The sequence below is a fragment of the Dubosiella newyorkensis genome (assembly GCF_001945605.1).
In the GTDB taxonomy this organism is placed as follows: Bacteria; Bacillota_I; Bacilli_A; order Erysipelotrichales; family Erysipelotrichaceae; genus Dubosiella; species Dubosiella newyorkensis.
On the sequence record NZ_MPKA01000042.1, the window covers coordinates 1 to 41,873 of the forward strand.

General features: G+C 40.9%; 46 protein-coding genes and 2 tRNA genes. 28 read left to right on the top strand and 20 right to left on the bottom strand.

What is annotated here, in order from left to right; genetic code table 11:
- From BO225_RS12265 to BO225_RS01380, 3 genes are all read left to right on the top strand, one after another.
- Nucleotides 1-401, top strand: a 401-nt coding sequence (locus BO225_RS12265; protein WP_198936076.1) for an RpnC/YadD family protein, incomplete at its 5' end; no start/stop codon positions are given.
- A gap of 255 nt (nt 402-656) precedes the next feature.
- The gene (locus BO225_RS01375; RefSeq protein ID WP_076340537.1) at nt 657-863 is read left to right on the top strand and encodes a cold-shock protein; all 207 of its coding nucleotides are present in this window, start codon (nt 657-659) and stop codon (nt 861-863) included.
- 445 nt (nt 864-1,308) lie between these two features.
- Nucleotides 1,309-1,917, top strand: a complete 609-nt coding sequence (locus tag BO225_RS01380) for a phosphoheptose isomerase family protein (protein ID WP_143356723.1) — start codon at nt 1,309-1,311, stop codon at nt 1,915-1,917.
- A 33-nt stretch (nt 1,918-1,950) separates the two neighbouring features.
- On the opposite strand, the gene BO225_RS01385 is transcribed toward BO225_RS01380, so the two are convergent.
- From BO225_RS01385 to BO225_RS01400, 4 genes are all read right to left on the bottom strand, one after another.
- On the bottom strand, nt 1,951-3,780 hold the full coding sequence (locus tag BO225_RS01385; protein ID WP_076340493.1) for an ABC transporter permease: 1,830 nt from the start codon (nt 3,778-3,780) through the stop codon (nt 1,951-1,953).
- Nucleotides 3,777-4,535 (bottom strand): ABC transporter ATP-binding protein, encoded by a 759-nt coding sequence (locus BO225_RS01390; RefSeq protein ID WP_076340494.1) that lies wholly within the window; start codon nt 4,533-4,535, stop codon nt 3,777-3,779. Before BO225_RS01390 ends, BO225_RS01385 begins: the two co-directional genes overlap by 4 nt.
- Before the next feature lie 76 nt (nt 4,536-4,611).
- Complete coding sequence (locus BO225_RS01395) at nt 4,612-5,448, bottom strand: sensor histidine kinase (protein ID WP_158023771.1); 837 nt, start codon at nt 5,446-5,448, stop codon at nt 4,612-4,614.
- A gap of 119 nt (nt 5,449-5,567) precedes the next feature.
- Nucleotides 5,568-6,239, bottom strand: a complete 672-nt coding sequence (locus tag BO225_RS01400; protein WP_076340496.1) for a response regulator transcription factor — start codon at nt 6,237-6,239, stop codon at nt 5,568-5,570.
- Between the two features lie 94 nt (nt 6,240-6,333).
- Here BO225_RS01400 and BO225_RS01405 point away from each other — a divergent pair, with 94 nt between their 5' ends.
- Complete coding sequence (locus tag BO225_RS01405; RefSeq protein WP_076340497.1) at nt 6,334-7,023, top strand: GNAT family N-acetyltransferase; 690 nt, start codon at nt 6,334-6,336, stop codon at nt 7,021-7,023.
- 29 nt (nt 7,024-7,052) lie between these two features.
- On the opposite strand, the gene BO225_RS01410 is transcribed toward BO225_RS01405, so the two are convergent.
- From BO225_RS01410 to BO225_RS01425, 4 genes are all read right to left on the bottom strand, one after another.
- A complete protein-coding gene (locus BO225_RS01410) occupies nt 7,053-7,490 on the bottom strand; it encodes a DUF3021 domain-containing protein (RefSeq protein ID WP_076340498.1) in 438 nt (145 codons plus the stop codon).
- Nucleotides 7,491-7,499: 9 nt separating this feature from the next.
- Nucleotides 7,500-7,742 carry a LytTR family DNA-binding domain-containing protein gene (locus BO225_RS13055; RefSeq protein ID WP_083632034.1) on the bottom strand — a complete coding sequence of 81 codons (243 nt, stop codon included), beginning with the start codon at nt 7,740-7,742 and terminating at the stop codon, nt 7,500-7,502.
- Nucleotides 7,743-8,003: 261 nt separating this feature from the next.
- The gene (locus BO225_RS01420) at nt 8,004-8,546 is read right to left on the bottom strand and encodes a flavodoxin domain-containing protein (protein WP_076340499.1); all 543 of its coding nucleotides are present in this window, start codon (nt 8,544-8,546) and stop codon (nt 8,004-8,006) included.
- On the bottom strand, nt 8,543-9,025 hold the full coding sequence (locus BO225_RS01425) for a MarR family winged helix-turn-helix transcriptional regulator (protein ID WP_076340500.1): 483 nt from the start codon (nt 9,023-9,025) through the stop codon (nt 8,543-8,545). Before BO225_RS01425 ends, BO225_RS01420 begins: the two co-directional genes overlap by 4 nt.
- Nucleotides 9,026-9,146: 121 nt before the next feature.
- Here BO225_RS01425 and BO225_RS01430 point away from each other — a divergent pair, with 121 nt between their 5' ends.
- The 3 genes from BO225_RS01430 to BO225_RS01440 are packed head-to-tail and all read left to right on the top strand — an operon-like array spanning nt 9,147 to nt 12,965.
- The gene (locus BO225_RS01430) at nt 9,147-10,478 is read left to right on the top strand and encodes an N-acetylmuramoyl-L-alanine amidase (protein ID WP_143356724.1); all 1,332 of its coding nucleotides are present in this window, start codon (nt 9,147-9,149) and stop codon (nt 10,476-10,478) included.
- Nucleotides 10,459-12,345 (top strand): ABC-F family ATP-binding cassette domain-containing protein, encoded by a 1,887-nt coding sequence (locus BO225_RS01435; RefSeq protein WP_076340502.1) that lies wholly within the window; start codon nt 10,459-10,461, stop codon nt 12,343-12,345. The genes BO225_RS01430 and BO225_RS01435 overlap by 20 nt, the downstream gene beginning before the upstream one ends.
- Before the next feature lie 2 nt (nt 12,346-12,347).
- Entirely contained in the window at nt 12,348-12,965 is a 618-nt protein-coding gene (locus BO225_RS01440; RefSeq protein WP_076340503.1) for a GyrI-like domain-containing protein, read from the top strand.
- A gap of 56 nt (nt 12,966-13,021) precedes the next feature.
- On the opposite strand, the gene lepB is transcribed toward BO225_RS01440, so the two are convergent.
- Both lepB and BO225_RS01450 read right to left on the bottom strand, forming a co-directional pair.
- Nucleotides 13,022-13,642, bottom strand: a complete 621-nt coding sequence (gene lepB, locus BO225_RS01445) for a signal peptidase I (RefSeq protein ID WP_076340504.1) — start codon at nt 13,640-13,642, stop codon at nt 13,022-13,024.
- 59 nt (nt 13,643-13,701) lie between these two features.
- Entirely contained in the window at nt 13,702-14,415 is a 714-nt protein-coding gene (locus BO225_RS01450; protein WP_076340505.1) for a GntR family transcriptional regulator, read from the bottom strand.
- 110 nt (nt 14,416-14,525) lie between these two features.
- Here BO225_RS01450 and BO225_RS01455 point away from each other — a divergent pair, with 110 nt between their 5' ends.
- The 3 genes from BO225_RS01455 to BO225_RS01465 all read left to right on the top strand — a co-directional run bounded on the left by BO225_RS01455 (nt 14,526) and on the right by BO225_RS01465 (nt 17,565).
- Nucleotides 14,526-15,938 (top strand): glycoside hydrolase family 1 protein, encoded by a 1,413-nt coding sequence (locus BO225_RS01455; RefSeq protein ID WP_076340506.1) that lies wholly within the window; start codon nt 14,526-14,528, stop codon nt 15,936-15,938.
- Between the two features lie 16 nt (nt 15,939-15,954).
- On the top strand, nt 15,955-17,400 hold the full coding sequence (locus tag BO225_RS01460) for a sialate O-acetylesterase (protein ID WP_076340507.1): 1,446 nt from the start codon (nt 15,955-15,957) through the stop codon (nt 17,398-17,400).
- An 89-nt stretch (nt 17,401-17,489) separates the two neighbouring features.
- Nucleotides 17,490-17,565, top strand: a tRNA-Gln gene (locus BO225_RS01465).
- Between the two features lie 98 nt (nt 17,566-17,663).
- On the opposite strand, the gene BO225_RS01470 is transcribed toward BO225_RS01465, so the two are convergent.
- On the bottom strand, nt 17,664-19,121 hold the full coding sequence (locus BO225_RS01470; RefSeq protein WP_076340508.1) for a glycoside hydrolase family 1 protein: 1,458 nt from the start codon (nt 19,119-19,121) through the stop codon (nt 17,664-17,666).
- A gap of 111 nt (nt 19,122-19,232) precedes the next feature.
- Between BO225_RS01470 and gltX the strand changes: the two genes are divergently transcribed.
- Complete coding sequence (gltX, locus tag BO225_RS01475; RefSeq protein ID WP_076340509.1) at nt 19,233-20,702, top strand: glutamate--tRNA ligase; 1,470 nt, start codon at nt 19,233-19,235, stop codon at nt 20,700-20,702.
- Between the two features lie 21 nt (nt 20,703-20,723).
- Nucleotides 20,724-21,518 carry a mechanosensitive ion channel family protein gene (locus BO225_RS01480; RefSeq protein WP_076340510.1) on the top strand — a complete coding sequence of 265 codons (795 nt, stop codon included), beginning with the start codon at nt 20,724-20,726 and terminating at the stop codon, nt 21,516-21,518.
- On the opposite strand, the gene BO225_RS01485 is transcribed toward BO225_RS01480, so the two are convergent.
- Entirely contained in the window at nt 21,487-22,317 is an 831-nt protein-coding gene (locus tag BO225_RS01485; protein WP_076340511.1) for a Cof-type HAD-IIB family hydrolase, read from the bottom strand. The genes BO225_RS01480 and BO225_RS01485 overlap by 32 nt on opposite strands.
- Nucleotides 22,318-22,413: 96 nt before the next feature.
- On the opposite strand from BO225_RS01485, the gene BO225_RS01490 reads away from it, so the two are divergent.
- Genes BO225_RS01490 through mscL form a run of 6 tightly spaced genes read left to right on the top strand, consistent with a single transcriptional unit; the run spans nt 22,414 to nt 27,481 of the window.
- A complete protein-coding gene (locus BO225_RS01490) occupies nt 22,414-23,037 on the top strand; it encodes a DUF3810 domain-containing protein (protein WP_143356726.1) in 624 nt (207 codons plus the stop codon).
- Nucleotides 23,034-23,741, top strand: a complete 708-nt coding sequence (locus tag BO225_RS01495) for a hypothetical protein (RefSeq protein WP_076340513.1) — start codon at nt 23,034-23,036, stop codon at nt 23,739-23,741. The genes BO225_RS01490 and BO225_RS01495 overlap by 4 nt, the downstream gene beginning before the upstream one ends.
- Before the next feature lie 53 nt (nt 23,742-23,794).
- Nucleotides 23,795-25,585, top strand: a complete 1,791-nt coding sequence (locus BO225_RS01500; RefSeq protein WP_076340514.1) for an aminopeptidase P family protein — start codon at nt 23,795-23,797, stop codon at nt 25,583-25,585.
- An 8-nt stretch (nt 25,586-25,593) separates the two neighbouring features.
- Nucleotides 25,594-26,046, top strand: coding sequence for a CpXC domain-containing protein (locus BO225_RS01505; protein WP_158023772.1), 453 nt, complete (start codon nt 25,594-25,596; stop codon nt 26,044-26,046).
- A 3-nt stretch (nt 26,047-26,049) separates the two neighbouring features.
- Nucleotides 26,050-27,069 (top strand): UDP-glucose 4-epimerase GalE, encoded by a 1,020-nt coding sequence (galE, locus tag BO225_RS01510; RefSeq protein WP_076340516.1) that lies wholly within the window; start codon nt 26,050-26,052, stop codon nt 27,067-27,069.
- A 25-nt stretch (nt 27,070-27,094) separates the two neighbouring features.
- On the top strand, nt 27,095-27,481 hold the full coding sequence (gene mscL, locus BO225_RS01515; protein WP_076340517.1) for a large conductance mechanosensitive channel protein MscL: 387 nt from the start codon (nt 27,095-27,097) through the stop codon (nt 27,479-27,481).
- Between the two features lie 32 nt (nt 27,482-27,513).
- Here the strand turns inward: mscL and BO225_RS01520 are convergent, their stop codons facing one another.
- Complete coding sequence (locus BO225_RS01520) at nt 27,514-28,311, bottom strand: hypothetical protein (RefSeq protein WP_076340518.1); 798 nt, start codon at nt 28,309-28,311, stop codon at nt 27,514-27,516.
- Nucleotides 28,312-28,508: 197 nt separating this feature from the next.
- Here BO225_RS01520 and BO225_RS01525 point away from each other — a divergent pair, with 197 nt between their 5' ends.
- From BO225_RS01525 to BO225_RS01545, 5 genes are all read left to right on the top strand, one after another.
- Nucleotides 28,509-28,943, top strand: coding sequence for a MarR family winged helix-turn-helix transcriptional regulator (locus BO225_RS01525; protein WP_076340519.1), 435 nt, complete (start codon nt 28,509-28,511; stop codon nt 28,941-28,943).
- Nucleotides 28,940-29,719: a sulfite exporter TauE/SafE family protein gene (locus BO225_RS01530; RefSeq protein ID WP_076340520.1), complete on the top strand. Its 780-nt coding sequence runs from the start codon at nt 28,940-28,942 to the stop codon at nt 29,717-29,719. Before BO225_RS01525 ends, BO225_RS01530 begins: the two co-directional genes overlap by 4 nt.
- 68 nt (nt 29,720-29,787) lie before the next feature.
- Entirely contained in the window at nt 29,788-30,888 is a 1,101-nt protein-coding gene (locus tag BO225_RS01535) for a tyrosine-type recombinase/integrase (RefSeq protein ID WP_076340521.1), read from the top strand.
- 52 nt (nt 30,889-30,940) lie between these two features.
- The gene (locus BO225_RS01540; RefSeq protein WP_076340522.1) at nt 30,941-32,632 is read left to right on the top strand and encodes a DUF2075 domain-containing protein; all 1,692 of its coding nucleotides are present in this window, start codon (nt 30,941-30,943) and stop codon (nt 32,630-32,632) included.
- Nucleotides 32,633-32,722: 90 nt separating this feature from the next.
- Nucleotides 32,723-32,796 (top strand) — tRNA-Trp (locus tag BO225_RS01545).
- Between the two features lie 503 nt (nt 32,797-33,299).
- Here the strand turns inward: BO225_RS01545 and BO225_RS01550 are convergent.
- Nucleotides 33,300-33,668: a hypothetical protein gene (locus BO225_RS01550; protein WP_076340523.1), complete on the bottom strand. Its 369-nt coding sequence runs from the start codon at nt 33,666-33,668 to the stop codon at nt 33,300-33,302.
- Between the two features lie 161 nt (nt 33,669-33,829).
- Between BO225_RS01550 and BO225_RS01555 the strand changes: the two genes are divergently transcribed.
- The 4 genes from BO225_RS01555 (at nt 33,830) to BO225_RS01570 (ending at nt 36,780) form a co-directional block, all read left to right on the top strand.
- A complete protein-coding gene (locus BO225_RS01555) occupies nt 33,830-34,462 on the top strand; it encodes a hypothetical protein (RefSeq protein ID WP_076340524.1) in 633 nt (210 codons plus the stop codon).
- 28 nt (nt 34,463-34,490) lie between these two features.
- Entirely contained in the window at nt 34,491-34,781 is a 291-nt protein-coding gene (locus BO225_RS01560) for a DUF4298 domain-containing protein (RefSeq protein ID WP_076340525.1), read from the top strand.
- Between the two features lie 110 nt (nt 34,782-34,891).
- Nucleotides 34,892-35,413 carry a hypothetical protein gene (locus tag BO225_RS01565; RefSeq protein WP_076340526.1) on the top strand — a complete coding sequence of 174 codons (522 nt, stop codon included), beginning with the start codon at nt 34,892-34,894 and terminating at the stop codon, nt 35,411-35,413.
- 92 nt (nt 35,414-35,505) lie between these two features.
- Nucleotides 35,506-36,780 (top strand): adenylosuccinate synthase, encoded by a 1,275-nt coding sequence (locus BO225_RS01570; RefSeq protein WP_076340527.1) that lies wholly within the window; start codon nt 35,506-35,508, stop codon nt 36,778-36,780.
- A 346-nt stretch (nt 36,781-37,126) separates the two neighbouring features.
- On the opposite strand, the gene BO225_RS01580 is transcribed toward BO225_RS01570, so the two are convergent.
- The 5 genes from BO225_RS01580 to BO225_RS01600 all read right to left on the bottom strand — a co-directional run bounded on the left by BO225_RS01580 (nt 37,127) and on the right by BO225_RS01600 (nt 39,868).
- Nucleotides 37,127-37,450: a helix-turn-helix domain-containing protein gene (locus BO225_RS01580; RefSeq protein WP_233120269.1), complete on the bottom strand. Its 324-nt coding sequence runs from the start codon at nt 37,448-37,450 to the stop codon at nt 37,127-37,129.
- Nucleotides 37,443-37,793, bottom strand: coding sequence for a type II toxin-antitoxin system RelE/ParE family toxin (locus BO225_RS01585; protein WP_076340530.1), 351 nt, complete (start codon nt 37,791-37,793; stop codon nt 37,443-37,445). The genes BO225_RS01580 and BO225_RS01585 overlap by 8 nt, the downstream gene beginning before the upstream one ends.
- A gap of 403 nt (nt 37,794-38,196) precedes the next feature.
- On the bottom strand, nt 38,197-38,406 hold the full coding sequence (locus tag BO225_RS01590; protein WP_076340531.1) for a helix-turn-helix domain-containing protein: 210 nt from the start codon (nt 38,404-38,406) through the stop codon (nt 38,197-38,199).
- The gene (locus BO225_RS01595; protein ID WP_076340532.1) at nt 38,406-38,981 is read right to left on the bottom strand and encodes a hypothetical protein; all 576 of its coding nucleotides are present in this window, start codon (nt 38,979-38,981) and stop codon (nt 38,406-38,408) included. Before BO225_RS01595 ends, BO225_RS01590 begins: the two co-directional genes overlap by 1 nt.
- 107 nt (nt 38,982-39,088) lie before the next feature.
- The gene (locus tag BO225_RS01600; RefSeq protein WP_076340533.1) at nt 39,089-39,868 is read right to left on the bottom strand and encodes a C39 family peptidase; all 780 of its coding nucleotides are present in this window, start codon (nt 39,866-39,868) and stop codon (nt 39,089-39,091) included.
- A gap of 143 nt (nt 39,869-40,011) precedes the next feature.
- On the opposite strand from BO225_RS01600, the gene rpiA reads away from it, so the two are divergent.
- Nucleotides 40,012-40,674 carry a ribose 5-phosphate isomerase A gene (gene rpiA, locus BO225_RS01605; RefSeq protein ID WP_076340534.1) on the top strand — a complete coding sequence of 221 codons (663 nt, stop codon included), beginning with the start codon at nt 40,012-40,014 and terminating at the stop codon, nt 40,672-40,674.
- 1 nt (nt 40,675) lies between these two features.
- On the opposite strand, the gene BO225_RS01610 is transcribed toward rpiA, so the two are convergent.
- Nucleotides 40,676-41,416, bottom strand: coding sequence for a TrmH family RNA methyltransferase (locus BO225_RS01610; RefSeq protein WP_076340535.1), 741 nt, complete (start codon nt 41,414-41,416; stop codon nt 40,676-40,678).
- Nucleotides 41,417-41,873 lie beyond the last annotated feature (457 nt).

Consider the following 41,873-nt stretch of genomic DNA (forward strand, 5'->3'; position numbering starts at 1 on the left):
AAAAGAAAGATTACGATCTGATGGAAGGGATCCTGATCTGCTTGAGCCAGGATGAAGAGGAGGCTTCCGGATCGGATCTGCTTGATTTTCTGAATACGACATTCAGGAAAACGATGAGCGCGAAAGAAAAGAGAAAGATCTTGGAAGAAAAGTATTCGATCCCATTTGATCAAGAACTAGAAGAGGAGATGGAAACAATGGATGGTGCATTCAGCAGCGCGTATAAGAGCAGTTTGGAAAGAAAAGGAATGAAGCAAGGAATCGAGGAAGAAAAGCGAGAAACGATCCAGGCATTGTTCCAAATGAATCGTTTTTCGCTTCAAGAAATCGCAACAATCGCAAGATGTCCGATCGAAAAGGTCCAAAAGATCCAAGAAGAATTGAACAAGAAGAGTTCTTAGGAAGAAAGAAATTGTGGAGATGAAGCGTACGAAAACGTTTGGAAAGAAAAGCAACTTTTCAAAAGAGTGACACATTGGATAGATATGATCATCGATTCGTGGTATACTCCAAAAGTAAAAGAAATTTCAGGACTTCAACTGATCGTTATTATTGGTTCTAGTGTATATGTTTCTCATACAAGAACCGATCATAATGATCATTTTTTTGTAAAAGAAACGATTTCTTCTACAAAAAAAATGAAGGAGGTACCAAATATGAGTACAGGAACAGTAAAATGGTTCAACAACGAGAAAGGATATGGATTTATCCAAGTGGATGGATCGAATCGTGATATTTTCGCTCATTATACGAATATCGCAGGCCAAGGATTTAGAACACTCGAAGAAGGACAAAAAGTCGAATTCGAGATTGGAGAAGGAAAAAAAGGACAACAAGCTGAACACATTCTTGTTTTATGGTAAGATCCGAAAGGATCTTTTTTTAAGGTTGAATAGATAAGTATATCAATATATCATATTAAATGGTACACTTCTAATCAAGGAGGGACTCATATAGTTTAAAAAAGCCCTGGAAAGGAAACAAGACTACGAGTTCGTACTAAAATCAATTTTAGATACGAATACGATTTCACAAGTAATTTGCACTGGCTCAGGAACAAGTTATCATGTAGCTTGTATGGTCGCTCGCTTGATCCAAAAATACTTGAAAATACTAGCTTATTCTCCTTTACCTATGGAGTTTGCAGGATCTTGCGTTGAAAAGAATTGTCTAGTGATCGGAATGTCCGAATCAGGAAATAGTCTTTCGACATTAGAAGCTATGTGGTGAGCAAAAGAAAAAGGATGCATCACGTTAGGATTTACAACGGATGCAACAAGTGAACTCGCTGAAAACTGTACATACCTTATGAAACATCCATGTAAGATGGAACTCGTGCCTCCTGAAACAAAAGGATATACGACTGCCTTATTGGCATGGATCGTTGCGATCCATTATGCGGCAGGAACCGAAGTGGAAGCAAAAGAAGCCATTGAAACCTTGCACAAAACGATCGAGAAAAGCGAGAATTGGGTCATGCAAAATTTACGCGATTTGATACGGTACGACCGAATGCGCGTTGTTGGCTCAAATCTACATTATATAAGCTCGAAAGAAGGAGCCCTCAAAATGCAAGAAACGATAAGAAGACCGCTTTCCGCTAAGGAGATGGAAGAATTCTCTCACATAGCGGATCTAGCACTCGAGGATACAGATTGCATATTGATGATCGTACGTACAAAAAAAGATCGGCAAGTTGTCGATCTTGTCAAACAAGTCACAGATCGAATTTATGTTTTTGATTCCTCCTTTTTCCCGATCGATCTAAGAGAAGATCTTTCGATCCTGAATGCGATTATCCCATTTCAAATGGCAGCAGCAATTGTTGCTCAAAGAATCGGCAATGACACCTCGCGGTATCCTTACGATATTGAAAACATTTCTCATAGCGAACAATACGCATTTAGAACAAAATAAGAAAAGGAGGACTAGAACGATCCTCCTTTTTAACTAAGCGATTCTTTTAGATAAAAGTGTATTTTTGACTGCTTTTATACAGATCAAATCGCAAAGGATCATAAACAGCAAGATGATCAAATTGCTGATTACAAATACAGAACCTAAAGGATCGCCCGCGACCTTTGATAAAGCCATCAAAGAAAAATACGAAGAAATGCACATGATCAAAAAATCAAGTCCAAATTGGAACGAACATTCCATTATGATCGAATGTTTGAGAACCTTTCGATCAACTCCGATTTTTTGAAGCAGACGATACGCTTCGATCTCTTCGAAAGAATCATTATATTGCTTGATGAACAAGATCGAACAAGCAGCGATCAAGAAGACGATGAACAAAAATACACAAAATGTAAAAATCGTATTCAACCATACATAGGAATCATTGTTTTCATCCATTTGAAAGATCCCAACAACCATTGGATCCTCCGTGCTGATCTCAATATTTGGCTCGTCGCCTTCAAATTTATAGTTGTACAAATACAAACGCTCATTTTGTGGAAAAACTTGATCGAACAAAGAATCATTGATCACATAAACAGGCACTTCCATTTTATCCTGCATAAAACCGAGCACAGCTGTCCGAACATCTTCGATACAAGTCAGCTTTCTTCCTTCTAGTTCCGTAGAATTATGCGTAGGATCCGTATAAAGTGAAAGAAGGATCCTTTTGCTTAGAAGAATACATTCGTTTTCTTTTGGCTCAGAAATATCGAAACTCGAAACACTAGAGTAAGGGACAAATAACTGTTCATTCTTTTCCGCCACAGGAACGATCGTACGCATCTCTTGTTCAGGAAGGCGCTCATTAAAATACGCTTCCGCATTTGGATCAAGACTTAAGATCTGCACATCATACTGCATCGAATATTGTTGGATCGCTTCAATACGATGATTCAAGGTAAAACCGCAACCTAAGGCAGTCACTGCACAAATCAACAAAATACTCACCATCGCATAAGAACGATAGTTTTGCTTCATCCGAAATACGAGATTATTCACCCACAATAGACGGCGATGACTCAATAAAAACCGCTTATTGTTCTGCATCGTCTGCAGAAGAAATGGAAGAAAACCGCCAAAGATCAAATATGTTCCAAGAATCACGCAAACTGTCGCGATCATCGCATTTCCTAAAACATCCATCCCACCATCTTTGATCGCAAAATAATAACCAGTAAAAAGGATCGCGCACCCTATGATCGCTTTTAAAATAAGAAAACGAGACGAATCGTTCACCTTCTCATTTTGGCGAGAAGCCGATAAAAGATCTTTCACGCTGCTTTTTTGAATCGAACGCATCCCCCATAACGTGATCAATCCATAGATCAGAAAAAACAAAAGACAAGTTTCGACCACAGCCCGCCATGAAATGGAAAAATCAGCAGCGATCCCTAACGAAGAGATCTTGACAAAAATCATCGAAAACAAATAAGAAAACAAAGTTCCGCACAGTATACCAGCCAAAATCGAAACGATTCCCACCATTAGATTTTCGATCATATATAAAATACTGATCCTGCCGCTCGTCAAACCTAAAAATACATACACCCCAAATTCTTTCTTTTGGCTTTTTAAAAAGACATGCGAAGCATAAGCGATCATCGAAACCATAAAACAAACAAGAACGACTTTTACAACATCGATGAGCATTTTGATCTTCTCAAGATTATCCGCACTCAAGCCACCTAAAGAACCAGAATATTCTAAATTTTCAAAATTGAAAAAAATAAAGATTGTAAAGGCAAGCGATAAGATCAAAGCGCCATACCGACGCACATGCATCATAAAATTCTGCCACGCAAGATGAAACAAACTCATTGCAAGTTCCTTCCCATGGCCGCCTGCGCATCCAAGATCCGATTAAAGAATTCCTTTTGACTATCTCCCTTATGAAGGTGAAGCTCGATCTTTCCGTCCTTAAGAATATACACTTCTTTCGCGTAAGAAGCCGCATACGCGTCATGTGTGACCATCACGATCGTTGTGGCGTTCTCCTCATTGATCTTTTTGAAACAATCGAGAAGATCTTGGGAAGATCTTGAATCGAGAGCGCCTGTCGGTTCATCCGCAAAAAGGATCTCAGGCTCCATGATCAAAGCCCTACAGGTCGCGCCCCGTTGTTTTTGACCGCCGGAAAGTTGATAAGGATATTTATCCAAATGCTCAAAAAGACCAAATTGTCGCGCGAGCCGTTTTCCTTTTTTTAACGAAATAGCCGCCTTCGCTCCATTTAAAGAAAGAGGAAGAACGATATTATCCAATAATGACATTGAATCGAGAAGGGAATAGTCTTGAAAAACAAAACCAATCGTATCCTTTCTTAATTTTGATAAAGCTTTCGCATTCATATGCACGATGTCTTGACCGGCTAGTTTGATCACGCCTTTTGTTGGCTGATCAATCGAAGAGATCAAATTGAGCAACGTTGATTTGCCCGAACCACTAGGACCCATGATCGCGACAAAATCACCTTGATCGATCGTCAAATTGATATCTTTAAGAACAGGAACTCCATATCCATGGCTTTCATATATTTTTTGTAAATGCTCTACTTCAAGAATTTTTTTCTTCATTCTATTTACCTCCTACATTTAGTGTAGAAGATCTTATTGGCCAAATCCTTACAAAAATGTCCGATAGAAAAAGGACTCAAGATACCATCCTATCTTTATGCCACGAAATTTCAGGAGAGTTGAACAAATGAAGCGTAAAGATCGTATATGAACCAGGAACCGAAAAAACTTCCACTGTTCCAGAAAGCTTATCGAGCACAGTATGGACAAAATAAAGTCCCATTCCGGTAGAACGATACGTTCCAGAACGCGTGTTGCTTCCAGTAAATCCTTTTTCAAAAACTTGAGGAAGATCATGACGTTCGATCCCGATTCCATGATCTTTAAATTGAATGATCGTTTCGTCTTCTTTTTGATCGGCTGAAATCTCGATGCGAGCCTCTCGCTTATATTTGATCGCATTGAGGATCAATTGATCAAATATATAGATCAGCCATTCAGGATCGGTATAAATCAAAAGCTCAGGACAATCGATCTTGACTTCAAAATGATTGTAGATCAATAGATGCTTATTGTTTTTGATAGAAGAATAGATCAAAGGACGCAATTCTATCTTTTTAAACTGCACATCCATCACATTTGTTTCGAGCCGCGCCAAAAGGAGCAAGAAGCTCAATTGACGATTCATCGTTTCAATACTGAGCTGAAGCATTCTTTGATCGCTTTCATCTTGACATAACAACATTGTCCCTAGCGAAGCTTTTAGTTCATGCACGATCCGATCAATACTGTCTTTCAATTCATTGTTGCGCTCTCGTTCTTGAGAAAGCTTGTTTTCTAACTGCTCGATATCGTGAAAATATAAATCTTGATCAATATATGGCAAATAGAACGGCGCGATTTTTCCCGACTGAGATAAACTTTGCTCGATCTTTTTTTTGAAGCTTCTTTTCTTGAAAATTCGAACACTCAAACAACACCCCCAAACACTCAGCACTAGAAGATCCCAATAGGCAAGATCAAAAAACGAAATTTGAGGAAGGAGAAAAATTGCGTAAAGATTGAACGCAAGAACGATAAAAAGAGAGAGGATCATTCGATATAGTATCCTTTCCCTTTTGCGGTTATGATCAGCGGAGAACCACAAATCTGTTTTAATTTTTGTCTTAAACGGCTAACAAGAGTTGTCAGCGTTCCTTCTTCGATAAATTGATCCGTTTCCCAAAGCTCGAGCATCAGTTCTGTGCGAGAGACAAGACAACCTTTTCTGTTTATAAAAATATGAAAAAGCTTTCTTTCTGCCGGAGTCAGATCTACTTCTTCGTTATGATATTTCAGCATTTGCAGATCCAAATGATAAACGAGCTCGTTTTTCAGCTCGATCGTTTTGGGCTTTTGATATTCTTCATTCCGTCTAAGTGCCGCTTCGATCTTAGCTTCGAGAAGTTCAATCCGAAACGGCTTGGTTAAATAATCATCGCCGCCTAAATGGATCGCTTTGAGCGTATCTTCAATCCCGTTCCGTGCCGAAATAAAAAGGATCGGCACATTACTTAAAGAACGAAACTGCTCGCACCAATAAAAGCCATCCTTACCAGGAAGATTGATATCCAGTAAAATAAGATGGGGCTTGATCGACTGTACGTCTAATAAAATATGGTCAAATTCCCGGATACAATATACTTCATAATGATTTTGGAGCCGATTTTGAATTTGTTCTAAGAAGAAAAAATCATCTTCAATGATCAGTATTTTCCATTTCATACTTTGATTCTAACAAAAATGTACGCTAAAAACCTTACTCTTTTGCAAGTTAGACCGTATTGAATGGTAAAATAGAAAAAATAGGAGGAAGCCAATGAAAGACCATGAACTCATTTATGAAGAGTGGAAGATACCGTTCTACAATTCGATCCATCTAGGAGAAGGAACGATCCTTTCCGAAGATAAAAACGGAATGTTTTTAAAAGATGGATGCGGTGTTTACATGCTTTATCAACCAGATCCTATTCAATGTGAACGATGGCTTAGAAATCTCGATCCTCATGCGATTGAGATCATGATGATTCTAGGAAACGAAACAAAAGAAACAGTGGACAAAGTCTTTGGCTTTCAAAACGTCTCAAAGTGTGAATCGTTTTATTGGCCTTTTGAAAGTATCGATCCACTTGCCTCGAATTTAGTGTTTCATCATGCCACTTTGGAAGATCTGCCATGGATCCAAGCCCATTATGAACTTCTTGATCAAGAAGAAATCAAAGAGTATCTCCAGCAAAAATTGATCTGTATCGCTACCAAAAACCAGAAAAAGATCGGATTCGTTGGCCAGCATTCCGAAGGAAGCATGGGCTTATTGTATGTTTCAGAACAATTCCGCCATCAAGGATATGCACAAGAACTCGAACGATTTATGATCAAAAGAATGCTCGAACAAGACTTGATTCCTTACGCCGATGTTTTTGACAATAATAAAGCTTCTATTCACCTCCAACAAAAAATCGGTATGAAGCGAATGGAACAACCTGTTTTTTGGGTCGAAAATTCGTAATCAAAAAGAGAGCTAGCCAATGCTCTCTTTTATTGACGCAATTTTTTCAATTGTTCGTTGATCTGTTTTGCCTCTTTGATGTTGTAATGACGGAAAATCAAAAACAGAACCAAGATCACGATCAGCTGTCCTGCGATCGTCAAAAACAAGGAAAGCGGATCTGATAAATTTCCTAACCAGCCTAACGAGGCCGCAATCAAAAAATAAACAGGAATCCCAATGCCAAGATGAATGAGCATCTGCATATTCCTTGAAAACCTTGGATCTTGATATACAATGGTCGGCACCCCAAAACCAAGACCGATGCCAATACAACCAAGAACCATTTTAGTGAATTGATAATTTTCAAGTACGAAATGTCCGTGATCGATTTGGTCAAAGAGTATCCCAAATAGACAAAATAAAGTGCAAGCTAGACCTATACTTATGAGTGTATCGATCACGATTTGTTTTTTATCGATTTTCATGATTTCCTCCTAGATCCCGATCGCCTTTTTAAAAGCTGGCAAATAGGTTCGAGATACATAATCTTGTTCTTTGTTTTTGAGCTTCAGCATTAGAGCGCCTCCAAACGACACTTCTGCATAATCGATACAGCGAATATTGACAAGCGTTGTTTTCGAGATCCGGATCATCGCGTTTCCAAGCTGCTGTTCGATTTCGTACAATCGCTTTTTCGATCTCAGTTTTTTTTTCCGTATAGAGAAAGACAGCGCCATCTTCGATTCGGACCATATATAATTCTTCTGGGCGCAGCAGAATGATCCGATCTTCTCGCATCGCTGCCAAAGGCACGTCGCTCGATGATAGAGAACCGATCAGCTGTTCGATTTCTGCATTCAAAGCGTTCGTATGGATCACAATATACAGTTCTTTGAGTCCGGATTCAATTTGGATCTGCACATTCATAAGCTCCTTCTTGTCTATGATTATACGAAACGATTGGAAAAAAAGACGAAAATCTCGCTAAGTGGTCTAAATCAAAACTTAACAGGTAGGATCTCTTCCTTGATTTGCATTAAGATCGGCGAAAGATACTTTGGATCTGAAAGGTCTATCGAACACGAAAGCATCTCTTCGATCTGAAGTTCTTCTTTCGTTTTGTTCTCTTTTTTTGACAACATCTTTTTGAACCGTGTCAGAAGCCATTTATAAAAGGCAGGCTGCCGATCGATGTCGAATCCTCCTGGTAAATAGAAAAAAGAAACAGAGCTTGGCAAATCTTCTTCAAAGTTTTGATGGATCAAAGATTTGAAATCGATCTGATCCATGGGTGTTCTTCCTACGCAAAAAATGATCCAGTTTTTCTCTTGATACTGCTTGAGAAGCGATTTGAGTTGTTTGCCTTTTTTTATCTTTCCAGCCATGAGCCAGCTTCCAAATACGATCGTATCGTATTCATCGAGATCGACCCGTTTTGTTTTGGAAAGATCTATCCATGGACAGGAAAGATCGTTGGCAAGCCAATCCGCGTATTGTTTTGTGAATCCGGTATTCGAGGTGAAAAGCACGATCGTTTTCATTGTTTTGTCTCCTTTTCTAAGTGTTCGATCCCAATATACAATTTGGAAAGAAGTGTAAAGAGCGCTTCTATTTCTTGAGGCGTATAGACTTCGAATAAGGATTTGAGATCTTCTTGATATTGAAAAAAGGAAGTTTTAAAAAAGATCTCCACTTTTGAAGTTGGGAAGACTTGAAGGGCTCTAGGATCTTTTTGATGCGATCCTAGCGTAACGAAGCCTTTTTGTTCTAAGCTTTTGGCGAGTTTTTTTACATTTTGTCTCGAGCAGCCTAGCATCAAGCCATATTGACTCAGGCTCATTGGTTCGTTTGCTTGACGAACAAGCGACAACAACATGAACTGTTTTAAGGTAAGATCGGGAATATGCTGATCAAAAATAGCTTGAAGCTTATTTCCAAGAATGAAAATCGAACTAAAGATCGCTTTTTCTTGGTTTTCTGTCGTGTCGGAAAATCGATGGATCAAAGTTTCTAATTCCATATTTCCTCCTATAGGTAACTAGTTACCTATATACTAGCATGACGATCAATAAAGTCAATGGAAAAGGATTCACGCAAAGGAAAGATGTTTGATATAATCAAAGCTAAGGGGAAAATGAACAATGCGAAAAGTTAAACGAAAGAAACGTGGGCCAAGACGTCCACTCACATTTAAAAGACTTGTAATGATCACAGCGATCTTGGCGATCAGCGCTATATTGCTGTTTTTATATTTGAATCGACCCAACGAGATCGACAAACTGAATACCGACTATATTTCGACGATGAATCGCAATATCGTGAAAGAAAAGGTGAAAACGAGCTATCCAAATACGTTCAAAGCAGCTGATTACACGGTTTATGGAGAAACGCTCGCCTTATATGGCGACGAATATGGAAGTGTTGAGCTCGATCCGTTTTTAGGGAAAGCGGTCCAGCTGCAAAATGTCGAAACAGGAGAGCAATATAGTTTTACTTTTTCAGGAAAAGGCGATGCGGCTATCCAGCTTGGCGAGCTTTCCGAAGGAATTTATGACATCTATATTTATGATCAATATACAAAAAAAAGGATCTATTTTGATGCGCCGATCCATAGCGATGAGATCGTCACGATGCGCCGGAATGGCGAAGTCAAGACAGTCACGTTGGAAGCGGAGAAGGATCTATTCAAAAATTTCAATATCACGCTCGATAAAGATTATGCCTATCTTGTCGTCAAAGATACGATCCCACAAAAAGAGATCATCGATGTCTTGATCGATCCGAGTGGCAATGTTCTAAATGAAATTACCGGAGAGATTTATGAAGGCGCATTGAGCGATACGATCAACGAAAAAGAAACATCGTATACCCTTGCCCTCCAGATGAAAGAGGCCCTTGAAAAATATGGTTTGAAGGTCGAGCTGACGCGTGATGAAAATGGAGCTTTAAGCTACTATGGAAAAGAAGGAAGAGTGGGAAAAGGTTATGAAAAAAAAGCGAAGCTTTTTATTGATCTGAGCATGTGTGATGAAGAATCGATCAATCGGCCTTTCCTTAAAGTCTCGCCTTGGACGAACGCTTCCTTTGCCAATCAAATTGTTTACTTTATGGAAAAAGATGGGGTCGAGTTCGATTATCCATATTCTTCGAGCGATTTGTTGAATAGTGGCGTGATCTTTGATTCTCTCTTGACCAATGATCAATACGAGCTGACAAATTATTCGATCGATCCGGCCTTAAGAGAAAGTGGCGGAAAAGCGACCTATGCAGGACAGCTCAACGAATTGGGAAATCAGAGATACGCCAACGCCTATGGAATGAACGCCGTCGTTCTTGTTTATGCCAATATACAAAATCAAGATTCGATCAACTATTTTAAACAAAACAAAGACTTGATCGTCCGCTCATTCGTCCAGGGGATCGCGTCTTATTACGATTTAAAGGAGGAACAGGATGAAACTGCAACTCAATAATGTCCACAAGTCCTATGGGGCTCAAGATGTATTGGATGGAGCCGATCTGCAAGTCAGAGGGAACGAAAAGATCGCTCTGATCGGGCGCAACGGATCGGGCAAAAGCACGTTGATGAAGATCATCACGAAAGAAGAAGAAATGGATTCTGGCTCTCTTGTCATGGAATCAGGACTTCAGGTCGGATATCTTTCTCAAATCACTTTTGAAGATGAAGAAAAAAGCGTCCAAGAAGAGCTGATGAGCGTTTTCGATGATCTCATTCAGCTTCAAGCCCGATTAGAAAACCAGGCACTCGTATTGGAAAAGGATCATTCCGAAAAGCAGTTGGATCTGTATGATCGACTCCAAAACCGCTTTGAAACTTTGGGCGGATATGATTATGAATACGAATTAAAAAATGTCTTTTTTCATTTTCAGTTTGAAGAGGCGGATCTGCACAAAAAATTGAAGGAGTTCTCGTCGGGTCAGCGAACGAGGATCGCTCTTGTCAAGCTGCTTTTGAGCAAGCCGGATATTTTATTGTTGGATGAACCGACAAACCATTTAGATATTGACTCGATCGAATGGCTCGAAAACTATATTAAACATTATCCAAACGCAGTCATACTCGTATCGCACGATCGAATGTTTATCGATCATGTCGTTGATGAGATCGTCGAACTAGAATTTGGAAAAACGACTCGATATGTGGGGGATTATTCTCATTATATTCAAACGAAAGAAGAAAACTTAGCGAAAAATCATGCTGCCTATGTTCGCCAGCAAGAAGAGATCAAGCATATTGAATCGCTGATCGAGAAATTCAGATACAAAAAAAACAAGGCCGCTTTCGCTCAATCGAAAATCAAATATCTCGACCGAATGGAAAAGATCGAGGATGTCAAAAAAGACCAGTCGATGATCAAAGCGAATTTTTCGAGCGCTAGAAAGGGCGGAAATCGAGTGTTGGAGGTGGAACAGCTTCAAATAGGCTATGATTCGATCCTTTCTACTGTGGATTTGAATGTGATGCGTCACGATCATGTTGGTATCGTAGGGCCCAATGGAATTGGAAAATCGACCTTGATCAAAACGTTGATGGAGCGTCTTCCGGCAAAAGGGGGGCATTTTCATTTTGGTCATCAAATCGATCTTGGCTATTTTGATCAAGATTTTGCGCAACTCAACTCCAATCAAAGTGTGATCGACACGCTATGGGACGAGTATCCTGAACTCGATCAAACGGAGCTGCGAAACACGCTGGCGGCCTTTTTGTTTACGCAAGACGAAGTGTTCAAGGAAGTGAAAAGCTTGTCGGGAGGAGAAAAAGTCCGTCTTGCTTTAGCGCTTTTGATGCTTTCTCACGACAATGTCCTGCTTTTAGATGAACCGACAAATCATTTAGATATTCCTGCCAAAGAAGCGCTGGAAAAAGCGTTGAAAGATTATGATGGAACGATCTTGTTTGTTTCGCATGATCGAATGTTCTTGAAAAAGATGGCGACGCGGATCATGGAGATGGGAAAAGAAAGCCATGTCTATGAAATGGGCTACGAAGAATATATAGAAAAGAAAAAAGAAGGAACGCTTCCTAAACAGAATCAACAAAAAAAGGAAAGTCCGGAAATTAAAAACGAACCAAAGGAAAGAGCGCTCACATTCGCGCAAGAAAAAAACTATCGCAATCGCATCGCAAAATTAGAATCGCTTTTAGAAGAGGCAGAAAAAGATCTCGAGTCCTTACGGGAGCTTCGCTACGAACCAGAATATTATCAAGATTATCGAAAGATGGAAGAGCTGGATTCGCAGATCGATGAAAAACACAATGAAATCGCAAACTATACGAAAGAGTGGGAAGAAAAGATGTTGGCACTAGAGGATAAATAACTATGAAATATGATTGGAAAAAAGAAGAGAAAATGTTTTATGGAGCGAAAATGAAACCAGAAGTGGTGGACGTTCCTTGTTTTAATTATATTTTGTTATCAGGTCATGGAGATCCCAACGAACCTCTCTTTTCGCAAAAAGTATCGACTTTGTTTTCTCTTGCCTATGCGATCAAAATGAACTATAAAAAGCAAACTCGTGATGATGAAATAGTTTCTGACTATGCTGTCTATCCGTTAGAAGGTCTTTGGAGTCTTTCTTCCAAACAGGAGCGGATAAACAAAGATGAACTGGAGTATACGATCATGATTCGGCAACCAGATTTCATTACAGAAGAAATGGTGGATCAAGCGATCGAAAAAATCAAAAAGAAAAAGGACGATCCTTTTATTGACGATGTCGTCTTTGAGGCTATTTGCGATGGAGAATGTGTTCAGATCCTTCATAAAGGTTCTTTTGACGATGAGCCAGCTTCTTTTGAAAAGCTAGATCAGTATTGCCAGGACCATGGATATAAAAGAATCAAAAACCAGCATCGGGAGATCTATTTAAACGATAAGAATCGCACGAAAATAGATAATTTGAAGACGATCTTGCGGTATCCGATCATCAAGTCATGAAATTGAGCGGGAAACCGCTCTTTTTTTTGAAAAAAAGAAGACCTTGCGATCTTCTGTTAGGAATAATAGCCAAATTCCTCGAATGGATAGAGGACCAAAAAGTCTTTGGCTAAGATTTGCGATTTTTTATAAGGGCCAGAATCTCTTGAATCCAAAGAGATCGGACGATTGTCGCCCATCAAAAAGTATTCATCCTCTTTTAAGGTGACAGGATCGAAATTATAATTGAAATACCCGTTTTTCGCGAGCCAGTCTTTAGCGTAGTCATTATCGAGATAAGCGCTCTCATCCAACGCTTCGCCATTGATATACACTTGCTCGTCTTTGCATTCGATCGTCTCTCCCGGAAGAGCGATCACACGTTTAATCACTGTGGCCGGCTCTCCTTTTTCGGTCGTCGTTTTCGCCAAAACGATGTCGCCTCGAGAAATTCCATCCATCGCGACGCCGATCACATTGGATAAACCACGCTCTCCATTTTGAAAGTTTGGGTACATGCTTCTTCCTTGGATCAACGCGGGCTTGAATACGAAAGAGGTAAATAAAACGATGATGATCGAAACGATCAAAAATGTCGAAACGAAAGATAAGATATCTTCTAAGATCGTACGCTCATCGTTTTCGTTATACCGATATTTCGTTTTTCTTCGAATTGTATTTTTCTTTTTTGAACTCATATCATATCTCCAGCCTTTATTCTATCAGTCCTGTCAAATGATGAAAACAAAGACGCCCCTTAGCGGTTCAAGGAGAATGCGGTAAATTTGAATTTATCATAGCGATGCCGGCAGAAAGAATATTCGAATGGCATCCCATTATCGAGATAGGCGATCTGCTCCACCACAAGAACAGGCTCAATATCCGAAAGGCCGAGCACTTCATGATCGAGATCGTTGGAGACGTCGGCACGATTGGTTTGTTGGGCGCTAGCGATCTTTAAATTCAAATCGTGTTCAATATAATGATAAATCGAATGGTTCAACACATCCTCGTTGATTCCAGGAATCAAATTGACGGGCATAAATGTATGCTCGATCACAGTAGGCTCGCCATCATATAAGCGAAGACGTAAGATATCGTACACTGGATCGTTTTCCTTCAAATGGAGCGCTTGGGCCACATCGCTGGAAGCAAAGCTCAATTTAAATTCTAAGATCCTCGATTTAGCCAAGTGGCTTCTTGCTCGATCAAAACCACCTACCGGAATCTCTTCGATTTGGTAAGGGTCGTTGACCATTTGTTTATTCAGGACAAAACTTCCTTGTCCTTGTTTTCGAAAGATCTCACCTTCTTGAACGAGAAGATCTAAAGCTTTCTTGACTGTCATTCTTGAACAATCATAGATCTGACATAAAGAAAGCTCATCTGGAAGCTTGGCTCCAGGCCCATATTCACCATCATTGATCGCTTCTTTCAATTCTTCGTAGATCTTTTTATACTTTGCACTCATACAATCACCCCATAGATTTCTATTTGTCTATATTATCTCAGAATTTCTAAAAAATGTATAGACAAATTTTTTTTAAAAATATACAATATAGCCGAAAGAGGATAAATGAAATGAAAGAAAAAATACAATTTCCAAAAGATTTTTGGTGGGGCGCAGCCACTTCTGGCCCACAAAGCGAAGGCTGGTACGGAAAACGCCATGAAAACGTAATGGATTATTGGTACCGTGTACAAAGAAACGACTTCTTCAACGGAGTTGGACCAGATGTCGCAAGCGACTTCTACCATAAATATAAAGATGATTTCGCGATGTGCAGACAAATTGGAATGAATTCATTTAGAACGAGCATCCAATGGACTCGTCTGATCAAAGATCTAGAAACAGGTGAACCAGATCCAGAAGGTGTTCAATTTTATAAAGATGTGATCGCGGAAGCGAAGAAAAATGGAATCATTCTCGTGATGAATCTGCATCATTTCGATATGCCGATCGAACTTCTTCAAAAATATGGTGGATGGGAAAGCAAGCATGTCGTTGAATTGTTCGCGAAATTTGCGAAAACTGCGTTTGAAGCGTTTGGAAACGATATCGAATATTGGACGACATTTAACGAACCAATGGTAATTCCAGAAGCGGGTTACTTGTATGGCTTCCATTATCCAAAACTCGTCGGCAAAGGAAAAGAAGCAGTCCAAATCATTTTTAATATCAACTTGGCTTCGGCGATGGCGATCCAAGAATACCGTAAAATGCATTTGAATGGCGAAATCGGGATCATTTTGAACTTAACGCCTGCCTATCCAAGAAGCGACTCAAAAGAAGATTTAGATGCGGCAGCTTTCGCCGATGATTTCTTCAACCGCTCGTTCTTGGATCCAGCCGTATTCGGAACCTTCCCAAAAACGCTCATCGAGATCTTGAAAAAAGACAATGTGCTTTGGGAAAGCGATGAAAAAGAATTGGAAATCATCAAAAACAACACCGTGGATTTCATTGGTGTCAATTATTATCATCCAAAACGGGTCAAAGCCCCAGAAGCCGATCATTTCGAAAACTGGATGCCTGACCGCTACTTTAGTGACTACGATATGCCAGGCAAACGCATGAATCCATACCGCGGATGGGAGATCTTCCCTAAAGCGATCTACGACATCGCAAAAAATGTCCAAGACAATTATGGAAACATTAAATGGTTCATTTCTGAAAATGGAATGGGTGTCGAAGGCGAAGAAAAATATCGGAAAGAAAATGGCGAGATCGAAGACGATTATCGAATCGAATTCTATGAAGAGCATCTCGCGTGGCTCAATAAAGCGATCCAAGAAGGAAGCAACTGCTTTGGATACCACGCTTGGACACCATTCGATTGCTGGAGCTGGAACAACGCCTACAAGAACCGTTATGGATTTATCGCTATCGATCTGAACGATCAAAAACGGACGATCAAAAAATCCGGATACTGGCTCAAAGACGTTGCCGACAACAACGGCTACGAATACGACACAGACAGTATCAAAGAATAAGAAAAGAGGAAAGATCATGTTAAAACTCGATCCGATCTTTAGTGATCATGCGCTTATTCAACATAGCGTTGAAAATACGATCAAAGGATGGGCCAGTCCCAACGAAACGATCCATGTCGTCTTTCATGAACGATCTTTCCAAACCATAAGCAATAAAGAAGGAGAGTGGTCGATCGTACTGCCTCCTTTTTTGCCAATATGGTCAACAGAATGCAAAGTTTATACGGAAAGAGAAATGATCGAAATTCACGATATTGCGATCGGCGACCTCTATTTAGCGGCTGGACAATCCAACATGGAATATATATTGGAGGATGAAGCCAATTATCCAGGCTCAGCCAAAGACATGAAACCATTCCGCTTCTTGATCGTTCCGCCAGTCGAATACATCCAAAACGGACAAGAAGTCCCTTCATTTGAAAAGATGAATTGGAAAAACGCGACAATAGAGAACATCAAAACGCTTTCTGCCGTCTCGTTTTATGCGATCCAAGAAATCGCTAAAAAAACGAAGATCCCTCTAGGAATCGTGGGGTGCTATAAAGGAGGGACGAGCGCTTCCTGCTGGATCGATGAAGAAGTACTCAAACACAATGCGATCCTTAAAAAAGAATACTACGATACGTATTGGACCGATATCAAAGACCAAAGTGAACAAGAAGAGGACCAAAAACGAAACGCCTACCAAGAAAAGCTGCAAGACTACACTCAAAAAGTCGAAGCATATCAAAAACAATATCCAGATCGCTCTTTATCCCAGCTGAAACACGATCTAGGCCATACGCCATGGCCTGGACCGAAAGGAAACAAAGATTTTGGAAGACCTTCCGGCCTCTATCATACGATGTTTTCAAAAATCAAAGATCTATCGTTTAAAGCTGTTTGGTGGTATCAAGGAGAAGAAGACGCCAAACACGCGGATATTTACGCGATCTTGCTTGGAACACTGATCGATTCATGGCGCATCGATTTGCACGATTCGCTTCCATTCTTTCTCGTTCAGCTGCCCAACTATATAGAAACGACCTACCCAGAAACGTGGCCGATCTTGCGGGAAGCCCAAATGAAAAACGCCCGAGGAAAAGAAGATGTAGAGATCCTTTGCGCCTTGGATTGTGGAGATGACTATAATATCCATCCAATCGATAAGACAAAGATCGGAAAACGTCTTGGCCAACTAGTGCTGAAGACGCTTTATGATTTCAATGAGCTTATTTTGTTTCCGATCCTGAAACGATGGAAGCGTGTCGATCAAGATATCGTTCTTGAATTTTCTAATATCGAAGACGGTACGATCCTTCTTGAAGTCGATGGGTTCGAACACGAGTATCGAATCGAGGAAGGGAAGACCGTCGTTCCAAACGCGAAGCTAACGATCTCTTATGCGTATAAAAACAATCCTAAATCGCTCGTCATGCACAACGAGCTTCCGATGTTCCCATTCTATTTAAATGTTGAATAAGCAAAAAACTCTTTCTCGATTCATAGAAAGAGTTTTTTTTGACCTTGTATTTAGGGCTATATGGGTGTATATTTAATAGGCAAAAACATTGGGGTATAGCCAAGCGGTAAGGCACCAGACTCTGAATCTGGCATTTCCTTGGTTCGAATCCAAGTACCCCAGCCATTTGAAAAATGCGGATACGAAGCGATTTCGTATCTTTTTTTATAGCGAAAACAATAAAAAACCGATCGAAGCGATCGGCTTTTTCGTTTCTCGCAATTTTATTCTTCGAGCTCGGCTCCATTTGTCTTGATCGTATATTGATACCAATAGAACGAATCCTTTGGAATCCGGTTCAAAGTACCCGACTCTTCGTCTTCTTCACGATCGACAAACACAAAACCATACCGTTTTTGATAACCGTTGAGCCAAGAAAGAAGATCTGTGAACGACCAAGTGCAATACGCTAAAACACGACAACCTTCATCGATCGCTTTTTTCAGCTCAATCAAATGCGCCTTTAAATATTCGATCCGATATGGATCATGGACCTTGCCGTTTTCTAAATGATCAAACGCGCCAAGACCATTTTCCGAGATCACGATCGGCAAATCATATCGACTCGTAATATCGCGGCATGCAAAACGAAGACCTTCCGGATCGATCGTCCAATCCCAATCCGTGGTTTTTAAAAATTCATTTTTTGGATTTTTATAAAGACCTGGCATCCCTTGCACTTCGCTAGTCCCTTTTTTTCCTGTCGTATTGACTTTGTTGCTCATACCCACTCCATCGACCGGATTGTATTCAGCAACTGTTGTCTGGTAGTAATTGACCCCCATAAAATCGATGTTTTGCGCTGCCAGCTTTAAGATCTCTTCATCGCCTGCCTCAAAATGCGGAGCGACATTCATACTTTTGAGCTGCGCAAGCGCCGCGCGAGGATAACGGCCATAGGCATAAACATCCATCCAATAATAGCTTTGCAGATCATCATAATCCATCTTCGCCATCGCGTCTTCAGGCTTTTCGCTTTTCGCGTAAGCAGGACCAAAGGCGAAGCTCGAACCAACAAGAGCATCCGGCCACAACGCTTTTAGAGCCAACACCGATTTTGCGTGAGCCATGAACGCATGATGATTCACTTGATAGAACATTTTCATATCTTGAACTTTTCCTGGTGGATGCATTCCCATCAACCAACCATGAGAGGTAAACACGTTTTGTTCATTCAAAATGATCCAATGCTTAACGCGATCTCCAAAACGAGAGAAGAGCATGGAAGCATAATTGACAAAATCATCAACGATCTTTCGACTTTCCCAGCCGTTATATTCATCTTGAAGAGCTTGCGGCAGATCCCAATGAAAGACTGTGATCATCGGCGTGATATCGTTATTGATCAATTCATTGATCAGACGATCATAGAAGGCAATTCCTTCTTCATTGACTTCGCCTTTCCCATTTGGAAAGATGCGCGTCCAGGCGATCGAAAATCGATACGTCTTCAAGCCCATTTCCTTCATCAAGGCGACATCTTCTTCAAAACGATGATAGTGATCGACCGCCTTGTCGCCAGTTGTCGCTTTGAAAGTCTTTCCAGGGATCCTCACGAACTCATCCCATACAGAGCGGCCTTTGCCATCTTCATCCCAAGCTCCCTCGACTTGATAGGCAGCCGAAGCCGATCCCCATAAAAAGTCTTTCGGAAACTCTTTGTTTGTGTCTTTGATTAACATATTTTTCTCCTTTTATTCTACTCTATTATTATAACTAATTTTGATTTTTTCTTGTAGGTTGAAAGGCTTGTTCTTTCGTTATAAGATAGAATGACGAAAGGATGAGAATCTATGAAAAAAACGCGCACCCGTTTTGCTCCAAGCCCTACGGGATATATGCATATTGGAAACTTAAGAACAGCCTTGTTCGAATATTTGATCGCCAAGCATGATCATGGCGATTTCCTTCTGCGCATCGAAGACACAGACCAAGAACGTCAAGTCGAAGGTGCTGAAGAAATGATCTATAAAACATTGAAAGAATGTGGATTGAACTGGGATGAAGGACCTGACATTGGTGGAGATTTCGGACCATACATTCAAAGCGAACGACTTCCTATGTACAAAGGCTATGCCGAAGAGCTCGTCAAGCTTGGAGGCGCCCATTATTGTTTTTGTTCGGAAGAAGAGATCCAAGCCCAAAGAGAAGAGGCCGAAAGCTTAGGCGCATCTTTTAAATTCGAAGACCCATGCAAGCATCTCTCCCAAGAAGAGCTCCAAGCTAAATTGGACGCGAAGGAACCATATGTGATCCGTCAAACGATCAAGAACGTAGGTGAAACATCGTTTGATGATGAAGTCTATGGTCATATCGAATTTGATGGCGACTTGCTCGACGAACAGATCTTATTGAAATCGGATGGTTTTCCAACCTACAACTTCGCCAACATCATCGACGACCATCAAATGCAGATCTCCCATGTCGTTCGAGGAAACGAGTATTTATCCAGTACGCCAAAATACAATTTGATCTATGACGCCTATGGGTGGGAAAGACCAACCTATGTTCATGTGCCGCCAGTCATGAAGGACGAGCACCATAAACTTTCCAAACGCAATGGCGATGCCAGCTTCCAGGACCTTGTCGCCAAAGGCTATTTACCAGAAGCGATCATCAATTACTTAGCGCTTTTAGGCTGGTCGCCAGAGACAGAACAAGAAATCTATTCGCTTCCAGAATTGATCAAAGAATTCAAAGTTTCCCGCATCTCGAAAAGTCCAGCGATCTTCGATATCGATAAGCTGACTTGGATGAACGGTTTGTATTTACGCAACATGGATGAAGAGACCTACTACGAAACAGTGCGTCCATATTTAGAAAAAGCGATCCAAAACGACTATGATCTCAAACAGATCGCCAAGATCATTCAGCCTCGTATCGATCATCTTGAACAAATCGAAGAAGCCGTCGACTTTTTCGATGTTCTTCCTGACTACGATTTGCAGATGTACAAACATAAAAAGATGAAGACGACCCTTGAAATCGCTTTGAAGTCCTTGAAAGCTGTCGAGGAAGAATTGAGCGCATTGTCCGATTGGTCAAGCGAACAAGTGATCCATGACACGCTTCTTGCCCTTCCAAAAAAGATGGAAATGAAAAATGGACAAGTGCTCTGGCCAGTGCGCACCGCTTTGACAGGAAAACAATTCACCCCAGGAGGCGCGATCGAGATCGCCTATATTCTAGGGAAAGACGAATCATTGAACCGGATTCGTACAGGAATCGAACGCCTTGTGAAAGAATTAGAATCGGCTAAATAAAGCCGATTCTTTTAAGATACTATGAAATTTACAGCATTTTTGATCAAACTCGGCATTTCGGTCCTCATCATCTTCGTCTTTTTCGTCTTGGCGCCAAAAGTCAAGCGCTTTGTGATGAACTTTGACAAACATCCTCAAGATCAAGGCGCTATGATGTTTTTGGGCTCGATCGTTCAAATCAGCATCCAATGCATCGGGATCATCGTGGCTTTAGGACAGCTTGGCGTCGATACCTCCGTGATCGTCGGCGCGTTTTCGGCTATAGGACTAGGAATCTCGCTCGCCCTCAAAAACAATATGGCCAATGTAGCAGGTGGGATCCAGATCGTCTTGACAAAACCCTTCTTGATTGGCGATTATGTGGAAATCGGCACGTATGCAGGAACAGTCACATCGATCGATACGATGTTCATGACCCTGCTTTCCGTCAATCGGCAAGAAATCGTCGTTCCAAACGCCACGGTCATTTCAGAAGTGGTCGTCAATTACTCGAAAGAAAAAAGCCGCCGCATCCAGATCGTCTTGAGCGTAAGCAACACGACCGATGTGAAGGCTTTTATGAATGATCTAGTCCAGATCATGAACGAGGAAGCGCTCCTCTTAAAAGATCCAGCGCCTTATGCTCGAGTGAGCGCGTTTTTGCCAAACGGAAATGGAATCAATATTACCGCTTTCGCGTTTGCTCCTGTCGAACACTACTGGGATATCCTTTTTTCCTTAAATTTGAAGTTCCAGCAACTCATGCAAGAAAAACAGATCCAGCAACCAACGGACGCATTGAGCATTAAATCAGTTGAAGATCTTCAAAAGCCTTGAGGATCCCGTTCTCTTCCAAGCTGGCCGTAATGCGGTCGGCTTTTTGTTTGACTTCTTCAGTCGCGTTACCCATCGCGATCGAAACATCCGCCACATCGAACATACACAAATCATTTTGCGCATCTCCGATCGCGATCAAAGAATCCGCATGAAAATAGTCTTTTAAGATCCGCATACCTCGAGCTTTATCGATCCCATACGCCGCGATCTCGCCACTTTCTTTACCAAGCGGAGCAAACGTCGCCTGAATGAGCTCAAAATCGTTTGAAAGATCGTTCTTGATTTGCGCAAAAGGCGTGTTGGACTCTAAAAACGTGATCTTGACGATCGGATACTGATCGATCGAATTCGTGTCGATCTCGCTCAAATGCTCATAGACGAGCGTGATCCCATGATTCTTTCGCTCTTCTTCGGATAGGTCTTTGCACCAATGATCCGCGATCGCTTTGACTTTCTCTTTATCTTGTTTTGAACAATAGATCGCTTCTGGACTTTCGTAAAGAGCGGGAATGTCGTGCGCGTCCATATACGCTTTTAGAGTTTGGATCTGCTCTTTAGAAAAGGCACACTCGTCCAAGATCGTTTCGCCAACTTTTGTCACGGCTCCAGCGCCCGCCACGATCGCATCATAATCGATCGTCGCAAGATCTCCATAAATTTCAACGAGCTGTCTTCCAGTGCACAAAATAATCTTATGTCCATTGGCTTGGGCTTTTTGAATTGCTTTTTTTGCAGAATCAGGAATATATCCTTCATGATGGAACAAGGTCCCATCGGCATCTAAGAATACGGCTTGCATGATCTCCTCCTTGTTTTAGATATAGCTTAACAACGGAAAGGAGAACGTTCAAGAAGAAATGGTTTCAAACAAACAACTCTATGCTAAAATAGAGCCATGAATATTTATATGTATCTTAGTGAGCCGGCTTTGAATTTGAACGTGCCGGATCGATGCAAGCCGCTGTGGAACGAGATCATCGCTTTAAGCAAGATCAACAATATGTCGCAAATCGAACAGATCCAGTACTTGCAGAAATATCACGCCCTCCTTGTTGACGAGTCTTCGCTCGATCTAGAAAAAATCGAAAAAATGGCAAAAAAAGAGGCGAAAGCCAATCGCTGGCGAAGCACTTTCTGGAAAGAAGAATTCAAAGATCTCTTTTCGTTTTTGTTTATCTATTGGGTTTGTGTCGAGCAGCTCTATCCGTATGTGATCGAACGCTTGATCGAAGGGAAGGCGCCGTATACGATCGTTCCATTCAGCTTAGGCATGCTTGTGAAAGTGATCTGTGTCTATTTGATCTATAAACTGCTGCTTACGTTCATGGCGAAAAGCACGAAGCGTGATAATTGGAGATTTTGGCTTCCATTCATCGTCTTGTTTTTGGGATACTTAGGAACGATCTTTCTTTCTCATCAACTAAATTCGGTCGTTTTATTCGATTATCCGCTCGTTGTGGTCGTCGTGGTTTTTGGACTCCTTTTTTTATGGGAGTGGCATAGAAAGGATCGTGTATGAATACTTGGATCTATTTAGGATCGATCATTGTTGCCGGTATCTTATTTGCCCTCATTCCCGAAAACAAGCTAAGAAAGTATCTTTCGATCTTTTCCTTCAAAAAATTCGGGATCCGGAAAAAGAAGCGCTGGAACGCTTTGATCGACGATTTAGGGAATGGGTTTCAGGTCTTGAGCTTTCTGTTCTGCTTGTTTTTTTGGGCCATTCCCTATTTTGAATATTTCTACGCGCTTTGGCTCTTTTTTACGCTTTTGTGCGCTCTTTCGCGCGCCTGCTTGATCGCGAGCGCTTTTGGTAAAGGCAAACAGGCGAAAGTCAAAGCGGCTCTCGTGCGAGTTTTTTTGTTTTATACTGGCTGTATCGGCGGAGCGGCGGCTTTAGGCGCGTTCAATCATGGGATCGCCTACGCGTCGTTTCCGATCTTCCTGGACCATATAGAAGCGAGACGTTTCATGGATTATATGTACTTTTTAACGGATCCAACGTTTTTCTTCGTGCTTTTGGAGTTCATTTTGTTGGTGACGCCATTGATGGTGCTATGGTCGCATTTTCGCTATATGCGGACAGAACGAACGCTTAGAGCGGCCAATATCTATACGTTCGTCTTCAAGATGCTGCTTTTGAATGTTTGTTTATTTGGCTTGAGCTATTATGGCTTCTCTTTTATCAATTCTGTTTATCACGTGGAATATACGCAAACTTGATTTGAGCGTGTATTCTTTTTTTTGTATACTAGAACAAGAAAGAAGGATGTTTCATGGATAATGTGGTAGAACGTCTTGCCAAGCTTCGCAAGGCGATGGAAGAAGCGCAAGTGAGCGCCTATATCATTCCGACTTCGGATTTTCACGATACTGAATATGTATGTGAATATTTTGCGGCTCGCAAATATTTTTCCGGATTTACGGGAAGCGCGGGCACGCTAGTCGTATTAAAAAACACGGCCGCTCTTTGGACGGATGGTCGTTATTTTATTCAAGCGGCCAAACAGCTGGAAAACAGTGGCATTGAATTGATGAAGATGGGCGTAGAAGGTACGCCAAGCATCGAAGAATATATCGTTTCCCATCTTCAAAAAGGGGAAACTGTCGCTTTTGATGGCCGGACGATCAACGTGCTTGAAGCGCGTCGATATGAACGGTTTTTTAAAGGGCACGATTTGAAGGTCGAGCCTTCTTTGGATCTGATCTCTAAGATCTGGACGGATCGTCCTTCGCTTCCAGATTCAAAAACGTTTCACTACGATGTGAAATATACCGGAAAAGAAATGGACGAAAAGCTCAAAGAAGTGCGTCAAAAAATGAAAGAGGAAGGGGTTTCTTCGCTCGTTTTGACAAAGATCGACGAGATCGCATGGCTCTATAACTTAAGAGCTGACGACATCCCTTTCTTTCCTGTAGCGCTGGCGTATACGATCGTTCATGAAGATAGCGCGGATCTATATATCGACGATTCTCGTCTAGATGAGCAAAGCAAAGCTCTTTTTGAAAAAAACAACGTCTCGATCAAGCCATACGATGCGATCTATGAGGAGGCAAAAGAAGTCAAAGCACCAGTCTGGATCGATGCGACAAGCATTAACGCGACTTTGGCCAACAACTTGCCAAACGATCGATACGAGGCGTTTTCGCCAATCATCTTGATGAAGGCGTGCAAAAACAGCATCGAGATCGCGAATACGAAAGAAGCCCATTTGAAAGATGGCGCGGCATGTACGAAATTCATGTATTGGATCAAACAGAATGTCGGTCAAGAAGAAATGAGCGAAATGTCGGCTGCCCAGCACTTGCAAGCGCTGCGTAAAGAACAGCCACTCTATCTAGAAGATAGTTTCAATACGATCAGCGCCTATAAAGAAAACGCGGCGATGATGCATTATTCGGCTAGCGAAGACTCGAATGCTCCACTCAAAGCGGAAGGAATGCTTTTGGTCGATAGTGGTGGACATTATTTGGATGGCACGACCGATATTACTCGGACCTATGTTCTTGGTCCGATCACACCAGAAGAAAAGTTCTGGTTCACTAAAGCGCTGCGTGGTCATATTCGTTTAGAGAGAGCGAAATTCTTATATGGGTGCCGCGGCATCAATTTAGATATTTTGGCGCGCGGACCGCTTTGGGAGCTAGATATGGATTATCAATGCGGCACGGGTCATGGCGTAGGCCACTTGCTGAGCGTTCATGAAGCGCCGAATGGATTCCGCTGGAAGATCGTGCCAGAACGAAACGATTCTGCGATCTTGGAAGAAGGGATGATCCAGTCCAACGAGCCTGGTGTTTATGAAGAAGGAAAATTCGGGATCCGCCATGAAAACGAGATGGTCGTTGTCAAAGGCAATAAAAACAAGTATGGTCAATTTATGGGGTTGGAAACGTTGACGTTCGTTCCTTTTGATCTAGATGGGATCGATCCAAAATTGATGTTGGATGATGAGATCGAATGGCTCAACGACTATCATCGTCAAGTGTATGAAAAGATCTCGCCTCGTTTGAGCAAGGAAGAGGCGATCTGGTTGAAAGAGGCGACACGTCCGATTTCGAAATGAAAGCGCGGATGTTCGAAATCGAGTGTCCTTCTTGTCACGAAACCTTCTTTTTGATGCGGGACACGTATTATGTGAAGGGAATGGATCCTATAGCGGAAGAGCGTTTGCTCAATGGGTCATATTTTATGCATCGTTGTCGTAAATGCGATACAATCTTTACGATCTACCATCCTCTCTTGTTTCGTAGTCCGAAAAAGTTCAATTTGATCATGAGCAAAAAAAAGCAGATCGAGACGCTCGATGAGAACGAAAAACAATTCGTAGTCAATGATCCCAAAGATTTTATACGGTTGTTTCGTATCCTTGTTTATGAAGCGGATCTCAATGTCGTGGACCGTTTGGAAAAATATCTTTCAAATCATGGAGAGCGATTGGTGGAATTTGAAAGTTTTGATCAAGAACAAGGATTATTTTGGTTTTATGTTGACCATCGTTTGATGGCTGTTCGAACAAAGGAGTAAATTATGAAGATTTTAGTAACGGGTGGAGCGGGTTATATTGGTTCGCATACTTGTGTTGAATTGTTGAATGCTGGTTATGATGTTGTCGTGGTGGATAATTTGAGTAATTCTTCGCCAAAAGCTTTGGAGCGGGTGGAAAAGATCACCGGAAAGCCTGTCACGTTTTATGAAGCGGATATTTTAGACAAAGAGGCGATGAAAAAGATCTTTGATCAAGAAAAGATCGATGCGGTGATCCATTTTGCAGGCTTGAAGGCGGTTGGGGAATCGGTGCATAAGCCGATCGAATACTATACTAACAATATCGCGGGCACGCTTGTGCTTTTGGAAGCGATGAAAGAGGCGGACGTGAAAAATATCATTTTCTCTTCTTCGGCGACCGTGTATGGCAATCCAGCGCAGATCCCTATTACGGAAGCTTGTCCAAAAGGCGTATGCACGAATCCGTATGGATGGTCGAAATGGATGTTGGAGCAGATCTTGGAAGATGTCTATAAGGCAGATCCTTCTTGGAACATCATGCTTCTTCGTTATTTCAATCCGATCGGCGCGCACGAGTCGGGCTTGATTGGAGAGGATCCGAAAGGTATTCCGAACAATTTGCTTCCTTATGTGGCGCAAGTGGCGATCGGCAAGCTCAAAGAGGTTGGCGTATTTGGTGATGATTACGACACGCCGGATGGTACGGGTGTCCGCGACTATATTCACGTTGTTGATCTTGCGAAAGGGCACGTTTTGGCGCTCGATCAAATCAAGGAAAACGCAGGATGCAAAGTGTACAATTTAGGAACGGGGCAAGGCTATAGCGTGCTCGATGTCATCCATGCCTTCGAAAAGGCGTGTGGTCATGAAATTCCTTATGCGATCAAGCCTAGAAGAGAAGGCGATATCGCGACTTGCTACAGCGAAAGCAAGAAGGCCAAGGAAGAGCTTGGCTGGAAAGCGCAATATGGTATCGATGAAATGTGCGCTTCGTCTTGGAAATGGCAGTCAATGAATCCGAATGGTTATGAGAGCGAGTAAAGCCTAGCAAGAGGAGAGATTTATAATGAAAAAAACGATGAATGAATTTAAAGAATTTATTGCCAAGGGCAATGTATTCTCTATGGCGGTCGGTGTTGTTATGGGGGGCGCGTTCACGGCAATCGTCAATGCGATCGTAGAACAGCTCATCACACCTTTGATCGGTTTGATCATGGGTGGCGTCGACTTCAGCAACCTTGCTTTCAAGGTCGGAGAAGCTTCGTTTGGCTATGGCGCATTCATTCAAGCGGTCGTTAATTTCTTAATCGTCGCTTTGACGATGTTCTTCTTTGTCAAAGCGTTCGCGAAATTCCAGAAAAAGGAAGAGGTCAAAGAAGAGGTGAAAGAACTTCCTAGCGAGGAAGTCGTTCTTCTCCAGCAGATCCGCGATCTATTAAGCGAAAAGAAGTAAAAAAAATGGAAGTGATCATTCACTTCCTTTTTTTATTTTGAATTGAGTGGTCGAGGAGATTCGTCCAAAACTTCTTCGTAGCTGCTGACATCGAATACATATTGATCGTTGCCCACTTGTTTCTTTTCGAGCGTACCGGTAAGTTCGGCAATACAACAACCAATGGTTAGTTTAGCGCCTTCTAGACGCAAACGGTCTCTTGGATCGTTGATGTTGGATCCGCCTGCCGTTGGATAAATGATTTCATACGGTTGGTTGTTGGAATCGTAGGCAGGCGTTTGAGGAAGGGAGCCGATGATCGTGATCGTTTGGCCAACATAATCGTCAGGGTCGCTGAGTATAGTGGCGACATCGATGGCGTCTGGTGAAGCTTCGCCAGGATTTTGGGTTTGTGTTGTGTTGCTTGTTTGTGTGCTGTTTGAAGCAGTTGAAGTATCCGTCGTTTGAGAATTATCGTTTGTTGTTGTTTGTTCATCATTCGCTGCAGCTAAATCGCTTTCATCACTGACCACGGTGATCGTAACCGTGTTGCTGGTGATATTGCCTCGTTTGGCAGAGATCGTATACGTTCCTTCTTCGGATGCGGTGAATTCCGCGTTGTCTTTATTGACTTTCACATTGCCTCCTGAGCTAGTGAAGTCTTTATCGTTCAACTGGATATTGTCTGGGTCCGTATCGATGTGGATGTCGGCATCGGTATCAACAAGTACTTTATTGGCTTCCGGATCGAGCTGGATCGATTTTAAAGTTTCTTTTTTGTTGTTGCCATTCGAGCACGCTGTCAAAAGGACAAGAGTGCACGCTAGGCAAAGTGAAATCATTTTTTTCATCATAAACCTCCATTGATTGATTCTAATATAAATCTGTTTCTTACCATGAAAAAGAAATATGACTAACGCAAAAACTATGATATCCGACTGAAAAATGAGTTAGAATATAATCTTTCTTTTTTTGCTTCACAAAAGATTAAATATCCGTTAAAATAAGTTCAATATTGAAATATTCAATATTGAAGAAAGGGAGAAGGATGAAATCATTGTTTAATATTGGGATCCTTTATAAATCGATGCGTCTCTACAATGAGATGATGAAGCCATTAGCTAAAAAGCACGATTGTTCTTCGACAATGATCGATATGCTTTTGTTTTTGGGAAACAATCCGGAATATAAGTTTGCGAAAGATATCGTGGAAGTACGGGGAATCAAGGCCAATTTAGTTTCCATGAATCTAGAAAAGCTAGTCGATCGAGGCTTTGTTCGAGTGTTCGCGAGTCGAAAAGATCGTCGACAAAAAGAAATTAAAGTGACAAGCAAAGCCGAGCCGATCCTACAAGAAGGACGTTTGATTCAGAAACAGTATTTTAATTGGCTTCTTGAAGGAATCGATCCAGAAGAGAAGAAAGTTTTTTTGAATGTGTTAAAACAAATTGCGGATCATTTTGATCAGGGGGATGAAAGATGAATGTTTTGTATTTAGTATTGGTGACTTTTTTTGCGGGCATGGGTGCTGGTTTAGGGACGGGTTTTGCGGGAATGAGCGCGGCTGCCGTCATCACTCCAGTACTTGTGACTTTTTTAGATTTTGAACCGTATACGGCTGTTGGCATCGCTTTGTCGAGCGACGTATTGGCGAGCGCGATTTCTGCTTATACGTATGGAAAAAATGGAAACTTAGATATTAAGAATGGGATCGTGATGATGGTGAGTGTTTTGATCTTTACGGTCGTTGGCAGTTATGTCGCTTCTTTAGTTCCGGCCCAAATGATGGGGAACTTTTCTGTACTGGTGACTTTGTTTTTAGGAATCAAGTTTATCGTGAAGCCTGTCATGACGAGCAAAGAAGCGATCAAGAGCGAAAGTGTTCAAAAACAAATCGTTCAATCGATTTTGTGTGGCGTGTTTATCGGTTTTATTTGTGGGTTTGTTGGCGCTGGCGGCGGTATGATGATGCTTTTGATCTTGACGATGATCTTAGGCTATGATTTGAAGACGGCAGTGGGGACGAGCGTGTTTATCATGGCATTCACGGCTTTGACGGGTGCTGCTTCTCATTTTTGGATCGATGGTCTTCCTCCTCTTGCGCCTTGGCTCTTATGTATTTTCTTTACGCTTCTTTGGGCGCAGATCGCGGCGAGGATCGCCAACAAGGCAAGTCCGATTCTTTTGAATCGTTTGACAGGAGTCGTCTTGGTGATCTTGGGCGTTGTCGTATTAGGTTTTGACTTTTTTGTAAAGTGAGATAGAAAGCATTCTATTTCTCTTTTTTTTTCGCCTTTTTTTATACTTCTTTTTTAGGAGGTTTCAAGATGAGAAAAGGAAAGAACATTTATAAACGAAAGGATGGACGATGGGAAGGTAGATATATCAAAGAAAAAAGAGAAGGAAAAATAGTTTATGGATATGTGTATGGAAAGTCGTATCAAGAAGCTTTGCAGAAAAAGATGGCAGAGGAAAAACATAGTAAAAAGAAAATGATAATAGCGAAGAATGAGTTTGAACAACTATGTTATGATTGGCTTGAGCGAAAGAGCGATCAAGTCAAGCTTTCATCGATCAATAAGTACGAAAGCATTCTTCATGCCCATATCTTGCCTTTTTTTAAAAGTCACAATCTAGAGGCGATCACCGACCATACGATCGAAGAATTTCGTAAAGCTTTGCAAGAAAAAAATTTGAGCTCGAAGACGAGGCAAGATATTTTTGTGGTGCTTCGTTCGATCTTATTTTTTGCGTCAAAGGAATTTTCTGAATTGAAGCAGCTCGATATTCAAATTCCAAAGTGCGAAAAGAAAAGCGCAGATCGTCTTTCGATCCATGAACAAAAAAAGTTTATTCAATATTTATATATGGATATGGATCGGATCAAGTTTGGAACATACTTAGCGCTCATGACAGGTTTGAGGATCGGGGAATTGTGCGCTTTGAAATGGAAAGACATCGTTTTGGAGGAGTCGTATCTTTCGATTCATAATACGATGATTCGTTTAAAAAGTCCTTCGATTTCAGAAACGAAGACGAGGGTGTTTATTTATCCGCCCAAGAGTCGATCGTCGATTCGAACGATTCCTCTTTCTCCAGATATGGTCGATTTGTGCATGAAATTTAAAGTGAATGACGAGGAAGCTTATGTTTTAACGGGGTCGAGTTCTAGTTTTATGGAGCCTAGAGTGTTGTCGAATCATATCAAGCAGTTTCAGCTGGATTGTGGTTTGGATTCGCTTCATTTTCATACGTTTCGGCATTCGTTCGCGACACGGTGCCTAGAGTCGGGCATGGATGTGAAGTCGTTGTCGGAGGTGCTTGGACATTCATCGTGCAAGATCACTTTGGATACGTATGTTCATGTTTCGATGGATCTAAAAAGACAAGGAATGTTGCAGATGGAAAGAAAGGTGATGCTGAGGTAAGTCGATGTTTCGACTTTTTTTAATATAAAAATATTTATATAATAAATTTATCATGAAAGAGAAAAGAGAAATCAAATTGTTTGAGTATCCATTTTCATATGATGGATTGATAGAAATTCGAGGCAATGGGTTTGGCGTAAATTGGCCGCTTGTTTATATCATTCATAATGAAAAAGAGGCTTATATTGGAGAAACATCGAATTCGTTGAAGCGGACGAAAAACCATCTTGATTCCAAGAATAAAAAGCATTTGAAACAAATCGTATTGATTTGTGACGAAAGGTTCAACAAATCGGCGATTTTAGATATCGAACATTTATTGATCGATTATATGAATGCGGATCAAAAATATAAACTTTTGAATTTGAATAATGGACAGAGTCTTGATCATGATTATTATCAAAAGCAGCTCTACGTGAATATGATCGATTCGATTTGGAAAGAGCTAAGAAAAAAGGAGATCGTTCAAAATGAGCTAAATGTGCTTAGAAATTCAGATCTTTTCAAGTTCTCTCCGTATAAAACGCTAAACTCGCAACAATATGAGATTTCAGAAGCAATTTTGGATCGAATAACCATGGAATACAGCTCTGATAAAAAGATCCCTTTTATTATAGAAGGATCAGCAGGTACGGGAAAAACAATCTTGGCTGTCTACATCATGAAAAAGCTTAGCGAATATATTCGTTATACTTATAATCTTGCGGATCTAGAGGATGAAGATGAGGAAGATCAAGCTTTTCAATATCACAGAACGGTTTTGAAAAATAGAGATTTTACTTTCGCGATCGTTATTCCACAAACATCTTTACGAAAGACTTTAAAAAGAGTTTTTAGAAGGATCGCAGGCCTCAAGGCATCCATGGTGCTTGGACCTATGGACGTTACAAAGAAAAAATACGATCTTCTGATCGTCGATGAAGCGCATAGGCTCACTTCATCTCGAGGAATCACGAACATCAAAGCATTTTATAATGCGAACGAGAAATTAGGCTTTAATCGAAAAAAAGGAAACCAGCTCGATTGGATCCTTCATCAAAGTCGTTTTCAAATCTTGTTTTATGATCCTACGCAAAGTGTACGGCCTTCTGATTTGGATCGATCATTTTTTAAAAAAGTGGAAAAAAGTCAATATTTTGAGAAGTTTAGCCTAGATTCACAAATGAGAGTTCGTGGCGGGAAAGATTATATTCAATTTATAGACGACGTATTACATTCAAAATCTCCACAAAATACAGGTTTTCCAAATTATGATCTTCGTCTTTTTGACCATATTGAAGATATGGAAAATGTGATCAAAAAGAAAGAAGAGGCAGTGGGATTGTGCAGGATGGTCTCGGGATACGCTTGGGAATGGAAAAGTAAAACTGACCCGAACTGTTTTGATATTAAAATCGAGGGAAAAGAATATCGTTGGAATAGCACGACAGAAGACTGGATCAATTCTGTAAATTCTCTAGAGGAAATCGGATCGATCCACACCGTTCAAGGATACGATCTGAATTATGCAGGTGTGATCTTGGGAAACGATATCGGATATGATCCGAACAAGCAAGAAGTGATCATCCGCAAAGAAAGCTACTTTGATAAAAAAGGGAAACAGAATACCACTCCAGAAACATTAGTACCATATATTCTCAATATTTACAAAGTTCTTTTAACTCGTGGAATCATGGGGACATATTTATATGTTTGCGACCCAGCTTTACGCGAATATATTCGGAACTGTATTCAACTTCATTAGACTCGTTATGCGAGTCTTTTTGTTTTAAATCAACTTTTTTAATTTTAGCTTGCGTCCCATTAAAAAAAATGCTATTATAAATGGGCACTTAGGGGTATAGTTCAATGGTAGAACAGCGGTCTCCAAAACCGTTGATGTGGGTTCAACTCCTGCTACCCCTGCCATTATGTAGATTCAGTTCCAGATGACAAGAAGTTATTTGGGACTTTTTTTATTGAATCGATGATAAAGGTGGCAGAATTGCCACTTTGATTATGCAGTTAAATTAAAATCATATAAAAAGTACAGAAAGTTTTTTAAAACAAAGGTGCCTGTTGTTTGAGCGTGATTGGTTCGGTCGGGCTTTAGCCAAAGAACCGGAAAAACTTCGTTTCTATAGAAGAAACTTCATGAAAGTTTCAAGAAGCGGAGGTGAGAATATGAGTCCTTTCGAAATCATTTCGATCGTTCTAGTTATCCTAGAAATCATAACTCAACTGATCATTGCGCTGGTAAATGCCAATGAAAAAAGCAACCACGAAAAGTAAAAAGTTCTGGATTTCTTCGTAGGTTGCCTATGGAAAAAAATAAATCCGAACCAACTGCTTTGACAAACAGCAGTTCTTTTTACATCTCCATTATAACTCTTCTTGAACTTCATGTAAAAAAAGTGATCGATCGATCACTTCTATAAAGAATTATTGCTTTTTTCTTTTTGGAGACGTTGGTTTTTCAACAGTTTGCGCTTGATTTCTTCGGCTACCTGCATATCTTTGTGATATGGATCGGTATTATGATAAACAGGTTCTTTTGAAATATAATCGGCAATTGTTTGATCTTTCATCCGAATGCGCAATCCAACATATCCACTTGGTTCAAATAATGCATGAGCCACTATTGTCGTCGCTCCCCCACAGATCTGATGAACAAACGGCTTCGTCTTGCCTTTAAATTTTTTATCTTCCATCAGAATATCGATCTTTTCGATCGACTCGATCGGATATGGTACGTCGTTAACATAAAATACCGAATCGTTCGCCTTCATTTTAATGGTCATGTGAACTCCTTTCTATATTGTTTTTATAAACTTATTATATTTGAATGATCATACTTTTTGAACTTCAATACTCTACGTGTTATACGTAAATATGAACCTTTCATCCACTTAAGGAAGTTTTAAGGAATAGAGCGTATTCTTTAAGCCAAGGAGGAAAGAAAATGAACAGAACAGCAAAAAATGTATTATGCGCCTTTTCGATCGTAGTTTTGACTTGCTTAGCGATCAAAACTGGATTTGATGTTTTTGAACGAGAAGATTTTGAATATATCGAACAAAGAGACGAATCGTTTGGAGGTTTTGGCGAAGATCGAGGCTTCACATTCGACGAAGAGGAAGACTGGTTCGAACACTTCCAAGAAAGAGATTTTTTCGAAGACGAAAAATCGAGCGCGACAGAGGATGAATCGACTACCCAAAACGAAGATTCCGCCAAAAACCAAAGCGTAAAAACAAAAACACGCATGGACCGCGGAAGAATATATCCAACCCGACAAAGAATCATGAAACACTCGATCAACGGATATGCCATTATCGTCCTGATCGAAGAAATCTTCGCGATCCTTCTCATCGCCCTGTGGCTTATCTTGTCTAAAGGAAACAAAAAAACGTTTGCCGAAGTCTTTGCCAAAAAAGAAAGCAACCCCACACCAACAAACCTTCCAGACCTTCCAAAACAAGAAGTTGTGAAAGTCCAAGAAGAAGAATCTGTTGAAAAAATACAAGAACAAAAAGAAGTCAAAGAAATAAAGACAGAACCAGAAAAAGAACAAGAAGAAAAAACAGAAGAATAAATTATAAATAAGGATCTAAGGAGAATTTATGACAGAGCCAACAAAACTCCAACAACTCGACACACTCTTACAAGAAGTCCAAAACGCAAACCAAACACTCGAACAAGCCCTACAAACTGCCAATGAACTCGCACCCAAACTCAAAACCCTAAGAACCTATATGGAAACTGACTTCCTGCAAGACTATGAACAAGTCCAAGAAAATCATCCCATCCTGTCGCAAGACGAACTCTACAATACACTCATGGACACTCTAGAAGAAGCGCAACAAATAAAACAAGCAACCCAAGCGCTATTAAATATCCTAGATCCAAAATGAACACATAGAACTGTGCCTGCAACACAGTTCTATTTTTTTGAATTTTCTTACTTTTCTCTTTGAAATAGCACAAAAATGTACTATAATTTGTTCAAATCAAGGAGGAAATCATGGAAAAGAAATACTACAACATCACTCTTCTCTCTGGACTGTGTGAAGAAGAAGATGGAACGATCACAGCTACATTGGAAAAAGAACAAGACACCACCGATATTTACGAAGCAATCACCATCTTTCAAAACTGGATGTCCGAAACCTATGAAGGCGGAACTTTGATCTTAGATGAAGTGTTCGCACAAATCGATGAAGAAGGAAACACTCTCAAAGAAAGCAAGCCAAGAAATACCATTATCGAATACAATCGAAGCGACATCGAAAATCAAGCGTTCACCTTCGACATTTGGAGCCAGATCCTCTTTCAAAACTCCAAGTACTACAACATGAAAGAAATCTGCAAACTCGCCAATGTCAGCTATTCATCGTATCGGAATTTCAAGTCAACTGGCCACTATATGTCGCAAGAAGCCCAAAAAAGAATCCTCAAAGCGATGGCGTATGTGGGAAATCAATGCTGGAATGACAAACTCATTCACGAACTCGAAGACATTGAACACAAACTTCTTCATCACTAAAAATACGATCATGAATTTTCAACTCGAATTGACTATCCACATGCTTTTACCTATAATTTTTTATGTACGGAAGAAATAAAGGAGGGCTCGCCATGCCAAGCCAAGTCGTAGTAGGAACACAGTGGGGGGACGAAGGAAAAGGAAAAATCGTCGATGTTCTTGCTGAAAACGCAGATTTAGTCGTACGTTTCCAAGGAGGAGACAACGCAGGACATACAGTCATCGCCAATGGAGAAAAACACGTGCTCCATTTATTGCCAAGCGGCGTATTGCACGAAGAGGGAATGTGCATTATCGGACCAGGAGTCGTATGCAATCCCTTCGTATTGTTGGAAGAAATGAAAACGCTCGAAGAAAATGGGATCTCGACCGACCATATCATCATTTCAGGCCGCGCTCATATTTTGATGCCATACCATCGCTATCAAGACGATCTCGAAGAAGCGGCCGCCAACAACAAGATCGGAACGACCAAAAAAGGAATTGGACCTTGTTATGCGGACAAATATGCCCGAAAAGGCATCCGTTATCATGAACTCAAAAATTTTGAAACGTTCAAACAACGCCTCAAAGAAAATCTCGATTTCAAAAATAAACTCTTTGTCAACGTGTATGGAGGAGAAGCGATGGATTATGACAAGATCGTTTCCGACTTTGAGAAGATCCTTCCAAAAATCTTGCCGATGATCAAAGAAACGACGAGTATCGTCAACAACGCGATCGACCAAGGAAAAAACGTCCTATTTGAAGGCGCGCAAGCATGCATGCTCGACATCAACTATGGAACCTATCCATTCGTCACATCTTCCTCGCCAACAAGCGCAGGCGTGACGACAGGAGCGGGCGTGGCGCCAAATAAGATCGACACCGTCATCGGCGTCGTCAAAGCCTATTCGACCCGCGTAGGAGAAGGCCCATTCGTTACCGAACTCGAAAACGAACAAGGAAAATGGATCCAAGAAAAAGGCCATGAATACGGAGCCACGACAGGAAGACCACGTCGTTGTGGATGGCTCGACTTGCTCGTCGTCAAACACGCCAACATGCTCAACGGACTTACCGACATCGTCTTGACAAAGATCGACGTACTCACAGGCATCGAAGAACTCAAAGTCTGTGTCGGCTATGAAATCGATGGGGAAGTGCTCGATTACATTCCAAGCGACCAAGAAGATGTTGCCAAAGCAAAACCCGTCTACAAAACATTCAAAGGCTGGAAAGAAGACATCACAAAGATCCAGAATAAAGAAGATCTTCCAAAAGAATGCCTCGACTATATCAATTTCATTGAAGAATTCACAGGTGTTCCGGTCTCGATGATCTCGGTAGGACCAGATCGAACCAATAATATATATGTAAAAAGATAGTTTTAGAGGACGCAGTTTAAAATGCGCCCTCTTTTTTGCTGACTTCGATTCAAAACCAGACATTCATTTCATAATTCCGCCCGATCGACCATTCCAATACCGAATACGATAGGGAAGATGATCAATACATGGATACTCCTGAATTACTTCTATAGAAAGATCACCGACGAAATTCGAATCAAAGAAAGAAAACAAGCAGAAGGAAAACTCAAAAAAAAATCATCTAAAAACACCTCTCCAGATGATTTTTCATTCTTTAATGCAATGACATTGATTCTTTACTCCATTTTGTCTACTTCTTGCTTAACTCCAGTGGACAAAGATCTCGCAGGACAACATGACATTGTTAATTATGACTAGATCCTTTTTTTTCTTTCACATAACTTGTTTCTGACATTGGAACAAATTCCAGCTTAACCTGCATATTTAAAGCGCGCGCTATTTTTTTGATCATGTTAAGACTTGGATTTCTGGTTCCACTTTCAATACGGCTAATATCTGCCTGAGTGATTCCTGTCAATCCCGATAATTCTTTTTGCGTAAGATGCAGTTGTTTGCGAGCATCAATTAGAGTTTGTATAATATCAAATTCAGGTTGAAGAGCATCGTATTCTGCTTTGATTTGCGGATCTTTTAAGACCTGCGCTTTATATTCTCTATAACTACTCATAATGATTCCTCCGTATAAAATCAGCTTTTAATTCTTTAGCACGTTCAACTTCTTTTTTAGGAGTTTTTTGTGTTTTTTTAACAAAACCGTTTGTAAGAACAATCTTTTTTCCTACAATAAAAAAATAAAGAATGCGGGTGATGTTTGTTCCTTGTTTTGTTCGAAGTTCAAAAATAGTCCCATCAAGAGATTTAGAATAAGGTTCTCGTAAAAATGGTCCATTTGTTTCAAGCAAATCAATAGTTCGTAAAGTCTTAGCTAAAAGTTTTGGAGATAAAGAATTTAAAAAGTCCTGTACAGGACACTTGCCATCTTTTGTTTCATAAAAGATAATTTCATACATAATAGCTCCCATTTCTATTTTTAGAATATGTTGTATTCGACATATTGTCAATGAATTAAAGCTTGTATTTTTTTGTATTCAAAGTAAAAAAGCATTTTTTCAAAATCATTTAGTTAAGAAATAGCAATCTTAGAGGATGTATTTAAATGCACCCTCTTTTTTTGTTATTCAAAGTCAAACATTTTATACTCAGTATTCTGCCCGATCGACCATTCCGATACCGAATACGATAGGGAAGATGATCAATACAAGGATACTCCTAAATAACTTCTGTAGAAAGATAGCCAACGAAGTTCGAATCAAAGAAAGAAAACGAGCAGAAGGAAAACTCAAAAAAAATCACCTAGAAATCCATTCCAGATGATTTTTATTCCTTATCAGTCATTTAGCTTTCGCTATCTTCTTATTCATCTTCCAGCCTATACTCCAATAAGTCGCCAGGCTGACAATCCAACACCTCGCAAAGCTTATTCAACGTCGAAAACCGGATCGCGTTGACTTTGTTGTTTTTGATCTTCGACAAATTCGCCTGCGTGATCCCCACACGATCCGCCAGATCCTGCAAAGAGATCTTCTTTTCCACCATCAATCGATCCAAACGTAGTACGATCATTAGATGAGCCCATCCACATCTTTTTGGAGGCTGACGCCATATTGAAAGTACATTGACAATGCGATCAGCAGGCAGCCGATCGGAACCATCGAAAACTCGACCGAAGATTCTCGAACAAGACCAAGAGCCTGCAGAACGATCGAAAGGCTCAAATTGACAACACAGATCAAGATCAAAAAGATCCCCATCTCCCGGATCATCCGCACCACATTGCTTTGAAACGGCGTGTTTCCTTGCGAAAACCACGTCTTGCCATCCGCCGTCTTCAAGATCAAGTACGCATTGCGGAAGACCATCGCCATCAAAGAAAGCGAAACAACAGAAGCAAACAAAAGGATCCGAAGCGCCAAAGGCGAAAAGCTCAGCTCCCCATGAAAATCCTGGACCACGATTGAAAAAGTCAAAGGACCAAACATAGAAGGAAACTGCAGTTCCAAAAGGTCCATCAGCCATTTCGGATTAAAGAGGGAGACCAAAAACAAGATCCCCATGACCCCAACTACGATCCAATACAGCCATTGAAGAATGTTGCACATCCAGCGCGTCAATTTTAAAAACGTGTTTTCTTTGTTCATATAGTTCTCCTTATCGATACTTCTAGTATATATAAAAATTATCGAAAAACAACTAAAATATATCGAAAAACGATAAATACATATCGATAAAGGATGTTATCAACAAATTACCACACATACCCAGGCTCAGGATTGTCGTTCATCATGTTCCACAATTCATCGGGCGTAAACTTTTTTCGACCCCCATATTGCAGATCTTGTTGAGAAGAACTCGGATCCATAAAATAATACATTATTGGCTCTCCGCTATCGTCATAATCCGCTCCATAAAGAACGACTTCATGCACAAGATCGTTTTGAGACCCATACGCCACTTTCATATTGATCGAAAGAAAAACAGGATCCCCAGATTCAAGATCCATCATGATCCGTCTTTGCAGATCTTGCTTCATCGAATCTGTTCCTTCATTCTGCTTCCACAAAACAGCTCGATATCCAGACTCCGCATCCGAAGCCGGCACTTTCCCAAAGATCAAGATCGAAGCTTCTCGAGCAAGATCTTCATACTCGGTTCCAGTGATCGGATCCGTATGCAGACGAGCCGCCAACTCTTCTTGCGTCATAGAAATTCCATGATACTCCAGCACCATCTGCAAACAAGCCACCGCACAATAATAACCCGTCTCCTGCATGCAAAAAGGGATCGCAAGCCGGACCTGCTTAGATCGAGGCAAAAGCTCTTCTTGTCCCTCATCCACTGGCTGTGAATCCAAATCGCTAGAAAGGTTTGGATCGACCAGTTCAGTGCTTGGCGGATCCGAAGGCATTGGCTCCGTCTTGTTTATGTTTTTTGATTCCTCAACGTGCATCGGTTTCTGATTCAAGCTAGAACAGGCCGATAATCCCACCAGCATCCATAAAAAGGCAACCCATCTCTTCTTTTTCATATCAGCTCTCCTTTTTTTCATTATACCATCTTTTAAAGTCAAACATTCCATTTAAAAAATCGATCCATTCTTAAAAGAGTGCACCAAAAGCGCTCAAACAATGAATATGCTACACTAAAAAAAAGAATCAGGAGACTAGGAGAATGAAAAGAAAATGTGCAGAACAAGCGTATGAACTCATCAAAGAAGGCATGACCATCGGACTTGGAGCTGGAGAAACGATCGAATATTTGATCGAATTCATCAACATGGGAACCACCAATGTCAAAGTCGTCTCCCCCTCGATGAAAACCGCCCTTTTATGCAAAAGACATGGCATCGAAGTCATCCCTACATGGCTTTGCGAACATATCGATATCGCCTTCGACGGATGCAATCAAATCGATAAATCGCTACAATGCATCAAGACTTTAGGCGCCTTGCACACTCAAGAAAAAATGATCGGCGCCATGGCCGATCAATACATCATCTTAGCCGATGAAAACAAATTTGTAGAACAAGTCGACTTTCAAGTTCCATTAGCCGTAGAAATCCTAAAAGACGGATTCAGCTACGTTTTAAAAACCCTATTCGACATGGGCCTAAGAGCCAAAGCCCGCATTACCAACGATAAAGACGGCTACGTGATCACTGATGGAGGAAACCTCATCGTCGATGTCGATTTCCAATCCGTTAAAGACCCGATCGAAACAAATAAAGCCATCTGCAATATCCTAGGTGTCATCGACACTTCGCTCTTTTGCGACCAAGTCACAAAAGCCTTGATCGCCAAAGTGGATGGAAGCGTCATCACGATCCAAAAATAAATCAACGCCCTTGAATAAAACAAGAATACATACAAATCGAACCCGCCACGCCAACATTGAGCGATTCAAAACGATCCATGTCGATCTTGACACAATCGTCGCACACACCAATGACACGATTCGACAAACCGCTGCCCTCGTTGCCCAAAACGAAGGCAGTTTTTTTCGGAAATTCGATCTCATGCAAAAAATGCGAATACGAACGCAAAGCCGTTCCTAACACTAAAAAGCCATCTTCCTGCAACTTGCGGATCGTAGAAACCATCTCCGCCTCTTCAATATGGACTTTAAATAGAGCGCCTTGACTTGCCTGAACGACCTTTGGATTGTAAGGATCCACGCACCCCTTGGAATAAAAAATCGCATTAAACCCAAAAGAAAGAGCCGAACGAATGAGCGTACCCATATTTCCAGGATCCTGCACCTCATCCAACAAAAGAGTGCGATCGCAAGAAACAACCTTCCGATCCGGTTTATGACAAAGTCCAATACAAGAAGCATTTGATTTCTGCAAAGAAATCTTGTTGAGAACAGCCTGCGAACACAACACCTGCTCTACATCCAGATCCAATTCAACATTTTCTGACAAAAAGATCCGATCCAAAAGATGAGCTTCATAGGCTTCCTGGATCAAATGCACTCCCTCCACCAAAAACTGATTCGATCCATCTCGACCTTTTTTTGTATGCAGCTTGCATACTTCCTTGATTTCTTTATTTTGTACTGATTCAATCGTTTTCATAGTTTCATTATACTGAAAATCAAAGCAGGAAAACATCAAGAAACCTTGAGATTTAAGAAACGCTTTTGTATAATTGAAACATTAAAGCGCAGAAAAGAAACAGTACTTCCGTAACGCTTGGACAGAGAAGAAGATCCAAAGGCTGAGAGATCTTCGACAAGTATCCGGAACGAATTCACCTTGGAGCTAAGAGCCAACCCCGTCTTTACGGGTTTAGCACCATTTTTTTTGACCTCTTATCCTCATATCCTATCTGTTTATCCCTTATTTAAAGGGATTTTTTTTGTGCATCTTTTTTTTGAATTATTTTTTTATATGCTATAATAATGGTGTTAAGGTGTTTTACACGGAGGACGTTTTCATGGCTTATTTCCTTAAAAAATCGCATCTCAAAAATGGCTTGTATCTTCAGATCTATTTCTCTTTCCGCGATCCCGAAATCAAAGAGACCCGCCAC

Bases quoted from the DNA above. Each gene is read 5' to 3' on its own strand.
- BO225_RS01375 (WP_076340537.1), top strand. From the start codon at position 657: ATGAGTACAGGAACAGTAAAATGGTTCAACAACGAGAAAGGATATGGA.
- BO225_RS01380 (WP_143356723.1), top strand. From the start codon at position 1,309: ATGAAACATCCATGTAAGATGGAACTCGTGCCTCCTGAAACAAAAGGA.
- BO225_RS01385 (WP_076340493.1), bottom strand. From the start codon at position 3,780: ATGAGTTTGTTTCATCTTGCGTGGCAGAATTTTATGATGCATGTGCGT.
- BO225_RS01390 (WP_076340494.1), bottom strand. From the start codon at position 4,535: ATGAAGAAAAAAATTCTTGAAGTAGAGCATTTACAAAAAATATATGAA.
- BO225_RS01400 (WP_076340496.1), bottom strand. From the start codon at position 6,239: ATGAAATGGAAAATACTGATCATTGAAGATGATTTTTTCTTCTTAGAA.
- BO225_RS01405 (WP_076340497.1), top strand. From the start codon at position 6,334: ATGAAAGACCATGAACTCATTTATGAAGAGTGGAAGATACCGTTCTAC.
- BO225_RS01410 (WP_076340498.1), bottom strand. From the start codon at position 7,490: ATGAAAATCGATAAAAAACAAATCGTGATCGATACACTCATAAGTATA.
- BO225_RS13055 (WP_083632034.1), bottom strand. From the start codon at position 7,742: ATGGCGCTGTCTTTCTCTATACGGAAAAAAAAACTGAGATCGAAAAAG.
- BO225_RS01420 (WP_076340499.1), bottom strand. From the start codon at position 8,546: ATGAAAACGATCGTGCTTTTCACCTCGAATACCGGATTCACAAAACAA.
- BO225_RS01425 (WP_076340500.1), bottom strand. From the start codon at position 9,025: ATGGAATTAGAAACTTTGATCCATCGATTTTCCGACACGACAGAAAAC.
- BO225_RS01430 (WP_143356724.1), top strand. From the start codon at position 9,147: ATGCGAAAAGTTAAACGAAAGAAACGTGGGCCAAGACGTCCACTCACA.
- BO225_RS01435 (WP_076340502.1), top strand. From the start codon at position 10,459: ATGAAACTGCAACTCAATAATGTCCACAAGTCCTATGGGGCTCAAGAT.
- BO225_RS01440 (WP_076340503.1), top strand. From the start codon at position 12,348: ATGAAATATGATTGGAAAAAAGAAGAGAAAATGTTTTATGGAGCGAAA.
- lepB (WP_076340504.1), bottom strand. From the start codon at position 13,642: ATGAGTTCAAAAAAGAAAAATACAATTCGAAGAAAAACGAAATATCGG.
- BO225_RS01450 (WP_076340505.1), bottom strand. From the start codon at position 14,415: ATGAGTGCAAAGTATAAAAAGATCTACGAAGAATTGAAAGAAGCGATC.
- BO225_RS01455 (WP_076340506.1), top strand. From the start codon at position 14,526: ATGAAAGAAAAAATACAATTTCCAAAAGATTTTTGGTGGGGCGCAGCC.
- BO225_RS01460 (WP_076340507.1), top strand. From the start codon at position 15,955: ATGTTAAAACTCGATCCGATCTTTAGTGATCATGCGCTTATTCAACAT.
- BO225_RS01470 (WP_076340508.1), bottom strand. From the start codon at position 19,121: ATGTTAATCAAAGACACAAACAAAGAGTTTCCGAAAGACTTTTTATGG.
- gltX (WP_076340509.1), top strand. From the start codon at position 19,233: ATGAAAAAAACGCGCACCCGTTTTGCTCCAAGCCCTACGGGATATATG.
- BO225_RS01480 (WP_076340510.1), top strand. From the start codon at position 20,724: ATGAAATTTACAGCATTTTTGATCAAACTCGGCATTTCGGTCCTCATC.
- BO225_RS01485 (WP_076340511.1), bottom strand. From the start codon at position 22,317: ATGCAAGCCGTATTCTTAGATGCCGATGGGACCTTGTTCCATCATGAA.
- BO225_RS01490 (WP_143356726.1), top strand. From the start codon at position 22,414: ATGAATATTTATATGTATCTTAGTGAGCCGGCTTTGAATTTGAACGTG.
- BO225_RS01495 (WP_076340513.1), top strand. From the start codon at position 23,034: ATGAATACTTGGATCTATTTAGGATCGATCATTGTTGCCGGTATCTTA.
- BO225_RS01500 (WP_076340514.1), top strand. From the start codon at position 23,795: ATGGATAATGTGGTAGAACGTCTTGCCAAGCTTCGCAAGGCGATGGAA.
- BO225_RS01505 (WP_158023772.1), top strand. From the start codon at position 25,594: ATGTTCGAAATCGAGTGTCCTTCTTGTCACGAAACCTTCTTTTTGATG.
- galE (WP_076340516.1), top strand. From the start codon at position 26,050: ATGAAGATTTTAGTAACGGGTGGAGCGGGTTATATTGGTTCGCATACT.
- mscL (WP_076340517.1), top strand. From the start codon at position 27,095: ATGAAAAAAACGATGAATGAATTTAAAGAATTTATTGCCAAGGGCAAT.
- BO225_RS01520 (WP_076340518.1), bottom strand. From the start codon at position 28,311: ATGAAAAAAATGATTTCACTTTGCCTAGCGTGCACTCTTGTCCTTTTG.
- BO225_RS01525 (WP_076340519.1), top strand. From the start codon at position 28,509: ATGAAATCATTGTTTAATATTGGGATCCTTTATAAATCGATGCGTCTC.
- BO225_RS01530 (WP_076340520.1), top strand. From the start codon at position 28,940: ATGAATGTTTTGTATTTAGTATTGGTGACTTTTTTTGCGGGCATGGGT.
- BO225_RS01535 (WP_076340521.1), top strand. From the start codon at position 29,788: ATGAGAAAAGGAAAGAACATTTATAAACGAAAGGATGGACGATGGGAA.
- BO225_RS01540 (WP_076340522.1), top strand. From the start codon at position 30,941: ATGAAAGAGAAAAGAGAAATCAAATTGTTTGAGTATCCATTTTCATAT.
- BO225_RS01550 (WP_076340523.1), bottom strand. From the start codon at position 33,668: ATGACCATTAAAATGAAGGCGAACGATTCGGTATTTTATGTTAACGAC.
- BO225_RS01555 (WP_076340524.1), top strand. From the start codon at position 33,830: ATGAACAGAACAGCAAAAAATGTATTATGCGCCTTTTCGATCGTAGTT.
- BO225_RS01560 (WP_076340525.1), top strand. From the start codon at position 34,491: ATGACAGAGCCAACAAAACTCCAACAACTCGACACACTCTTACAAGAA.
- BO225_RS01565 (WP_076340526.1), top strand. From the start codon at position 34,892: ATGGAAAAGAAATACTACAACATCACTCTTCTCTCTGGACTGTGTGAA.
- BO225_RS01570 (WP_076340527.1), top strand. From the start codon at position 35,506: ATGCCAAGCCAAGTCGTAGTAGGAACACAGTGGGGGGACGAAGGAAAA.
- BO225_RS01580 (WP_233120269.1), bottom strand. From the start codon at position 37,450: ATGAGTAGTTATAGAGAATATAAAGCGCAGGTCTTAAAAGATCCGCAA.
- BO225_RS01585 (WP_076340530.1), bottom strand. From the start codon at position 37,793: ATGTATGAAATTATCTTTTATGAAACAAAAGATGGCAAGTGTCCTGTA.
- BO225_RS01590 (WP_076340531.1), bottom strand. From the start codon at position 38,406: ATGATCGTACTACGTTTGGATCGATTGATGGTGGAAAAGAAGATCTCT.
- BO225_RS01595 (WP_076340532.1), bottom strand. From the start codon at position 38,981: ATGAACAAAGAAAACACGTTTTTAAAATTGACGCGCTGGATGTGCAAC.
- BO225_RS01600 (WP_076340533.1), bottom strand. From the start codon at position 39,868: ATGAAAAAGAAGAGATGGGTTGCCTTTTTATGGATGCTGGTGGGATTA.
- rpiA (WP_076340534.1), top strand. From the start codon at position 40,012: ATGAAAAGAAAATGTGCAGAACAAGCGTATGAACTCATCAAAGAAGGC.
- BO225_RS01610 (WP_076340535.1), bottom strand. From the start codon at position 41,416: ATGAAAACGATTGAATCAGTACAAAATAAAGAAATCAAGGAAGTATGC.